Annotated in this window: 49 protein-coding genes, 3 tRNA genes and 1 other RNA gene (1 of these 53 cut by a window edge); 38 read left to right on the top strand and 15 right to left on the bottom strand. The window is 70.5% G+C overall.

Annotated features, from left to right (window positions below; genetic code table 11):
- Window positions 1–140, bottom strand: the 5' end (the start) of a protein-coding gene (locus AC4NN1_RS07835) for a hypothetical protein (protein WP_491954970.1). The gene continues 658 nt to the left of window position 1, outside the view; only the first 140 of its 798 coding nucleotides appear in the window; the start codon lies at window positions 138–140; the stop codon falls past the left edge of the window.
- Between the two features lie 145 nt (window positions 141–285).
- Here AC4NN1_RS07835 and AC4NN1_RS07830 point away from each other — a divergent pair, with 145 nt between their 5' ends.
- From AC4NN1_RS07830 to AC4NN1_RS07820, 3 genes are all read left to right on the top strand, one after another.
- Complete coding sequence (locus AC4NN1_RS07830; protein WP_020098170.1) at window positions 286–732, top strand: SRPBCC family protein; 447 nt, start codon at window positions 286–288, stop codon at window positions 730–732.
- Between the two features lie 73 nt (window positions 733–805).
- Complete coding sequence (locus AC4NN1_RS07825) at window positions 806–1,582, top strand: isocitrate lyase/PEP mutase family protein (RefSeq protein WP_020098171.1); 777 nt, start codon at window positions 806–808, stop codon at window positions 1,580–1,582.
- A 72-nt stretch (window positions 1,583–1,654) separates the two neighbouring features.
- Window positions 1,655–1,743, top strand: a tRNA-Ser gene (locus tag AC4NN1_RS07820).
- A 61-nt stretch (window positions 1,744–1,804) separates the two neighbouring features.
- Here the strand turns inward: AC4NN1_RS07820 and AC4NN1_RS07815 are convergent.
- The 3 genes from AC4NN1_RS07815 to AC4NN1_RS07805 are packed head-to-tail and all read right to left on the bottom strand — an operon-like array spanning window position 1,805 to window position 6,330.
- Window positions 1,805–4,048: a transglutaminase TgpA family protein gene (locus AC4NN1_RS07815; protein ID WP_491954969.1), complete on the bottom strand. Its 2,244-nt coding sequence runs from the start codon at window positions 4,046–4,048 to the stop codon at window positions 1,805–1,807.
- Window positions 4,038–5,285, bottom strand: a complete 1,248-nt coding sequence (locus tag AC4NN1_RS07810; protein ID WP_491954968.1) for a DUF58 domain-containing protein — start codon at window positions 5,283–5,285, stop codon at window positions 4,038–4,040. Before AC4NN1_RS07810 ends, AC4NN1_RS07815 begins: the two co-directional genes overlap by 11 nt.
- A gap of 13 nt (window positions 5,286–5,298) precedes the next feature.
- Complete coding sequence (locus AC4NN1_RS07805) at window positions 5,299–6,330, bottom strand: AAA family ATPase (RefSeq protein ID WP_311859263.1); 1,032 nt, start codon at window positions 6,328–6,330, stop codon at window positions 5,299–5,301.
- Between the two features lie 91 nt (window positions 6,331–6,421).
- Between AC4NN1_RS07805 and ffs the strand changes: the two genes are divergently transcribed.
- The 5 genes from ffs (at window position 6,422) to AC4NN1_RS07780 (ending at window position 13,374) form a co-directional block, all read left to right on the top strand.
- Window positions 6,422–6,518, top strand: an RNA gene (gene ffs / locus AC4NN1_RS07800) — signal recognition particle sRNA small type.
- A gap of 74 nt (window positions 6,519–6,592) precedes the next feature.
- Window positions 6,593–8,731, top strand: coding sequence for a phosphate acetyltransferase (pta, locus tag AC4NN1_RS07795; protein WP_116228292.1), 2,139 nt, complete (start codon window positions 6,593–6,595; stop codon window positions 8,729–8,731).
- Complete coding sequence (locus AC4NN1_RS07790) at window positions 8,728–9,951, top strand: acetate/propionate family kinase (protein WP_491954967.1); 1,224 nt, start codon at window positions 8,728–8,730, stop codon at window positions 9,949–9,951. Before pta ends, AC4NN1_RS07790 begins: the two co-directional genes overlap by 4 nt.
- Before the next feature lie 22 nt (window positions 9,952–9,973).
- Window positions 9,974–10,696, top strand: a complete 723-nt coding sequence (locus AC4NN1_RS07785; protein ID WP_491955208.1) for an HAD family hydrolase — start codon at window positions 9,974–9,976, stop codon at window positions 10,694–10,696.
- Between the two features lie 71 nt (window positions 10,697–10,767).
- Window positions 10,768–13,374, top strand: coding sequence for a glycoside hydrolase family 65 protein (locus AC4NN1_RS07780; RefSeq protein WP_491954966.1), 2,607 nt, complete (start codon window positions 10,768–10,770; stop codon window positions 13,372–13,374).
- 2 nt (window positions 13,375–13,376) lie between these two features.
- Here AC4NN1_RS07780 and AC4NN1_RS07775 read toward each other — a convergent pair whose 3' ends face one another.
- Window positions 13,377–14,486, bottom strand: a complete 1,110-nt coding sequence (locus AC4NN1_RS07775; RefSeq protein WP_491954965.1) for an NAD(P)-binding domain-containing protein — start codon at window positions 14,484–14,486, stop codon at window positions 13,377–13,379.
- 91 nt (window positions 14,487–14,577) lie between these two features.
- On the opposite strand from AC4NN1_RS07775, the gene AC4NN1_RS07770 reads away from it, so the two are divergent.
- Window positions 14,578–15,291 carry a FadR/GntR family transcriptional regulator gene (locus AC4NN1_RS07770; protein ID WP_491954964.1) on the top strand — a complete coding sequence of 238 codons (714 nt, stop codon included), beginning with the start codon at window positions 14,578–14,580 and terminating at the stop codon, window positions 15,289–15,291.
- Here AC4NN1_RS07770 and AC4NN1_RS07765 read toward each other — a convergent pair.
- Entirely contained in the window at window positions 15,257–16,654 is a 1,398-nt protein-coding gene (locus AC4NN1_RS07765; protein WP_116228295.1) for an aspartate ammonia-lyase, read from the bottom strand. The two genes, AC4NN1_RS07770 and AC4NN1_RS07765, sit on opposite strands and share 35 nt — an antisense overlap.
- 176 nt (window positions 16,655–16,830) lie before the next feature.
- On the opposite strand from AC4NN1_RS07765, the gene AC4NN1_RS07760 reads away from it, so the two are divergent.
- From AC4NN1_RS07760 to recR, 4 genes are read left to right on the top strand one after another with little or no spacing between them, the layout of a single operon-like run.
- A complete protein-coding gene (locus AC4NN1_RS07760) occupies window positions 16,831–18,333 on the top strand; it encodes an amino acid permease (protein WP_491954963.1) in 1,503 nt (500 codons plus the stop codon).
- Window positions 18,330–19,292 carry an asparaginase domain-containing protein gene (locus AC4NN1_RS07755; protein WP_491954962.1) on the top strand — a complete coding sequence of 321 codons (963 nt, stop codon included), beginning with the start codon at window positions 18,330–18,332 and terminating at the stop codon, window positions 19,290–19,292. The genes AC4NN1_RS07760 and AC4NN1_RS07755 overlap by 4 nt, the downstream gene beginning before the upstream one ends.
- Window positions 19,289–21,403 carry a DNA polymerase III subunit gamma and tau gene (locus AC4NN1_RS07750; RefSeq protein WP_491954961.1) on the top strand — a complete coding sequence of 705 codons (2,115 nt, stop codon included), beginning with the start codon at window positions 19,289–19,291 and terminating at the stop codon, window positions 21,401–21,403. The genes AC4NN1_RS07755 and AC4NN1_RS07750 overlap by 4 nt, the downstream gene beginning before the upstream one ends.
- A gap of 3 nt (window positions 21,404–21,406) precedes the next feature.
- Window positions 21,407–22,000: a recombination mediator RecR gene (recR, locus tag AC4NN1_RS07745; RefSeq protein WP_018187034.1), complete on the top strand. Its 594-nt coding sequence runs from the start codon at window positions 21,407–21,409 to the stop codon at window positions 21,998–22,000.
- Between the two features lie 2 nt (window positions 22,001–22,002).
- Here recR and AC4NN1_RS07740 read toward each other — a convergent pair whose 3' ends face one another.
- Complete coding sequence (locus tag AC4NN1_RS07740) at window positions 22,003–22,401, bottom strand: DMP19 family protein (protein WP_116228298.1); 399 nt, start codon at window positions 22,399–22,401, stop codon at window positions 22,003–22,005.
- Between the two features lie 19 nt (window positions 22,402–22,420).
- Window positions 22,421–23,812, bottom strand: a complete 1,392-nt coding sequence (locus AC4NN1_RS07735) for a threonine/serine exporter family protein (protein WP_311859284.1) — start codon at window positions 23,810–23,812, stop codon at window positions 22,421–22,423.
- 132 nt (window positions 23,813–23,944) lie between these two features.
- Between AC4NN1_RS07735 and AC4NN1_RS07730 the strand changes: the two genes are divergently transcribed.
- The 5 genes from AC4NN1_RS07730 to AC4NN1_RS07710 all read left to right on the top strand — a co-directional run bounded on the left by AC4NN1_RS07730 (window position 23,945) and on the right by AC4NN1_RS07710 (window position 29,078).
- Window positions 23,945–25,231 carry an aspartate kinase gene (locus tag AC4NN1_RS07730; protein WP_018187037.1) on the top strand — a complete coding sequence of 429 codons (1,287 nt, stop codon included), beginning with the start codon at window positions 23,945–23,947 and terminating at the stop codon, window positions 25,229–25,231.
- A gap of 84 nt (window positions 25,232–25,315) precedes the next feature.
- Window positions 25,316–25,549 carry a hypothetical protein gene (locus AC4NN1_RS07725; RefSeq protein WP_336123273.1) on the top strand — a complete coding sequence of 78 codons (234 nt, stop codon included), beginning with the start codon at window positions 25,316–25,318 and terminating at the stop codon, window positions 25,547–25,549.
- 127 nt (window positions 25,550–25,676) lie between these two features.
- Window positions 25,677–26,747 (top strand): aspartate-semialdehyde dehydrogenase, encoded by a 1,071-nt coding sequence (locus AC4NN1_RS07720; protein ID WP_491954960.1) that lies wholly within the window; start codon window positions 25,677–25,679, stop codon window positions 26,745–26,747.
- A gap of 132 nt (window positions 26,748–26,879) precedes the next feature.
- Window positions 26,880–28,430, top strand: coding sequence for a malate:quinone oxidoreductase (locus AC4NN1_RS07715; RefSeq protein ID WP_491954959.1), 1,551 nt, complete (start codon window positions 26,880–26,882; stop codon window positions 28,428–28,430).
- A 9-nt stretch (window positions 28,431–28,439) separates the two neighbouring features.
- Complete coding sequence (locus AC4NN1_RS07710) at window positions 28,440–29,078, top strand: thymidine kinase (protein ID WP_018187042.1); 639 nt, start codon at window positions 28,440–28,442, stop codon at window positions 29,076–29,078.
- Between the two features lie 3 nt (window positions 29,079–29,081).
- On the opposite strand, the gene AC4NN1_RS07705 is transcribed toward AC4NN1_RS07710, so the two are convergent.
- The 4 genes from AC4NN1_RS07705 to AC4NN1_RS07690 all read right to left on the bottom strand — a co-directional run bounded on the left by AC4NN1_RS07705 (window position 29,082) and on the right by AC4NN1_RS07690 (window position 33,609).
- A complete protein-coding gene (locus AC4NN1_RS07705; protein ID WP_018187043.1) occupies window positions 29,082–29,837 on the bottom strand; it encodes an HAD-IIB family hydrolase in 756 nt (251 codons plus the stop codon).
- 86 nt (window positions 29,838–29,923) lie between these two features.
- Window positions 29,924–29,997: transfer RNA gene (locus tag AC4NN1_RS07700), tRNA-Pro, on the bottom strand.
- Window positions 29,998–30,013: 16 nt separating this feature from the next.
- Window positions 30,014–30,973 (bottom strand): metallophosphoesterase, encoded by a 960-nt coding sequence (locus AC4NN1_RS07695; protein ID WP_311859297.1) that lies wholly within the window; start codon window positions 30,971–30,973, stop codon window positions 30,014–30,016.
- Window positions 30,970–33,609: a transglycosylase domain-containing protein gene (locus AC4NN1_RS07690; RefSeq protein WP_018187045.1), complete on the bottom strand. Its 2,640-nt coding sequence runs from the start codon at window positions 33,607–33,609 to the stop codon at window positions 30,970–30,972. Before AC4NN1_RS07690 ends, AC4NN1_RS07695 begins: the two co-directional genes overlap by 4 nt.
- Before the next feature lie 97 nt (window positions 33,610–33,706).
- On the opposite strand from AC4NN1_RS07690, the gene sp36 reads away from it, so the two are divergent.
- The 3 genes from sp36 (at window position 33,707) to AC4NN1_RS07675 (ending at window position 35,444) form a co-directional block, all read left to right on the top strand.
- Window positions 33,707–33,925 carry a Sp36 family protein gene (gene sp36 / locus AC4NN1_RS07685; RefSeq protein WP_018187046.1) on the top strand — a complete coding sequence of 73 codons (219 nt, stop codon included), beginning with the start codon at window positions 33,707–33,709 and terminating at the stop codon, window positions 33,923–33,925.
- Window positions 33,925–34,392 (top strand): RidA family protein, encoded by a 468-nt coding sequence (locus AC4NN1_RS07680; RefSeq protein ID WP_491954958.1) that lies wholly within the window; start codon window positions 33,925–33,927, stop codon window positions 34,390–34,392. The genes sp36 and AC4NN1_RS07680 overlap by 1 nt, the downstream gene beginning before the upstream one ends.
- A gap of 74 nt (window positions 34,393–34,466) precedes the next feature.
- Window positions 34,467–35,444 (top strand): nuclear transport factor 2 family protein, encoded by a 978-nt coding sequence (locus AC4NN1_RS07675; protein WP_491954957.1) that lies wholly within the window; start codon window positions 34,467–34,469, stop codon window positions 35,442–35,444.
- A gap of 6 nt (window positions 35,445–35,450) precedes the next feature.
- Here AC4NN1_RS07675 and acs read toward each other — a convergent pair whose 3' ends face one another.
- Window positions 35,451–37,421, bottom strand: coding sequence for an acetate--CoA ligase (acs, locus tag AC4NN1_RS07670; protein WP_491954956.1), 1,971 nt, complete (start codon window positions 37,419–37,421; stop codon window positions 35,451–35,453).
- 367 nt (window positions 37,422–37,788) lie between these two features.
- Between acs and AC4NN1_RS07665 the strand changes: the two genes are divergently transcribed.
- The 12 genes from AC4NN1_RS07665 to AC4NN1_RS07610 all read left to right on the top strand — a co-directional run bounded on the left by AC4NN1_RS07665 (window position 37,789) and on the right by AC4NN1_RS07610 (window position 49,502).
- Window positions 37,789–38,778 carry a TadA family conjugal transfer-associated ATPase gene (locus tag AC4NN1_RS07665; RefSeq protein ID WP_336123284.1) on the top strand — a complete coding sequence of 330 codons (990 nt, stop codon included), beginning with the start codon at window positions 37,789–37,791 and terminating at the stop codon, window positions 38,776–38,778.
- Window positions 38,775–39,668: a type II secretion system F family protein gene (locus AC4NN1_RS07660; protein WP_491954955.1), complete on the top strand. Its 894-nt coding sequence runs from the start codon at window positions 38,775–38,777 to the stop codon at window positions 39,666–39,668. Before AC4NN1_RS07665 ends, AC4NN1_RS07660 begins: the two co-directional genes overlap by 4 nt.
- A 39-nt stretch (window positions 39,669–39,707) precedes the next feature.
- Entirely contained in the window at window positions 39,708–39,911 is a 204-nt protein-coding gene (locus AC4NN1_RS07655) for a DUF4244 domain-containing protein (protein ID WP_018187053.1), read from the top strand.
- A gap of 38 nt (window positions 39,912–39,949) precedes the next feature.
- Window positions 39,950–40,246, top strand: coding sequence for a TadE family type IV pilus minor pilin (locus AC4NN1_RS07650; protein ID WP_018187054.1), 297 nt, complete (start codon window positions 39,950–39,952; stop codon window positions 40,244–40,246).
- Window positions 40,246–40,572: an Rv3654c family TadE-like protein gene (locus AC4NN1_RS07645; protein WP_491954954.1), complete on the top strand. Its 327-nt coding sequence runs from the start codon at window positions 40,246–40,248 to the stop codon at window positions 40,570–40,572. Before AC4NN1_RS07650 ends, AC4NN1_RS07645 begins: the two co-directional genes overlap by 1 nt.
- A gap of 77 nt (window positions 40,573–40,649) precedes the next feature.
- Entirely contained in the window at window positions 40,650–43,313 is a 2,664-nt protein-coding gene (gene topA / locus AC4NN1_RS07640; RefSeq protein WP_336123286.1) for a type I DNA topoisomerase, read from the top strand.
- A complete protein-coding gene (gene tmk / locus AC4NN1_RS07635) occupies window positions 43,310–43,945 on the top strand; it encodes a dTMP kinase (RefSeq protein WP_336123287.1) in 636 nt (211 codons plus the stop codon). Before topA ends, tmk begins: the two co-directional genes overlap by 4 nt.
- Window positions 43,946–43,975: 30 nt before the next feature.
- Complete coding sequence (locus AC4NN1_RS07630; protein WP_336123288.1) at window positions 43,976–45,130, top strand: DNA polymerase III subunit delta'; 1,155 nt, start codon at window positions 43,976–43,978, stop codon at window positions 45,128–45,130.
- Entirely contained in the window at window positions 45,127–46,680 is a 1,554-nt protein-coding gene (locus tag AC4NN1_RS07625; protein WP_491954953.1) for an alpha/beta hydrolase, read from the top strand. Before AC4NN1_RS07630 ends, AC4NN1_RS07625 begins: the two co-directional genes overlap by 4 nt.
- A 68-nt stretch (window positions 46,681–46,748) precedes the next feature.
- A tRNA-Thr gene (locus tag AC4NN1_RS07620) sits at window positions 46,749–46,824 on the top strand.
- Between the two features lie 17 nt (window positions 46,825–46,841).
- Window positions 46,842–47,231 carry a hypothetical protein gene (locus AC4NN1_RS07615; RefSeq protein ID WP_491954952.1) on the top strand — a complete coding sequence of 130 codons (390 nt, stop codon included), beginning with the start codon at window positions 46,842–46,844 and terminating at the stop codon, window positions 47,229–47,231.
- A 36-nt stretch (window positions 47,232–47,267) separates the two neighbouring features.
- Complete coding sequence (locus tag AC4NN1_RS07610) at window positions 47,268–49,502, top strand: MMPL family transporter (protein ID WP_491954951.1); 2,235 nt, start codon at window positions 47,268–47,270, stop codon at window positions 49,500–49,502.
- 9 nt (window positions 49,503–49,511) lie between these two features.
- On the opposite strand, the gene AC4NN1_RS07605 is transcribed toward AC4NN1_RS07610, so the two are convergent.
- Window positions 49,512–49,901 (bottom strand): DUF3054 domain-containing protein, encoded by a 390-nt coding sequence (locus AC4NN1_RS07605; protein WP_018187062.1) that lies wholly within the window; start codon window positions 49,899–49,901, stop codon window positions 49,512–49,514.
- A 63-nt stretch (window positions 49,902–49,964) separates the two neighbouring features.
- On the opposite strand from AC4NN1_RS07605, the gene AC4NN1_RS07600 reads away from it, so the two are divergent.
- From AC4NN1_RS07600 to AC4NN1_RS07580, 5 genes are all read left to right on the top strand, one after another.
- Window positions 49,965–50,582 carry an isochorismatase family protein gene (locus AC4NN1_RS07600; protein WP_336123291.1) on the top strand — a complete coding sequence of 206 codons (618 nt, stop codon included), beginning with the start codon at window positions 49,965–49,967 and terminating at the stop codon, window positions 50,580–50,582.
- On the top strand, window positions 50,579–51,274 hold the full coding sequence (locus AC4NN1_RS07595; protein WP_491954950.1) for a DUF2510 domain-containing protein: 696 nt from the start codon (window positions 50,579–50,581) through the stop codon (window positions 51,272–51,274). The genes AC4NN1_RS07600 and AC4NN1_RS07595 overlap by 4 nt, the downstream gene beginning before the upstream one ends.
- Before the next feature lie 62 nt (window positions 51,275–51,336).
- Window positions 51,337–52,524: a glycosyltransferase gene (locus tag AC4NN1_RS07590; RefSeq protein ID WP_491954949.1), complete on the top strand. Its 1,188-nt coding sequence runs from the start codon at window positions 51,337–51,339 to the stop codon at window positions 52,522–52,524.
- Window positions 52,525–52,603: 79 nt separating this feature from the next.
- On the top strand, window positions 52,604–54,415 hold the full coding sequence (locus AC4NN1_RS07585) for a glycoside hydrolase family 15 protein (RefSeq protein WP_491954948.1): 1,812 nt from the start codon (window positions 52,604–52,606) through the stop codon (window positions 54,413–54,415).
- Window positions 54,416–54,432: 17 nt separating this feature from the next.
- Complete coding sequence (locus AC4NN1_RS07580) at window positions 54,433–55,356, top strand: SDR family oxidoreductase (protein WP_491954947.1); 924 nt, start codon at window positions 54,433–54,435, stop codon at window positions 55,354–55,356.
- A gap of 57 nt (window positions 55,357–55,413) precedes the next feature.
- Here the strand turns inward: AC4NN1_RS07580 and AC4NN1_RS07575 are convergent, their stop codons facing one another.
- Window positions 55,414–56,943, bottom strand: coding sequence for a tripartite tricarboxylate transporter permease (locus AC4NN1_RS07575; protein WP_491954946.1), 1,530 nt, complete (start codon window positions 56,941–56,943; stop codon window positions 55,414–55,416).
- Between the last annotated feature and the right edge of the window lies 1 nt (window position 56,944).

Below are 56,944 nucleotides of genomic sequence, written 5' to 3'. Positions count from 1 at the left end.
GGCGTGCCGGGTTCCGTCGGGGTGGTCGTCGCCGTCGACGGCGGATCGGTGGGGCCCGGTTCGGCGGGCCCGGTGCATCCCGTCAGGGCGAGGACCGCCGCCACGGCCGCGATGGACAGGGGCAGGACGGGAGTGCGCACGGGAGCTCCTTGCGTCGACGTGGCGGGAGTCGTCGTCGAGCCTACTCGGGCCGTCTATCGAATCGGACGCCACCGGCGCAAGCCCCTGGGGCGGCATCCGGAACGCCGCCGATCATGGACGGCACATCGCGACGAGAGGAGAACCGTGGCCAGCATCATCGAAACGGTCGATGTCAGTGTGCCGGTGTCGACCGCGTACAACCAGTGGACCCAGTTCGAGTCCTTCCCCCACTTCCTCAGCTACGTCCAGTCGATCACGCAGATCGACGACACGACGAACCGCTGGAATGTGAAGATCGGCGGCGTGGAGCGTGAGTTCACCGCGCACATCACGGAGCAGCATCCGGATGAGCGCGTCGCGTGGAAGAGCGTCGACGAGGATCACGCCGGCGTCGTGACCTTCCACCGCCTGAGCGACACGGAGACGCGCGTCACGGTGCAGCTCGACTGGAAGCCCGAGGGCTTCGTCGAGACCGTCGGCGCCGCCATCGGCGTCGACGACCACGCGGTCAAGAAGGACCTGCAGAAGTTCAAGGAATTCATCGAATCCCGCGGCGCTGAAACCGGTGCCTGGAGAGGCGACGTGGGCTGAGCGGTCGGCGCGTCCGACTGCTCGCGACGGCCCGGTGGTGCATTCCACCGGGCCGTCGTGGCACGGTGGGAACATGACCACTCTCTCCCTCGAAGGCCGCGCTCGCCGCCTTCGCGACCTGCACGCCGCCCCCGAGATCCTCCGCGTCATCAACGTGTGGGACGTCATCTCGGCGAAGGCCGTGCTCGCTCTGCCCGAGACACGAGCGATCGCGACCGCGGGCCACTCGATCGCGGCATCCTTCGGCTACGACGACGGCACGATCCCCCTCGAGACGACGCTCGACATGGTGGGCCGGATCGTCGAGGCCGCCGGCGACGTCCCCGTGTCGGCCGACCTCGACGACGGGTATGAGGACACCGGCGACACGATCCGCCGGGCGATCGGCGTCGGCATCGTCGGCGCCAACATGGAAGACCGTCTCCGGCCCTTCGACGAGGCCGTCGCGCGGGTCGCCGGCGCCGTCGCGGCAGCCGAGTCCGAGGGTGTCCCGTTCGCGCTCAACGCCCGCACCGACGCCATCGCCAGAGCAGGGGACCGCCCGCTCGAGGAGTCGATCGCCGATGCCATCGCGCGCGGTCGCGCGTTCCTCGACGCGGGCGCCGACGTCGTCTTCGTGCCCGGAGCGCTCGACGCCGACACCACGGCCCGCCTGGTCGAGGGCATCGGCCGGGTCAGCGTGATCGGACTGCCCGGCGCCCTCCGCGCGGCCGAATACGAGAAGCTCGGCGTCGCCCGCATCTCCTACGGCCCGCTCACCCAGCGCGTCGCGTTGACGGCGTACCAGGATCTCGCCGCCGATCTGTACCGGGACGGCGTGATCCCGGACAGCACCCGAGCCCTCAACTGACGGCAGCGGGACGGATGCCGGAGCGCGACCCTCGACAGGGCGGGCGGAGCCTGCGTGGTAGGCTCTCCCGTTGGAAGCGTGTCCGAGCGGCCGAAGGAGCATGGCTGGAATCCATGTAGGCGGGGTAACTCGTCTCGCAGGTTCAAATCCTGTCGCTTCCGCCGGAACGAAGCCCCGCACCTGATGGTGCGGGGCTTCGTCGTTCCCGGAGCGGCCGGGTCCTCAGCGCTGCAGCGGCATCGCCTCGGCGAAGGTCGACCCCGGGTGGACGACGAGCGAGCGCGGCAGCAGACGCGCCGCAAGGCGACGTGGCACCGACACGGCGGCGAACAGCCCGGCGCGGATCGCGGCGGCATCCGTCACGAGCTCGTCACCGTCGGCGTCGCCGAACGAACCGGGCTGCGCGTAGCTCGAGCGCTCGACGGCGCCCACGAGCCGATCCAGCGCGACCGGCGGACCGCCGTGGTCGGCCTGGAGCCGCTCGCCGAACGCCCGCGGCGACTCCGATTCGGGCACCGGGATGCCGAGGTCGAGCGCCGTGTCCTGCACGAGACGCCACGCCGCAGCGGCGCTGCCGCGTCGCGCCTGCGACCGGCGTCGGCGGGAGACGACCGCGCCGGCGAGACCGGGAAGGGAGAGCAGGAGGATGACGCCGGCCACGATCCCCAGGACCGGCAGCACGGTGACGACGGAGAAGGTCGTCGTGGGCGTGGCGCCCGCGGTGGGGTCCTCGTCGGGTCGCGGTGCCGCCGACGCGGTCGAGGTCGGCTGCGGCGTGGCGGTCGCCGACGGCTCGGGCTCGGGCTCGTTCGAGCCGTCGTCCTCCGAGGCGAATCTCTGTGCGGCGCCGAGGCTCTTGGTGGGTTCGAAGGCGACCCAGCCGATGCCCGCGAAGAAGACCTCGGGCCAGGCGTGCAGTTGGGCGGTCGTGGCCTGATAGACGCGATCGTCGCCCTCGACGTCGCCGGTCGGGAGGCCTGGGAGGAATCCCACGACGACGCGGGAGGGCATGTCGAGGGTCCGCGCCATGATCGCGAATGCCGACGCGAAATGGACGCAGTACCCCGACCGCACCTGCAGGAATCGCTCGACGGCTTCGACGCCGGAGCCGTCGAAGCCCTCCTCGACCGGAGCCGAGAGCGAGTAGTCGAAACTCGGCCCGCGGAACCACGACTGCAGGGCGAGCAGACGGTCGTAGTCGTTCGAGGAGTCGGCCGTCACCTCCGTCGCCAGATCGGCGATCTGCGACGGGGTGTCGGCCGGGAGCTCCACCGCTTCGCGGGGGCCGCCGCGGGCCTCGGCCGCGCGCGCCTGCTCGAGGGTGGGCCGCGGCGTCCGGCTCACGACCTCGAACGTCTGGCCGCGTGCGGCGGAGGTGGGCGAGGCGACCGTTCCGTTCGCAGCGGTGATCCGCCAGCTCCCGGTCACCCCGTCGAAGAAGACCGCGTCCGCGGGGACGGGCAGCTGCGCAGAGGAGAGGTCGAGGACCTCGACCGTGCGCCGGTCCTCCACGATCTCGATGCCGTCCGCGGCGGAGTCCTCGGGCGCCCACTCATCGATCGGCACCGAGCGGTTGCGGTCGGGTTGCCACGAGTCTCCCTCCAGCTCGGTGAGGGTCGCGACGCGCAGGTAGGCCGGGGCCGCCGCGGCGCTCCACTGCCGGACCACGGGAATCTCCGCGGGTCGGCGCAGGTCGTCGCCGAGGTTCAGCGACGCGTCGATCGATGTGCCCCCGCCGAACCCGCCACTGGGGGCGGCCGGCGTCGGCAGCGCCGGCGCGGCGATCACGGCGATGACGATAGCGGATGCCGCGATCACGGCCGCGACGGCGCCGACACCGCCGCGCGGGGCGTCGGCGGACCGCGCGCGGTGTCGGGCGCGGGTCTCTGCGCGCAGCAGCCACAGCAGGACGACCGCGAGGAACGCGAAGGCCCACAGGTCCATCACCTGCGGGACGGCGAGCGTCGGGATCAGCCAGACGGCGATCAGGGCGACACCGGCGAGCAGCGGCATCCGCGCCGTCAGGACGACGTGGTCGAGGGCGACCGCGAGCAAGCCGACGGCGCCGACGATGAGGAACGTGAGGGAGGCCGAAGCCTCGAGCGGCGCGACGCCGACGGCGATGTCCGAGCTCGCGATCTCGACCAGTCGCGGCACCCGGGCGAACGCCTCACCCGAGGGGATGACGAACAACCAGGCGACATCCGAGAAGAACACGGCCGTCATCGTCGCGATCCAGATCGCCAGGAGGGACGGGGTCACGACGAGCGCACCGAGCCGGAGCCGGCGCAGCAGGTACCCGGCGCCGAGCAGCAGACCGGCGAGGACGAAGGCGAGTGCAGCCCACGCGCCGCCGGCGATCACGCTGAACAGCGGGACGAGGGCGGCCACGAGACCGAGGAGGAGCGCGACGGTCGACGGCCCGTCGTAGCGGGGGCGCGCGGCGCCCTGCGGTTCAGCCGGCATGAGCGCGCATCCCCTCCGTGCCGACCCCGCCCGGCCACAGCGAGTCGAGCTCGTCCTCGGGTTCGAGGCGGTGCACGCGCCATCCGGCCTCCCGCGCCGTCCGCAGCGCGGCATCCGCGCTGCCCTCGACGAACAGGACGGGCATGCTGCTGTGCGTCACGACGGGAGCGAGGGAGGCGGCATCCGTCACGTCCACCTCACCGGTCACGACGACCACCGGGCCGAGCGTGGATCCCGCGAACAGCGGCGCGAGATCCCGGAGCGAGCCGTCGCGCCGAGCCGTGAGGGTCGCGAAAGCCGTCGTCATCGCCTCGAGCGCCGTGGTGTCGCCCCCCTCGAGCCCCGGGACGAGTTCGGCGCCGTCCACGTCGATGACCGCGACGCTGTATCCCTCGCGAACGAATCGCGCCGCCGCCGAGACCACCGTCGAGACCGCCGCCTCGAAGCCGGGATCCTCGCCCGGGGAGCGCAGGGCCTCGCTGGTCCACCGGGCGGCGGTCCGATCGAACACGATGACGGCCTCGGGATTGGACTCGCGCTCCTCCTGCCGGACCATGAGCTCACCGCGATGCGCGCTGGCGCGCCAGTGGATGCGGCGCATCGAGTCGCCCGGAGCGTACGCGCGGGGGATGAGGTTGTCGGCACCCTGCCCGAGCCGGTCGGTGGTGGACTGCATCGTGCCGCCGGCGGCGCCGGGGAGATCGTCGAGGACCTCGAGCGGGATGAAGGCAGGGGTCACCGTGAGGGGCACGCTCCCGCCGAGTTGCTGCAGCCGGCGCGTCAGACCGAAGGGATCGGTGGTCTCGACCACGAGCGGACCGATCGGGCGCACCCCCCGCCGCCGCGCATGCACACGGTAGGCGATGTCCACGCGGTGGCTGCCCGCGGCGAGCCCCGAGCGGAGCGCCGGATAGACGCCGGTCGGCTCGCCTTCGACACCCCGGGGCAGCCTGTCGTGCCAGGTTCCCACGACCGTCGGCAGCATGGAGCGCGAATCGACCCGGACCCGGACGTCCACCTCGCCGCCCACGGCGGCCACGTCCGGGGCGAAGGAGCGATGCACGCCGTCGGCCCGGTGACCGAGCCACAGCGAGGCGAAGGACAGCGCCACGACAGCCACGAGGAGGACGCCGAAGAACACGAGCGCCGGCACGCCGACGATCGGCGCCAGCACGAAGGAGGCGAGGCCCAGGAGGACCGCTCCCGTGCCGCGAGGGGTCAGCGGCCATCGCGTCATGACGGGCGACCGGTCAGCGCGCGGCGACGGGGACGCGCACCGAGCCCACGACCTGCTCGAGTGCGGCGGCGACGAGGTCTGCCCCGCCCCGTCCGCGGGACACCGCCCCGCCCCGAGCCGCAATCAGCCGGTGGGCGAAGACGGGCTCGATCAGCGCCACGAGATCGTCGGGGATGACGTACTCGCGTCCTTCGAGCGCGGCCCACACCTTCGCGGCGCGGATGAGCTGCAGCGTCGCGCGGGGGCTCGCGCCCAGTCGCAGGTCCGAGTGCTCGCGCGTCGCCCGCGACAGCGCGACGGCGTACTCCTCGACGGCGGGCGAGACGTGGACCGTCCGTGCCCAGGAGATGAGCGAGGCGACGCTCTCGGCGGTGATCACCGGACGGATCGCGTCGAGGGGGTTCGCGCTGTCGCGCTGGCGCAGCATGAGCGCTTCGTTCGCGGCATCCGGGTACCCCATCGAGATGCGCATCATGAACCGGTCGCGCTGCGCTTCGGGGAGCGCGTAGGTTCCCTCCATCTCGAGAGGATTCTGGGTCGCGACGACGAGGAACGGATCCGGCAGACCTCGGCTCGTGCCGTCGACGGTCACCTGGCGCTCCTCCATCGCCTCGAGCAGTGCGGACTGCGTCTTGGGGGAGGAGCGGTTGATCTCGTCGGCGATCACGATGTGGGCGAAGATCGCCCCGGGCTTGAAGTCGAAGCGTCCCTCGGACTGGTCGTAGACGCTCACGCCGGTCACGTCGCTCGGCAGCAGGTCGGGAGTGAACTGGATGCGGCGCACGGTCGCCCGGATCGAGGAGCCCAGCGCGCGGGCGAGCATCGTCTTGCCGACGCCGGGGACGTCCTCGATCAGCAGATGACCTTCGGCCAGCAGGCAGACCAGAGCGGCGCGCACGGCGTGCGGCTTGCCGTCGATGACCTTCGACACCGACTCGACGAGTGCGGTCGTCGTCTCGGCGAACACGGTCGCATCGACCCGGCTGGTGGACCGCGTCGCGGTCCCGCCCCCCGGCGCCGTCATGGTCGTCTGGTCGTCGGTCATCCGTCCCCCTCACGCGGTCGGCGCAGCAGCGCGCCCGGACCGATGCTAACCCGGCCGTCGTAGGCGGGCGCCCGACGTCGGGTAGACTTGCAGCAGCTCTCCGCGAGACGGCACCCAGGCCAACTCCCCCAGGACGGAAACGTAGCAAGGGTAACCGGGCTCTGCCGGGTTCGCGGAGAGTCTTATTTTTGCGGGGGTACCCGCTTCGACCGCAGTCTCGGCTCCCAGCCCGGTCATCGACCCGCGAGCCTAGGCTGGATGCGTGGCTCAGAGCATCTACATCACCTCCGCCGAAGGTCACTCCGGCAAGTCGACGATCGCCCTGGGTGTCCTCGACACCCTGAGCCGTCGGTCGCCACGCGTCGGGGTCTTCCGAGCGATCGCCCGCTCGACCGAGGAACGCGACTACGTGCTCGAGATGCTCCTCGACCACGACGGTGTCGACCTCGGCTACGACGAGTGCATCGGCGCCACCTACGACGAGGTCCGCGCCGATCCGGATGCCGCTCTCGGCCGCATCGTGGAGCGCTACAAGGCTGTCGAGGCGCAGTGCGACGCCGTCGTCATCGTCGGCAGCGACTACACCGACGTGGGCAGTCCCGCCGAGCTCGGGTACAACGCCCGGATCGCCGCGAACCTCGGCGCTCCGGTGCTCGTCGTACTGGCCGGTCAGCCCGCCGACGGGGAGCGTTCGCCGGATGCCGGGGGTCTGTCGCCCGAGCAGGTGGGGAACCTCGCCACCCTCGCCCTGGCGGAGCTCAAGCACGAGCGCGCGGGGATCTTCGCGGTCGTCGTCAACCGGGCCGACCCGGAGCGCCTCGACGACATCGTCGCGGCCGTCCGGGAGGTCCCCGCTGCGGCGGGCGACATCGGCGTCTGGGCGATCCCGGAGGATGCCTACCTCGTGGCTCCGTCCGTGGGCGACGTCGCCCGTTCGCTCGGGGCGAGCCTGGTCAAGGGCGACGAGACCCTTCTCGACCGCGAAGTGCTGCACGTCGTCGTGGCGGGGATGTCGCTCAACAACGTCCTGCCGCGGCTCGAAGAGGCGGCGATCCTCGCCGTCGCCGCCGACCGCACCGAAGTGCTCCTCGCGGCACTGTTGGCGAATGCGTCCGGGACCTTCCCATCACTGTCGGGCATCGTCCTCTACGGTCCGTTCGAGCTCCCCGAACACGTCGAGCGGCTGATCGACGGGCTCGACTCGAACCTCCCGATCCTCGCGACCGATCAGGGTACGTACGAGACCGTCCGCGGCATCATGAGCGCGCGCGGTCGGCTGGCGGCGCACTCGCAGCGCCGCTACGACACGGCGCTGGCGCTCTTCGACACGCACGTCGACACCGATGATCTGCTGCGTCGCATCGGGCTCGCGAGCTCGAGCGTCGTCACGCCCCTCATGTTCCAGTACGGCCTCATCGAGCGTGCGCGCAGCGAGCGCCGGCGCATCGTGCTGCCCGAGGGGAGCGACGACCGCATCCTCCGCGCCGCGGCGACGGCCCTCGCCCGCGGCATCGCCGACATCACGATCCTCGGCGAGCCGATCGAGGTGCGCTCCCGCGCGCTCGAGCTGGGTCTCGACATCCAGGCCGCCGAGGTCCTCAGCCCGTTCGACGCCGTCCACGTCGACAAGTTCGCCCGGGAGTACGAGCGCCTCCGCGCGCACAAGGGCATCACGTTCCGCCAGGCCGCCGACACCGTCACGGACGTCTCCTACTTCGGCACGCTGATGGTGCACCTGGGGCTCGCCGACGGCATGGTCTCGGGCGCCGCGCACACGACGGCGCACACGATCCGTCCCGCGTTCGAGATCATCAAGACGAAGCCGGGCGTCGACGTGGTTTCGAGCGTGTTCCTCATGGCGCTCGCCGACCGCGTCCTCGTCTACGGCGATTGCGCCGTGATCCCCGATCCGACCGCCCCGCAGCTCGCCGACATCGCCGTCTCGTCGGCCGCGACGGCGGACCAGTTCGGGATCTCGCCGCGGGTCGCGATGCTGTCCTACTCGACGGGGGAGTCCGGCTCGGGCGCCGACGTCGAGAAGGTCCGCGAGGCCACCGCGCTCGTGCGCGAGCGCGCCCCGAAGCTGCTCGTCGAAGGCCCCATCCAGTACGACGCGGCCACTGACGCCGCGGTCGCCGCGACGAAGATGCCGGGTTCGGATGTCGCCGGCCGGGCGACCGTGTTCGTGTTCCCCGATCTCAACACCGGCAACAACACGTACAAGGCCGTGCAGCGCTCGGCCGGCGCGGTCGCGATGGGCCCGGTCCTGCAGGGCCTCAACAAGCCCATCAACGACCTCTCCCGCGGAGCGCTCGTCGAAGACATCGTCAACACCATCGCGATCACCGCGATCCAAGCCCAGAACGCGGCGGATGCCGCAGCCCCGGAGACCCGCGCATGACCCCCGTCCTCGTCATCAACAGCGGTTCGTCGTCGTTCAAGTACCAGCTCGTCGACGTCGAGACCGAGCGTGCGCTGGCCTCGGGGCTCGTGGAGCGGATCGGCGAGGCGACCGGCGTCGCCACGCACACCGTCTTCTTCGCCGAGGAGGGGACCGGCGTCACCGCGACGAAGGCGACGACGCGCATCGAACGCCCGATCCCGGATCACACGACCGGCTTCGCGGTCATGCTCGAGGCCTTCGGCGCTCAAGGTCCGTCGCTCGATCGGGCACGGCCCGTCGCCGTCGGCCATCGCGTCGTCCAGGGCGGTGCGCGCTTCTTCGAGCCGACCCTCGTCACCCCGCTCGTCGAGATCAACATCGACGAGCTCTCGGCCCTCGCGCCGCTCCACAATCCGGGCGCGCTCCAGGGCATCCGCGCGGCGCGGGCGGCCTTCGCCGACGTCCCGCACGTGGCCGTGTTCGACACCGCCTTCCACCAGACGATGCCGGCGGCGGCGTACACCTACGCCATCGATCGCGAGATGGCGCAGAAGCACCGCATCCGCAAGTACGGCTTCCACGGTACGAGCCACAAGTTCGTGAGCGAGGCCGCGGCCGCCTTCCTCGGCCGTCCCGTGACGGAGCTGTCGCAGATCGTCCTCCACCTGGGCAACGGCGCCTCGGCGACCGCCATCCGCGGGGGCGAATCCGTCGACACGTCCATGGGCCTCACTCCGCTCGAGGGCCTCGTGATGGGGACCCGTTCGGGCGACATCGACCCCTCCGTCCTTGGCGTCCTCGCCCGACGCGAGGACATGGCCCCGGGCGAGCTCGACTCGTTCCTGAACAAGAGGAGCGGGCTCCTCGGTCTCGCCGGCGCCTCGGACATGCGCGACATCGACGCGCGTCGGCAGGCGGGGGATGCCGACGCCACGCTCGCGTTCGACGTCTACATCCACCGGCTCCGCGCGTACATCGGCGCGTATCTGGCTCAGCTCGGCGGCGCCGACGTCATCTCGTTCACCGCGGGCGTGGGCGAGAACTCCGCCGTGGTGCGGGCGGCGGCTCTCGAGACGTTCGGCTTCGCCGGGGTGCGAGTGGATGCCGAGCGCAATGCCGCCCGCGAGCGCGGCATCCGTGTCATCTCGACCGACGACTCGCCCGTCACCGTCCTCGTCGTCCCGACGGACGAGGAACTCGAGATCGCCCGCCAGGCCCACACGGTCGCGACGGCGTGACGGATACGCTGGAGGCGTGACGATGGCCGAGCTCCCCGACCTCACCCGTTTCGACGGCGTCCTCTTCGACCTCGACGGCGTGCTCACGCCGACCGCCGAGGTCCACATGCACGCCTGGGAGAGCATGTTCACCGAGCTGTTCTCGGCCTGGGGCATCGAACCGGCCTACGCCGAGGGCGACTACTTCGAGCACCTCGACGGCAAGAAGCGCTACGACGGCGTCGCGAGCCTGCTGCGCTCCCGCGACGTCGAGGTCCCCTGGGGCGATCCCTCCGACGACCCGTCCGCCGACACCGTGTGCGGGATCGGCAACCGCAAGAACGTCGTCTTCGAGCGGGTCCTCCGCGCCGACGGCATCGCCGCCTACCCGGGCTCGCTCGCCCTCGTCGAGAAGCTGCAGGCAGCCGGCGTCCCGATCGCGGTCGTCTCCAGCTCGAAGAACGCCCGCGAGGTCCTCACCGCCGCCGGCATCATCGACCGCTTCCCGGTCATCATGGACGGCGTCGTCGCCGAGGCCGAGCACTTGAACTCCAAGCCCGCCCCCGACGTCTTCGCCCGCGCGGCCGAGATGCTCGGCGTCGACCCTCGGCACAGCGCCGCCGTCGAGGACGCGCACTCCGGCGTGCGCTCGGCCGCCGCGGCCGGGTACGGTCTCGTGGTGGGTGTCGACCGCGGCGCTGGGGAAGCCGCCCTGCGCGAGGCCGGCGCTCACGTCGTCGTCGACGACCTCGCCGTCTTCGTCTGATCCGCCCCCGGTGCGCCCGCGCCACCGGCATCCCCCCGCTTCTCGTCCTGCCACCCGAAGAAGGACCCTTCATGATCGATCGTCAGCGCTTCCCCGTGGACCCGTGGCGTCTCGTCGAGACGTCGTTCTCGCTGGATGACCCCGGCGTCACCGAGACCCTCTTCGCCGAGGGGAACGGCTACCTGGGTCTGCGCGGCAACCACCCCGAAGGCCGCCACGCCCACGAGCACGGCACCTTCCTCAACGGCTTCCACGAGGTCTTCCCGATCCGCCACGCCGAGCGCGCGTTCGGGTTCGCCGAGGTCGGTCAGACGATCATCAACGCGCCCGACAGCAAGGTCATGCGCGTCTACGTCGACGACGAGCCCCTCTCGCTCGACATCGCCGACCTCCGGGAGTACGAGCGCGCCCTCGACATGCGCCGGGGCGTCCTCACCCGCCACATCCGATGGATGACACCGAGCGGCAAGGACGTCGTGATCGACTACGAGCGGCTGGTCTCGTTCGAGGAGCGGCACGTCGCCGTCATGCGGATCTCGGTCACCGTCCTCAACGCCGATGCGCCCGTCACCGTCAGCTGCCAGCTGATCAACCGGCAGGACGGTCAGGACGTCTACGGCGGTGGAGGACTCGGAAAGCAGGCCTCGGCCGGCTTCGACCCGCGCAAGGCCGACGGCTTCCAGGACCGCGTGCTGCAGCCCGAGGACTACTGGCAGGACGGCGACCGCGCCGCGCTGTCCTACAAGGTGAACGAATCGGGCATGACGGTGGCCGTCGTCGCCGACCACCTCGTCGAGACCGACAACGAGTTCTCGTCCCGCTCCCTCGTCGAGCCCGACATCGCCAAGAACGTCTTCCGGGTGCAGGCGCGCCAGGGGGTGCCCGTCACGATCACGAAGGCCGTGGCGTACCACACGTCCCGCGGCGTCCCCGCGCGGGAACTGGTCGAGCGCGCCCGTCGCACCCTCGACCGGGTCGAGCACGAGGGCATCCAGAACCTCTTCGATCGCCAGGAGGCCTGGATCTCGGCGTTCTGGGAGCGCTCGGACGTGGTCATCGAGGGCCACGACGACCTCCAGCAGGCGACACGCTGGTGCCTGTACCAGCTCGCACAGGCGGCCGCCCGCGCCGACTCGCTCGGCGTGCCCGCCAAGGGCGTCACGGGATCGGGCTACAGCGGCCACTACTTCTGGGACACCGAGGTCTACGTCCTGCCCTTCCTCGCCTACACGACTCCGCTCTGGGCGCGGAACGCGTTGCGGATGCGGTACCTCATGCTCCCCGCTGCGCGGAAGCGCGCCGGCCAGCTGAACGAGGCGGGAGCGCTGTTCCCCTGGCGCACCATCAACGGCGAAGAGGCGTCCGCCTACTACGCCGCCGGGACCGCGCAGTACCACATCAACGCCGACATCGCCTTCGCCCTCGGCAAGTACGTCCGCGCCACCGGCGACACCGACTTCCTCTACCGGGAGGGCGTCGACATCCTCGTCGAGACCGCGCGTCTGTGGGCGACGCTCGGCTTCTGGCGGTTCACCGAGACCGGTGACCCCGAGAGCTTCCACATCCACGGCGTGACGGGCCCCGACGAGTACACGACCGTCGTCAACGACAACCTGTTCACGAACGTCATGGCCCGCTACAACCTCCGGTATGCGGCCAGGGTCGTCCGCGAGATGGCGATCGACCAGCCCGAGTCCTATCGGGCGATGGCGGAGCGGCTCGACCTCGACGAGGCGGAGCCGGCCGCCTGGCAGAGCGCCGGCGAGGCCATGCACATCCCGTACAGCGAAGCCCTCGGCATCCACCCGCAGGACGCGGTCTTCCTGGAGCGCGAGGTGTGGGACCTCGAGAACACCCCCGAGGAGCAGCGCCCGCTGCTGCTGCACTTCCACCCGCTCGTGATCTACCGGTACCAGGTGCTCAAGCAGGCCGACGTCGTGCTCGCGCTGTACCTGCAGGGCAACCAGTTCACCCCCGCCGAGAAGCTCGCCGACTTCGAGTACTACGACGCACTGACGACGGGGGATTCGACGCTGTCCGCGGTCGTCCAGGCGATCCTCGCCGCCGAGGTGGGGTACCAGGACCTCGCGCTGGAGTACTTCCGCGAATCCGCCTTCGTCGACCTCGGCGACCTGCACAGCAACGCGTCCGACGGCGTGCACGTGGCCTCAGCCGGCGGCGTGTGGACGGCCCTCGTCGCCGGGTTCGGCGGGATGCGCGACCACCGCGGCGCGCTGAGCTTCGACCCGCGTCTGCCGGCGGATTGGCCGTCGCTGTCGTACACGCTGCACTGGCACGGCACCCGCCTGCAGATCACCGTCCGCCGCGACGAGATGGTCGTCACGGCGGGCGACGGACCGGGGGTCTCGTTCACGGTCCGCGGCGCCGGCTACACGGTCGCGGGCGGCGAGACGGTCACGGTGCCGCTGCAGGGCCAGGGCCCCGTCATCCCGGGTCGCCCGACGCTGAAGCAGATCGGCGAGCAGCTCCGCGAGGACGGCACGCTGCTGTCGGCATCGGTGCCCGATGCGACCGCCGCCACCTCCGTCCCCGTGCACACCGGAACGATCCCCATCGTGACGGCCGGCCCCGAGAACACGGATGCCGCGGGCGAACCCGACACCCGGACGCAGCAGATCCCCGCGATCGACGCGGGCGACGTGACCGCGAGGGTCTGACCTCAGACCCCCGCGGCCACCCGCTCGCGGAAGATGGCGCGGACGGCCTCGCGTCCGGCCCGATTGGCGCCGACCGTCGACTGCGACGGGCCGTAGCCGATGAGGAAGAGGCGCGGCTCGTCGATCGCGCGGGTGTCGCGCACCCGGACGCCTCCGGCGGCGGTGCGCAGCCCGAGCGGGGCGAGGTGGGCGATGTCGGCCCGGAACCCGGTGGCCCACAGGATGACCTCCGCGGGCTCGAGGGTGCCGTCCGGCATCCGAACCCCGTCCGGTTCGACAGCGGTGAACATCGGATGCCACACCAGAGCCCCGCGGTCCTTCGCCGCCTGGGCCCAGGGCGACCAGTGGGCGCCGGTGACCGACACGACGCTCCCCGGCGGGAGACCTTGCCGCACGCGCTCCTCGACACCCGCGATGGCCTGGATGCGGGCGGCCGTGTCGAAGCCCGTCGCGTCCCACTGCGGCTCGGTGCGCGACACCCAGAAGGTGTCGGTCACCCGCGAGATCTCGTCGAGCAACTGGATCGCCGAGACCCCGGCGCCCACGATGACGACCCGTCGGCCGCGGAACTCCTCGGCGGAACGGTAGTCGTGGACGTGCAGCTGTCGTCCTGCGAACGATCCCTGTCCGGGGTAGGTCGGCCAGAAGGGCTTCCGCCACGTGCCGGTCGCGTTGATGACGTACCGCGCCGACCACGAGGCGGGCGCCCCGGCATCCTCCGCCTCGATCGTCAGCGGTCCGTGCGGGTCGTCGTCCGGGCGTCGGACGGCGCGGACGCGGACGGGCCGCCGTACCCGCAGGTCGTACCGGTCCTCGTAGGCGGCGAAGTAGGCGGGCAGCACCTCGCGGCTGGGGGCCTCCGGATCGGCGGGCGGCACAGCGTAGCCCGGCAGTTCGTGGATGCCGTTGACCGTCCCCATGAGGAGGGTGGGCCACCGGTGCTGCCAGGCGCCACCGGGATCGGCGTCGGCGTCGACGACGAGGAAGGTGGGGGAGCCGTCGGCGGCGGCGTCGCGGAGCGGGACGAACCCGCGGCGGCGCAGGTGGTACGCGGCGCTCAGCCCCGCCTGGCCCGCGCCGATGACGAGGACGTCGACGGGGGTGGGGGGCATGCCCGCTGCAACGCGCGCGGTGCCCGCGCTGTTCCCCCTCGCGGTCGCCCGGGCCGCCCCGACCGCGCGCCCGTTAGGCTGACCGGATGGCATGCGTGACGAGGCGGACCGGGGGAGCCCGATGAGCTCGGCGTCGGTCGGTGCCCGCGCCGCCGACGGGGTCTTCGACGGGCTCCGCGAGGACATCGTCGCCGGTCGCCTCGCGGTCGGCGAACGGCTGCCCTCCGAGGCCGCGCTCGCCGAGCAGTACGGCGTCAGCCGCCCGAGCGTGCGCGAAGCCCTCCGCTCGTTGCAGGCGCTCGGACTCACCCGCACGCGCACCGGGAGCGGAACTTACGTCGCCTCCGACCGCCCTGCACTCTCGCTCGGCTACGGCGACTTCTCGCCTCGCGATCTCAGCGAAGCACGTCCCCACATCGAAGTGCCCGCGGCGGGCCTCGCGGCGGAACGCCGGACCGATCAGCAGCGCGCCGACCTCGTCGCGCTCTGCGACCGCATGGACGCGACCACCGACCCGGGGGAGTGGGTCGAGCTCGACTCGCGCTTCCACGTGCTGGTGGCCGAGGCATCCGGCAACGCGGTCTTCGCCCGCGCCGTCGGCGATATCCGTGACGCCCTCAGCCACCAGTCGGGCGTCGTGAACCTCATCGCCCACCGCCGCGAGCCGTCCTCGCGCGAGCACCGCGCCATCGCCGAAGCCATCGGCATCGGCTCGGCGATCGAGGCGCGCGAGGCCATGCGCGCGCACCTCGGTGCCGTCGAGCGCGTCGTCAGCCCGCTGTCGGAACCAGCTTCTCGGGACTGAGCGCCGCCGCGAGCGCGGCCGGGTCGAGGAGTCCCCGTTCGAGGACGACCTCGGGAACCGAGCGTCCCGAGCGCAGCGCCTCGCCGGCGACCTCGGTCGCCGCGCGGTAACCGATGAGCGGGTTCAGGGCGGTCGCGAGTCCGATCGAATCGGTCACGCGCGCGGCCATGACGTCGGGACGGGCCTGGATGCCGCTGACGCACCGCTCGGCGAGAAGACGGCACGCGGCGGTCAGGTGCGCGATGCTCTGCGAGAGGGCCCGGACGATCACGGGCTCGAAGGCGTTGAGCTGCAGCTGGCCCGCCTCTGCGGCGAGGGTGACGGCGAGGTCGTCGGCGATCACCGTGTACGCGACCTGCGTCACCATCTCGGGGATGACGGGGTTCACCTTGCCCGGCATGATGCTCGAGCCCGCCTGGAGGGCGGGGAGGGTGATCTCGCCGAGGCCGGCGCGCGGCCCCGATGACAGCAGCCGCAGGTCGTTGCACGTCTTGGAGAGCTTGACCGCGATGCGCTTGAGCATCCCCGACAGGTGCACGAAGGCGCCGGGATCCTGGGTGGCCTCGATCAGGTCGGTCGCGGGGGTGAACGGGCGCCCGGTGAGCGCGGCGAGGTGCGAGACGGCGAGCGGTCCGTAGCCGGCCGGTGCGTTGAGTCCCGTGCCGATGGCTGTCGCGCCGAGGTTGACCTCGAGCAGCAGCCGGGCCGATTCGCGAAGGCGCAGGCGGTCCTCGTCGAGCATGACCGCGAACGCACCGAACTCTTGCCCGAGCGTCATCGGCACGGCATCCTGCAGCTGCGTGCGGCCGATCTTCACGTAGCCGCCGAACTCGGCGGCCTTGGCCGCGAACGCGTCGTGGAGGACGCCCATCGCGGCATCCAGTCCGTCGACGCCTTCGACGAGCGCGACGTCGATCGCCGTGGGATAGGCGTCGTTGGTCGACTGGCTCAGGTTCACGTGATCGTTCGGGTGCAGGTGCGCGTACTCGCCCTTCGCGTGACCCAGGAGCTCGAGGGCGCGGTTGGCGATGACCTCGTTCGCGTTCATGTTCGTCGAGGTCCCGGCCCCGCCCTGGATCACGTCGACGACGAACTGGTCCGCGAGGGCGCCGCCCCGGATCTCGCGGCAGGCCGCCGCGATCGCGTCGGCGCGAGCGGTGTCGAGCAGGCCCAGGTCGCGGTTGGCGAGCGCGGCCGCCTCCTTGACGAAGGCGAGCCCTCGCAGCAGGAACGGGTAGGTGCCGATGGGGACGCCCGTCACGGGGAAGTTGTCGCGGGCCCGCGAGGTGTGGACCCCCCAGTACGCGTCTGCGGGGATCTCCGCCGGGCCCAGAAGGTCGTGCTCGGTACGCGTCGTCGTCATGTCGCTCTCTTCCTCGAGGTGGCCGAACGCCGCAAACCTATCAGACAGATTAAACATTCTTCACGAGGAAAACTTGACGAATCCGCCGTCTCAGGTGTTCAGTGTTCCCAGACCTGTAAGGCAGATATCACATCCCGGACGGCGACGGCGCCGCGCGGCAACGAAAGCGAGAACCCATGACGACGGAGTCGACCTCCCCGAAGACGGATGCCGCGATGCTCCGCACGGCCTCGATCGCGCAGGCCGAGGGTGCGGGCTTCCACAAGGGCCTCCGGCCGCGTCAGATCCAGATGATCGCCATCGGCGGCGCGATCGGCACAGGCCTGTTCATGGGGGCCGGCGGCCGGCTCGCGACGGCGGGTCCCGCACTCGTCCTCGTCTACGCGGTCTGCGCCGTCTTCGCGTTCCTCGTGATGCGCGCGCTCGGCGAGCTGATCCTCCACCGCCCGTCGACCGGGTCGTTCGTCTCGTACGCCCGCGAGTTCTACGGCGAGAAGATGGCGTTCGCCGCCGGCTGGATGTACTGGCTCAACTGGGCCATGACCTCGGTAGCCGACGTCACCGCCGTCGCGCTCTACATGAACTTCTTCAAGCAGTACGTGCCGGCCTTCGCCGGCACCCCGCAGTGGGTCTTCGCCCTCGTCGCGCTGGTCCTCGTCCTCGCCATGAACCTCCTGTCGGTGAAGGTGTTCGGCGAGCTGGAGTTCTGGTTCGCGATCATCAAGGTCGCCGCGCTCGTGACCTTCCTCGTCGTCGGCATCTTCTTCGTCGTCACCGGTACGCCCGTCGCAGGGACGACCCCCGGTTTCCACCTGATCGCGGACAACGGCGGAGTCTTCCCCAACGGCATCCTGCCCGCCCTCATCGTGGTGCAGGGCGTCGTCTTCGCCTACGCGTCGATCGAACTCGTCGGCACGGCCGCCGGCGAGACCGAGAACGCGCGCACCATCATGCCGAAGGCGATCCGCGCCGTCGTGTTCCGCCTCGCGGTCTTCTACGTCGGCTCGGTGCTGCTGTTCACGCTCCTCATGCCGTTCACGAGCTACAAGTCGGGGGAGAGCCCCTTCGTGACCTTCTTCGGCTCGATCGGAGTGGAGGGCGCCGACGTCATCATGAACCTCGTCGTCCTCACCGCCGTCGTCTCGTCGCTGAACGCCGGGCTGTACTCCACCGGCCGGATCCTCCACTCGATGGCCGTGACGGGCTCGGCTCCCGCGCCCCTCATGCGCATGAACCGCGCCGGCGTCCCCTACATGGGCATCGCGGTCACCGCGGCCGTGACCCTGCTCGGGGTCGTCCTGAACGCGGTCGTGCCCTCCCAGGCGTTCGAGATCGCCCTGAACGTGTCGGCACTCGGCATCATCAGCGCCTGGGGCGTCATCATCCTCTGCCAGATCAAGCTCCAGCGGTTGGCGCGGGCCGGAGTGATGGAACGCCCCTCGTTCCGGATGCCGGGGGCGCCCTACACGGGATGGATCACGCTCGTGTTCCTCGTCTCGGTCATCGTCCTCATGGCACTGGACTTCCCGATCGGGACGTTCACCGTGGGCTCGCTCATCGTCATCGTGCCGGCGCTCATCGGGGGATGGTTTCTGCTGCGCGACCGCATCCGGATGCTGGCGGCCGAGCAGACCGGCACCCTCGCCGCCCTGCAGCGAACCGACGAGAGCGGCGCGTGAGCGCACAGCACCTGGTCGTCATCGCGACCGGCGGCACCATCGCGAGCCGCCGGTCACCGGACGGATCGAGCGCTCCCGTCCTCGGCGGGGGCGCTCTCCTCCACGGGCTCGCCCCCGATGACGACGTCCGGGTCGTCGACGCGCTCGCCGCGGACTCGGCGACGTTCACCCTCGCGGACATGCAGCTGATCGTCGACGCGGTGACCGACGCCGTCGCCGACGACGCGGTGCGCGGCGTCCTGGTCCTGCACGGGACGGACTCCCTGGAGGAGACCTCGCTCCTGGCGGCGATCCAGGTCGGCGCCCCGCGCATCCCCGTCGTCTTCACCGGTGCCCAGTTCACCGCCGACGACCCCGCGTCCGACGGCCCCGACAACATCCGGGTCGCGTTGGCGGCGACCCGGGCCGCGGTCCCCGGCGTGTGGGTCGCCTTCGGCGGCCGCATCCTCTCGACGTGGGGGCTGTCGAAGCTCACCACCGACCGCGCCGACGCCTTCGGCCACGCACGGCGGGATGCCGGGGCGCCGCCGCACGCGACGGGCGACGTGTCGGGGGTGCGGGTCGACGTCGTGGCGCTCCCGCCGGGTGCCGACGATGTGCACCTGCGGGCGAGCCTCACCGCCGGCGCCGACGGGATCGTCCTCGAGGCGCTCGGGTCGGGGAACACGACCCCCACGGTCGTGGCGGCGGTTCGCGATGCGGTGGCGGGCGGCATCCCGGTCATCGTGTCGAGCCGCGTGCCGCGGGGGGTGCTCGTCCCGTCCTACGGCGGGGGAGGAGGCGGAGCCGACCTCGCCGCAGCGGGCGCCGTGCACTCGCCGACCCTCCGGCCGGGTCAGGCGCGCATCCTCCTGGCCGCGATGCTGGCCGCGGGTGCCGACCGCGACGCGATCGCCGCCGCGGTCGACGGGCGGGCGCCGGATCGGATGTCGGTGCCACGCCGTAGTCTGTTGTGGTGACCACCGCTCTGTACCGCCGCTATCGCCCGGAGACCTTCGGCGAGATGATCGGGCAGAGCCAGGTGACCGAGCCCCTCATGACGGCGCTCCGCAGCGACCGCGTCGGTCATGCGTATCTTTTCTCGGGTCCGCGCGGCTGCGGCAAGACGACGTCGGCGCGCATCCTCGCGCGCTGTCTCAACTGCGCGCAGGGCCCCACCGACACCCCGTGCGGCACATGCGACTCGTGCGTCGAGCTCAGCCGCGGCGGGGGCGGCTCCCTCGACGTCGTCGAGATCGACGCGGCATCCCACAACGGCGTCGACGACGCCCGCGATCTGCGCGAGCGCGCGGTGTTCGCGCCCGCCCGCGACCGCTTCAAGATCTTCATCCTCGACGAGGCCCACATGGTCACGGCGCAGGGCTTCAACGCGCTGCTCAAGCTCGTCGAGGAGCCGCCCGCCCACGTCAAGTTCATCTTCGCGACGACCGAGCCCGAGAAGGTCATCGGGACGATCCGCTCGCGCACCCACCACTACCCGTTCCGCCTCGTCGCGCCGGCCGCGATGCTCGAGTACGTCGAGCAGCTCTGCCAGACCGAGGGCGTCTCGGTCGAGCCGGGCGTCCTGCCCCTCGTCGTCCGTGCGGGCGGCGGGTCGCCGCGTGACACGCTGTCGCTGCTCGATCAGCTCATCGCCGGGTCCGAGGACGGTGCCGTCGGCTACGAGCGTGCCGTCGCGCTGCTCGGATACACGCACGCCGAGCTTCTCGACGAGGTCGTCGACGCCTTCTCGTCCCATGACGCCGCGGCCGCGTTCGGCGCCGTCGACCGTGTCGTGCAGACGGGGCAGGATCCGCGACGCTTCGTCGACGACCTGCTCGAGCGCCTGCGCGACCTCATCATCGTGGCCGCGACCGGCGAGGGCGCCCGCGCCGTGCTGCGCGGCGTGCCGGTCGACGAGCTTGAGCGCATGGCCCGCCAGGCGGCGGCCTTCGGCACCGATCGGCTCTCGCGGATCGCCGACCTCGTGGTGACGGCTCTCGACGACATGACGGGTACGACCTCGCCCCGCCTGCAATTGGAGCTCCTCGTCGCGCGCGTCCTCGCGGCGACGGATGCCGGGGCTCACGCAGCGCCCGTTCCCGCTGCACCGGTGCAGGCGGCGGCTCCGGCGCAGTCACCCCCTCCCGCCACGGCACCTCCCGTCGCGGCACCTCCCGTTGCGCAGGCACCAGCCGTCGCCCACGCGCCGGCCACGGCACCCGCTCCGGCCGTCGCGCAGGCTCCCGCGTCCTCCGCTGTCGCCGAACCCGCGTCGCCCGCGCCCGCCGCCGCTCCCGAGCCGGCGGTGCCCACCGGGCCCGTCACGTTCGAGCAGATCCGCGACTCCTGGCCCGAGATCCTCCGCCGGCTCGAGGACATCAGTCGCACCTCGTGGATGATCGCGACGGCCTCGCGCCCGGTCGCGTACGCCGAGGGCGATATCCTGACCCTCTCGTTCCAGAGCCACTCCGACGTGCAATCGTTCAAAAAGCTCTCCGCGGGCAAGGGGCCGAGCGAAGATCTTCGCACCGCGATCCTGTCGGTGCTCGGCGTGCGGGTGAAGTACCTCACCCGTCACGACACCGATCCGACCCCGCCCCCGCCCGGGGGCGTCGGTCCCGACGTGCCCCCCGAGCCCGACGCACCTGAGGGCGGGTACGGGGTCACCCCTGCCGCGGCATCCCGTCCCGCCTCGGCGCCCCGGTCCGCGCCGGCTGCGGCAGCGCCCGTCACCGAGTGGGCGGTCGCCCCGATCCCCACCGACGGCGCTCCGTCCGCCCAGTTCCCCGTGGACGACGAGCCCGAGGATGCCGCACCGTCGCCCGTCCGTACGCTCACCGTGGAGCGCGAGGGCGATGTCCTTCCCGCCGAGGCGCCGACCGACGACGACGAGGACGACGTGCCGCCTCCCGTGGACGCCGACGCGCCGGTCCCCGTGCGGACGCCGCCTCCCCGGCTCGCGCCGGAACCGCCCCGCGGACCCCGTCCCGGAGGGATCGAGAGGGTCGGCGAGGCCGCCGTCCGCCAGCTCCTGGGTGCGCGCTTCGTCCGAGAAGAGCCGTACACCCCTCCGACGAGGTTCAACTGACCCATGTACGACGGCATCGTCCAAGACCTGATCGACGAGTTCGGACGCCTTCCCGGCATCGGACCGAAGTCGGCGCAGCGCATCGCGTTCCACATCCTGCAGACCCCGTCCTTCGACGTGTCGCGACTGGCGCAGCTGCTGTCCGAGCTCCGCGAACGGGTGCGGTTCTGCGAGATCTGCGGCAACGTCTCCGAGCAGACCCAGTGCTCGATCTGCCGCGACCCGCGCCGCGACCGCACCTTCATCTGCGTCGTCGAGGACGCCAAGGACGTCTCGGCGATCGAGCGCACCCGTGAGTTCCACGGGCTGTATCACGTGCTCGGCGGCTCGATCAGTCCGATGGCGGGCATCGGCCCCGACGATCTGCGGATCGCGCAGCTCATGCAGCGACTCGCCGACGGCACGGTGACCGAGGTCATCCTCGCGACCAACCCCAACCTCGAAGGCGAAGCGACGGCGACGTACCTCAGTCGCCTGCTTCGGACGCTCGAGATCAGCGTCACCCGGCTTGCATCGGGTCTTCCGGTCGGCGGTGACCTCGAGTACGCCGACGAGGTCACCCTCGGTCGTGCGTTCGAGGGTCGCCGCGCGGTCTGAGCTCAGTCGGTCGGGGCGAACAGCTCCGGCTCCTGCGCGAGCGTACGCTCGACGGCGGCTGCGATGTCCTCGTCCTCGATGCGGTACTCCTCGGTGACGCGCTCCTCGGCTTCGCGCCACGCATCGTCGTCGCCGATGCCCGCGGTTTCGTCGTACTCGGCTGCGGCGCGGTCGACGGCTTCGGCGGTCGGCTCGAGACCCAGCGTGCGGTAGCCCTCGGCTACGGCGTCGAGCGGGAACTCCTCATCTGCGGAGTGCGCTTCGATCGCGTTCCAGAAGCCGCTGCCCTGGACCGTAGCGTGGAAGGTGAGGACCCGTCGGACGGCGAGGTCGCCGGGCAGGGAGATGGGCTCGTCGAGGTCGACGGCACGGTTCCAGATCTCGTCACTCGCAGAGCTCATGCGGCGAGCCTAGGGGAGGTCAGGAGCGCTCACGTGCCCGGGCACGGATCACGGTGCCGAGCGAGGCGCGCAGCGGCTGACCGACGTAGATGCCGAGCGATGCGCCGACCGCGAGGGCGATCCCCACCGTCGCTGCCGACGCGAGGGTCGTGAAGCCCGACAGGAGCAGGGCGGTGCTGCTGCCCGATTCGACGACGCCGAGGAGACCGCGGAAGACGGCGGCTCCGGGGACCATGGGGAGGATCGCCGCCGTCGTGATCGCGACCGACGGCACGTGCAGCCGGTAGGCCGCGAGAATGCCGACGAGGCTCCCCGCGAAGGCGCCGACGCCGCTGGCGGCCGCCGTCTCGAAGCCGAGACCGGATGCCGCGGTGTACCCCGCCCAGGCGACGACGCTGAGGCCCACGCTGACCGCGACGACGCGCAGTCCTGCTCCGTTGTAGATCGTGACGGAGACGGCGATGAGAGCCGCGCCGACGAACTGCAGCGGAAGGGGGCCGAACGGCAGCGAGTCGTTGGGGACGTCCATCCCGGCTCCGACCACCCGGGCGGTCTCGAGTCCCGCGAGGATGCCGAGGACGACGCCCAGGGTCTGCGTCATGAGCTCGAGGATGCGGCCCGTCGCCGTCAGGGCGAAACCGTCGATCGCGTCCTGCGCGGCGCCCACCACGGTGAGCCCCGCGAGCATCAGCACGATGCCCGACGCGACGATCACCGTCGGTTTGATGTCCTGCGCGACCGGCCACCCCGTCGCCTCGAGGCTCGGAGCGACGGCGGCGATGAGCGTCAGGACGAACGCGCCGGCGACCTGGCTGAAGAAGAAGGGAACGTGGACCCGGCCGAGGAGGAACTGCGTGATCGCGGCACCTCCTGCGGCGATGAAGGAGAGGAGGATGACGAGCCAGTTGGCGCCGAACATCACCGCCACGCCGACCGCGAGGAGCGCCTGCGCGGCGATGATGACGGGCGGGTGGTAGGCGAAGGGCGTGCGGCGCACGATGCGGAACTCGGCGCGGGCGGCTTCGACCGGCATCCCGCCCCTGATCTCGGTGACGAGGGCCTGCAGTCGCTGCAGGCGGGCGTGATCGGGGGCCTGGCTGCGGACGACGCGCATGAGCGTGATCGGCTTGTCGGCGCCGCTCCGGTGGTGCGCGACGGTGATCGAGTTGTAGCTGACATCGACGTGGACCGGGTCGAGTCCGTAGACGCCGGCGACCCGCACGATCGTGAGGGTGACCTCGCTCGCGGGCGCCCCCGAGGCGAGCATCGACTCCCCGATGCGGATGCTGAGATCGAGGACTCCGACAGCGAAGGCGTCGTCGATCACCGGCAGCATCTCGGTGTGCGGCGCCGAGTTCTCGGGGGACCGGACGAGCGCCTGCAGCGACGTGAAGAACTGGCGTCGTCCCATGCCGTCCAGCCTAAATGAGGTGCTCCGGCGGGCGTCACATGGCCGAGCGCGTACGTCGTCCTCCCTAGGATGGGAGCGGGCGTGCGTCACCGCCCGCCGGCTGCGCCCGGCATCCACCCGGGAGTATCCGACATGGCCCTGATCGTCCAGAAGTACGGCGGTTCGTCCGTCGCCGACGCCGAGAGCATCCGTCGCGTCGCGAAGCGGATCGTCGACGCCCGACGTGCCGGTCACGACGTCGTCGTCGCCGTCAGCGCGATGGGCGATACGACCGACGAGCTGCTCGACCTGGCCTCCCAGGTCTCGCCCCTGCCGGCGCCGCGCGAGCTCGACATGCTGCTCTCCAGTGGCGAGCGGATCTCGATGGCGCTGCTGGCGATGGCGATCAACTCGATGGGCTTCGAGGCGCGCTCGTTCACCGGCAGCCAGGCCGGGATGATCACCGACAGCTCCCACGGAGCCGCGCGCATCGTCGACGTCACTCCGGTTCGCGTCCGCGAGGCGCTCGACGAGGGAGCCATCGTCATCGTCGCGGGCTTCCAGGGGTTCAGTCGCGACACCCGCGACATCACGACGCTCGGCCGCGGCGGGTCCGACACGACCGCCGTCGCCCTCGCCGCCGCGCTGAACGCCGACGTCTGCGAGATCTACAGCGACGTCGACGGCATTTTCACGGCTGACCCCCGCGTCGTGCCGAAGGCACGCAAGCTCGCGACCGTCACGTCCGAGGAGATGCTCGAGCTGGCCGCGAACGGGGCGAAGGTGCTCTACATCCGCGCCGTCGAGTTCGCCCGCCGCCACGGCGTCATGATTCACGCCCGCTCGACCTTCAGTTCGGGCATCGGCACCTATGTTCTCGGTGCGGGGATGACCGCCCCCGACCACGAAGAGGGAGAAGAGATGGAAGAGCCCATCGTCACCGGTGTCGCCACCGACCTCAGCCAGGCCAAGATCACCGTCGTCGGCGTCCCGGACGTCCCCGGCAAGGCCGCCGACATCTTCAAGATCGTCGCCAAGTCCGGCGCGAACGTCGACATGATCGTGCAGAACGTGTCGGCTGCCGCGACCGGCCGCACCGACATCTCCTTCACTCTCCCCAAGGCCGAGGCGTCGACGGCGCTGCGCGCGCTCTCGGTCGAGCAGAGCGCGGTCGGCTTCGACAAGCTCGTCCACGACGACCAGATCGGCAAGCTCTCGGTCGTGGGCGCCGGCATGCGTACGCACTCGGGCGTCTCGGCGACGCTGTTCGAGGCCTTGTCGACGACGGGCGTCAACATCGAGATGATCTCGACCTCGGAGATCCGCATCTCGGTCGTCGTGCGCGGCGACGACCTCGCCGAGGCGGCGCGCGTCGTGCACACCGCCTACGGACTCGACGGCGACACCGAAGCCGTCGTCCACGCCGGCACCGGTCGCTGACGCGTCTGGCCTCGTCGATCGCGGGGGAGTAGCGTCTCGAGCGACGGCGGGTGCGCCGTCTTCTGCGGGTGAAAGGGAGCCGTGATGCGTCGAGCGCCGGTCACGATCGCGGAGCGGTTCCGCTACTTCTTCGCCGACACCTGGTGGCGTCTCGCACTCGCGCTCGCCTCGGTCGCGTGGTGGGTCGTCCTCCTCGCGGTCATGATGTCGACGGGTGCCGAGGACACCTGGCTGGGGCCCGTCTCGGTGATCCCCGTCGCGGCGTTCGCCGTCGACGTGATGCGGCGCGACCTGGTGCTGCGCCGCTCACGGCACTGAGCGACGTCCCGCGGCGACACATGCGGATCGCGGTACCCGGTGCGCCGGTAGAATCGCCGGAACCCGCTCTCCTGCGCCCTGCCGCGACGTCCCGTCGCGCGGCGCCGCACCCTCGAGGAACCGCACCATGACCGTCTTCTCTGAATCGGGATTCTCCGTCGCCGTCGTCGGCGCCACCGGCCAGGTCGGGACGGTGATGCGCGACATCCTCGTCGACCGCGCCTTCCCGATCCGCGAGCTGCGTCTGTTCGCGACGGCGCGTTCGGCGGGCTCCACGATCGTGGTCGACGGCCATGAGGTCGTCGTCGAGGACGTCGCCACGGCGGACCCCAGCGGCATCCAGATCGCCCTCTTCTCGGCGGGGGCCACCGGATCCCGCGCCCACGCTCCCCGCTTCGCGGAGGCCGGCGCGGTCGTCATCGACAACTCGAGCGCCTGGCGCATGGACCCCGAGGTGCCGCTCGTCGTCAGCGAGGTCAACCCGCACGCGATCCACGACCTGCCCAAGGGGATCATCGCCAACCCGAACTGCACGACGATGGCGGCGATGCCCGTCCTGAAGCCGCTGCACGTCGAGGCGGGCCTCGTCCGGCTCACCGTCAGCACGTACCAGGCGGTCTCGGGCTCCGGCCTCGCCGGCGCCGAGGAGCTCCTCGGCCAGGTCGAGTCCGTCGTCGCCCAGGGCGGCGCCATCGGGCTCGTCCATGACGGCGCCGCGGTGGACTTCCCCGAGCCGCAGAAGTACGTCGCGCCGATCGCCTTCAACGTCATCCCCTTCGCGGGCAGCCTCGTCGACGACGGCGAGAACGAGACCGACGAGGAGAAGAAGCTCCGCAACGAGAGCCGCAAGATCCTCGAACTCCCCGACCTCCGCGTCGCCGGCACGTGCGTGCGCGTCCCCGTCTTCACGGGCCACTCGCTCTCGATCCACGCCGAGTTCGCCGAGGACATCACGCCCGACCGTGCCCGTGAGGTCCTCGCGGATGCCGCGGGTGTCGCCCTCGCGGACGTCCCCACGCCGCTGGCGGCGGCCGGAGCCGACCCGAGCCTCGTCGGACGCATCCGCGCCGACCAGTCCGCGCCCGAGGGCAAGGGTCTCGTGCTCTTCATCAGCAACGACAACCTCCGCAAGGGCGCCGCGCTCAACGCGGTCCAGATCGCCGAGCTCGTCGCCGCCGACCTGGCCGCCCGCGTCTGAGACGGATGCCGGGTCCCGCCGCGCGCGGTCGGGCACCCGGCATCCGCCTTTCATCAGGGGAAAGAACACGCATTCCTGCCGCCTCGACCGGCGGCGGGCGGCGACCCGGACCGTAGCGGCGACGTAGACTGGATGACCGTGACTGACAATCCCGGAGCAGACGATCACGCCGCAGAGAACGCCGCGGCGACCAGCCCCGCCGCAGTGAGTCCGACGGAGACGTACGACGCGCTGCTCATCGGCGGCGGCATCATGAGCGCCACCCTCGGCACCCTCCTGCAGCAGCTCGAGCCGGACTGGAAGATCGGCGTCTTCGAGCGCCTCTCCGAGGTCGCGCAGGAGTCCTCCAACGCGTGGAACAACGCGGGGACGGGCCACGCCGCCCTCTGCGAGCTGAACTACACGCCCGAGTCCTCCGACGGCACGATCGATCCCTCGAAGGCGATCGGCATCAACGAGCAGTTCCAGCAGTCGCGTCAGCTGTGGAGCGCCCTCATCGAGCGCGGCGTCCTCGACGAGCCGTCCACCTTCATCAACGCGACGCCGCACATGACCTTTGTCCGCGGCGAGAAGGATGTCGCGTTCCTCAAGAAGCGCTACGAGGTGCTCAAGGAACAGCCTCTGTTCGCCGGCATCGAGTACTCCGAGGACTCCCGCGTCATCAACGAGTGGGCGCCGCTGCTCATGCAGAAGCGTCGCAAGGGCGAGCCGTTCGCGGCCACCCGCGTCCCCGCGGGCACCGACGTCGACTTCGGCTCGCTCACCCGCCAGCTCTTCGAGCACCTCGCCGCCTCCGGCGTGGATGTCGAGACCAACCGAGAGGTACGGAACCTCAAGCGCCAGAAAGACGGCACGTGGGAGGTCACCTACCGCCAGACGGTCGGCCGGACGCCCGGAAAGGTGCGGGCGCGGTTCGTCTTCGTGGGTGCGGGCGGCTGGGCCATCAAGCTCCTGCAGCGCTCCGGCATCCCCGAGATCTCGGGCTACGGCGTGTTCCCGATCGGCGGCCAGTGGCTGAAGACCTCGAAGCCCGAGCTCGTCGCGCAGCACAAGGCGAAGGTCTACTCGCAGGCCTCCGTCGGCGCGCCACCCATGTCTGTCCCGCACCTCGACACCCGCGTCGTCGACGGTGAGGCATCCCTCCTGTTCGGTCCGTTCGCCACGTTCAGCCCGAAGTTCCTGAAGAACGGCCGGATGACGGACATCGTCGCCCAGGTGCGCCCCGGCAACATCCTCCCGATGCTCAAGGTCGCCATCGACAACCCGGGCCTCATCAAGTACCTCGTCAGCGAGCTGCTGAAGGGTCACGGCAAGAAGGTCGACTCCCTCCGCGACTTCATGCCGAGCGCGCGTGACGAGGACTGGGAGCTGCTGCAGGCCGGCCAGCGCGCGCAGGTCATGAAGAAGGACCCGAAGAAGGGCGGCGTGCTGCAGTTCGGCACCGAGGTCGTCAGCTCCGCCGACGGGTCGATCGCAGGCCTCCTGGGTGCGTCCCCGGGTGCCTCCACCGGTGCGTCGATCATGCTTGGTCTGCTGAGGACCTGCTTCCCCGACCGGCTCGCCGCGTGGGAGTCGACGTTGAAGGAGCTGATTCCGACGTACGGTCAGACGCTCAACAGTGCTCCTGACACCGCTCACGAGGTGCTGCAGAAGACGGCAGCCGCGCTGCAGATCAACGTCTGAGTCGCGCCCGTGGCGAAGCTGTACTTCCGCTACGGCGCGATGAACTCGGGCAAGTCGACGGCCCTGTTGCAGGCGGCGTTCAACTACGAGGAGCGCGGCCAGCACGTCCTTCTCGCGAAGCCCGAGATCGACACGAAGGGGGCCGACCAGATCTCGAGCCGTCTCGGCGTCGAACGCACGGTCGACTTCCTCATCGGTCCGGACGACGACGCCCGCGAGCTGTTCGCCGAGCACCGCCGTCGCGTGCAGCGCGAGGCCGAGGCGGCTCTCGTGCCCGACGTCCGCACCGACGTGGCCTGCCTGCTCGTGGACGAGGCGCAGTTCCTTCAGCCCGAGCAGATCGACGACCTCCTGCGGGTCGCGGTGAGCGATGGAATCCCGGTGCTCGCCTACGGCATCCGCACGGACTTCCAGACCCGGGCCTTCCCGGGGTCGGCGCGACTCATGGAACTCGCGCACAGCCTCGAAGAGCTCAAGACGATCTGCCGCTGCGGCAGCAAGGCGCTCTTCAACGCGCGCCTGGTCAGCGGGCGCTTCGTCTTCGACGGCGACCAGGTCGCGATCGACGAGCTGTCGCCCGACCGGGTCACGTACGAGTCGATGTGCGCGCGCTGCTACCTGCGCGAATCGGGCGGACGCCTGCGCTGAGGCCTAGAGGGTCGGGATCAGCTCGTCGAGGAACGCGGCGGTGTCCTCCCAGCCCTCCACGGCGTGACAGGTCACACCCATGGCCAGGACGGGGTAGTCGTTGCCGTGCTCGTCGAGGCGGTCGCCCACGAAGAGCATGTCCTCGAGGGGGATGCCGGTCTGCTCCGCGAGTTTGCGCATGCCGTAGGCCTTGTCGATACCGCGGTGCGTGATGTCGACCGACGTCGAGCCGCCGGAACGGACTTCGAGGTCCGGGATGCGGGCGGCCACGGCGTCGCGCAGGGTGTTCTTCTTCTCGCCGGTGGGGTCCCACGCCGTCTTGGCGTCCAGGGGAGCGGACTGACCGAGCGCAGAGAAGGTGATCTGCGAGCCCCGGTCCTCGAGGATCGGACCCCAGGTCTCGCTCTCCCAGAGGCCGAGGCGCGTCGCTTCTTCCTCGACCGCGGCGAGGGCGCGGGACTTCTCGTCGTCGGTCAGGGAGAGCGCGTAGACCGTCTCGATGCCGTCCGTCGTGAGGCGGTAGTACTGCGTGCCGCACGTGGGCATGAGGTGCAGACGGTCGAGGGTCGCGGCATCCGTCTCGGGGAGCCGGTCGACCACCTGAGTCTGGAACTGCTGCAGCTGACCGCCCGAGATGATCGCCACCTCGACGCGCTCTGCGAGACGCAGGAGCAGGTCGCCCATGCGCGGATCGATGGCCGTCTTCGACGGAGCGAGCGTGTCGTCGAGGTCGAACGCGACGAGGCGGGGAGAGGTCATGATGCTCCGTTTCGAGGGAGGTGAGATGGCCCCTCCGGGGAGGGATGCGAAAGGCCCCGCCGGTATCCGGCGGAGCCTCTCTGCGGTCGGGGTGACAGGATTTGAACCTGCGGCCTCGTCGTCCCGAACGACGCGCGCTACCAAGCTGCGCCACACCCCGTGGCAACCCTCCAAGCTTACCCTGCCGACCGCCCCTCGGGCGAATCGTCGGCGCGTCGGGCGCGGAGGATCAGGACGGATGCCTCGGGCCGGCACCCGAAGCGCACCGGGGCGTAGATCGAATGGCCCAGACCCGCGCTCACGTTGAGCGGCACCGTCCGTCCGTCGTGCGACCACCGCGTCAGGCCGCGGGCCTGATCGAGGGGGATGTCGCAGTTCGAGACGAGGGCCTTCTTCGCGAACGGGATGCGGACCTGACCGCCGTGCGTGTGCCCGGCGAGGATCAGGTCGGCACCGGCATCCGTGAACGCGTTGAGCACCCGCTGGTAGGGCGCGTGCGTGACCCCCAGGCGGACGCTCGCGTCGTCACCGAGCGCGCGGAAGGCGGCCGATGCCGCGTCGAGGTCGTCGAGCTCGCGGTGGGCGTCGTCGACACCCAGCGCATCGATCCGGACTCCGCCGACACGGATGCTGGCGGCCGTGTTGTCGATCAGTGTCTCGCCGAGTCCGGTGAGGAAGTCGTCGAGCGCGTCGGTGTCGAGCGAGGGCGTGAATTCGACGTGCGTCGACGGTCCCTCGAAGTACTTGAAGGGGTTGCGGGCGCTCGGGGCGATCTTGTCGTTCGACCCGTGGACGAAGAAGCCCGGCACGCCGCGTAGGGGAGCGAAGGCCGCACGGATGCCGCCGAGCCCGTCCTGATGACCGAGGTTGTCGCCCGTGTTGATCACCAGGTCGGGCTGCACCGTGTCGGCGATCTCTGCGATCCAGCGTTGCTTGCGGTGCTGCCACGGCGCCATATGCGCGTCGGACAGGTGGAGGACGGTCACCGACGGGCTGCCCGGCGGCAGGACGTGGAGGTCATGGCGGCGGAGCGTGAAGAGGTAGCGCTCGATGCCGACGCCCCAGACGCCGGCGGCGACGCCGACCGCCCCCACCGCGCCGAGCGCAGTGAGGGCGGTCTGTGCGGCGGGCCTCACGGACCGTTGCCGTTGCCGGGGCCGCCGTTGCCGTTGCCGTTGCCCGGGCCGTCGTTCCCGCCCCCGCCGTCGCAGGCCTTGGCCTGGTAGTTGAGGGTGATGGCGGCGTCTCGAGCGACGGTCTCGCCGGCGGCGGGATCCGTTCCGGTCACGACGCCCTGCGTCGGCGCGCCCGGGTCGTCGGTACAACTCAGCGTGACGTTCGAGAACCCGGCTGCGTTCAGCGCCGCGGTGGCGTCCTTCGGGTTGCCGCTGACGCCGGGGACGACGACGCCCTTGCCATCACTCGGGCTGATCGTGACGGTCGTTCCCGACACGACACGGCCCGCGCCGGGCGACTGCTCGACGATCGTGCCCTCCGCCTCGGGGGACGGCACCGGGTCGCCGACGCTGACGCTGAAGCCGGCGTCCTCGATCCGCTGGCGAGCGGCGTCGGTGTCGAGACCGATGACGCTCGGCAAACTCGCATACGACCGCTTGGTCAGTTCGCTCGCCGGCTTCGGGAACTCGCCGCCGCCGAACTCCGAGTTGGCGGCGCGCTGCATGGCGGGCCAGATGGAGTTACGGATGCGGGACAGGCGGTAGCCGCTTTCATAGTGGTTCTCGAGACGCTCGTCTCCCGCCACGTTGCCGACCCAGACCGCTGTCGTCACCTTCGTGCTGGAGCCGATCATCCACGTGTGCAGGAACTGGTGGATGCCCGTCTTTCCGAAGATCGGTACTCCGTCGAACGTCCGCGCACCACTTCCGGTGCCGCTGGCGCTCATCACGCTTTGCAGCACGTATGCGGCCGTGGCAGCCACGTCTTCGCTGATCTTGCGCTCGCACTTCGTGTCAGGGATCGGACGCTCATCGCCGTTGGCGTCGACCACGCGATCGATGGCCTTCGCGGCGCACAGGGTGCCGTTCGAGGCGATCGCCGCATAGGCGTTCGCCATGTCGATCGGGGCGACGGCCTGCGACCCGAGGACGTCGTAGGGGTTGTTGAACTGATCCAGCGGCTTTCCGTCGCCGAGGGTGACTCCGAGGTCTCCGGCGACGCGGTTGGTGCTGCAGACGGAGATCTTCTCAGCCATCGTGAGGAAGCCGGAGTTCAGCGAGTCCTTTGTGAATCGGGCGACCGTCCCGGTGTAACCACGGTTTCCCTCGAAGTTTCCGATCGCGCCCTTGCCCTCACCGGTCTTGACTTCCTGCGTACCCCCTTCACAGCCGGTCAGCACTGTCTTCTCGCCGACGCGTCCATTGAGTACCTCGTTGACAGAGTGGCCCTGCTGCATCCAGTTGATGAGGCTGAAGACCTTATAGGTCGATCCCGCCGAGTGGCTGCCGCCGCCGTTCTTGACGGGGACGTTGTAGTTGACCTGGGTGGTTGTCTTGTCGTCCGCCTGGTCGCTCCATGGGCGGTTCTGCACCATCGACAGGACGCGGCCGGTTCCGACCTCCACCTGCACACCTGAGGCGCCGAGGTTCATGTACGAGACGCTTCCGGGTACGACGGAGATGGCCTTGTTCGCGGCCGACTGGAGAGAGGTGTCGAGGGTCGTGTAGACGCTGAGACCACCACGACGAAGCGCCGCGAGCCGGTCCTCCTTCGTCTCACCGAAGGCCGGGTCGGTCCGGATGATCGAGGTGACGTAGGCGCAGAAGAACTCCTCGCCCTTCGCCTCCGAGCAGCCCTGGGGACGTGACGTCAGCTTCGGGGTGATCGGGGCCTTGATGGCCTCGTCGTGCTCAGCCTTCGTGATCTTGTTGTCTTTCAGCAGGCGGTTGAGGACGTAGTCCTGTCGGATCTTCGTCAGGCGGTAGCCGTCGGCCTCGCCGTTGACAGGGGAGCCGTCCTTCGCAGTGAGCGTGCCGCCCGGCTTGTCGATGCGGAGCGTGTTCGGCTCCTGCACCATGCCGGCGATGACGGCCGCCTGAGCGACCGTGAGCTTGTCGGGCGTCGTGTCGAAGTAGTGGCGAGCCGCGGCGCCGATGCCGTAGACGGTGCCACCGAAGTGCGCGATGTTGAGGTACCCGATCAGGATCTCGTCCTTCGAGTACTCCTTCTCCAGCTGGATCGCGTAACGCATCTCCTGGATTTTGCGCTGGTAGCCCTGCGTGCCCTTGTTCGCCGTCGACTCCTCGTAGCACGCGCGAACCTGCTCAGCGCCCACGGCTTCCGCCTCGCACGACTGCTGGAGGACGTTCTTGACGTACTGCTGCGTGATCGAGGAGCCACCGCGGTTCGATCCCGAGCTCGCGTTGCGCGCCAGCGCGCTGAGCGTGCCCAGCAGGTCGATGCCGCCGTGCGTATAGAAGTTCTTGTCCTCACTCGAGAGGATCGCGTCGTACATGACCGGGGCGACCTGATCGAACGTCACCGGGATGCGGTTCTGGTCGTAGAACTCGGTGAGCTTGACGTCCTTGCCGTCGTCGTTCTTCGCGTAGATCGTCGTCGGAAGCATGAGCTTCTCGATCTTGAGGTAGCTCGGCATCTTGTCGAACATCTCGATCGCGCTCGACGCCGCATACCCGGACACCGCGATCGCCGGGGTGATCGTTGCCGTGACGAGGAGACCCGCAACGGTGCTCAAGCCGACGAGGCCCATCAGGCCTCCGAGCACACCGGTGGCCGTACGTTTCGAGTGGGGCATAGGCTGATCGTAAGGGAGATTGCTGGGCGATGCCTTGGTGACCGTCCCTGTGTCGAGCCCGTCCGGGCGCGCGAGTCACGACCTCCGGGAGACCCGAATGACCACGTGGGAGTACATGACCACGCCGCTGCTCATCCACAACACCGCGGCGATCCTCAACAACTGGGGCAAGCAGGGGTGGGAGCTCGTTCAGGTGGTGACCGGCCCCGAAGGCGGCCTCGTCGGTTACTTCAAGCGTCCCTCGGGCGGCGACGGCTCGGCCAACGCGGGACTGGATGCCGCGGCTGTGGCGGCTCGTCAGTTCGGTCAGGGCTGATGTCGGTCACCGCACGCCTCGCCGAGCTGGGCATCGAGCTGGGCTCCGTCGTCCCGCCGCTCGCCGCGTACATCCCGGCCAAGGTTCACGGCGACCTCGTCTACACGTCCGGTCAGCTCCCCATGGTCGATGGCGCGATGCCCGCGACGGGCAAGGTGGGCGACGGCGAGGGGAACGTGTCCGCGGACGAGGCCGCTTCGCTCGCGCGGCAGTGCGCGCTGAACGCGATCGCCGCCGCGGCCGCTGCGGTCGGCGGTGTCGACCGGCTGACCGGCGTCGTGAAGGTGACGGGGTTCGTGGCATCCGCACCGGAGTTCACCGGTCACCCCGCCGTCATCAACGGAGCGAGCACCGTGCTCGGTGAGATCTTCGGCGACGCGGGTCGACACGCCCGCTCCGCCGTCGGTGTGGCGGCTCTGCCCATCGACAGCCCCGTCGAGGTCGAGGTCGTCTTCTCGCTTTCTTGAACCGAGTGCATCTTCCCAGCGAGCTGATACCTCGTCGGGAACGTGCACTCAGACGCCCGCGTCACGCTGTCGCCATGACCAGCTCACGCGTCGCGTCGTCCCTTCTCCTCCGCACGGCCGCCGTCTTCACCGGTGCCGCTCTGCTGACCGGGTGCGCCGCAGGAGGACCTGCGGCCGCCGCGGGCACACCCCACGTCGGACCCTCCGCTCAGGCGGCATCCGCGACCGCAGGCGGTGCGCGGGCGGACCGCGATGACCCCGCGACGGAGGGGGGCAACCTGGCCGCGGTCACGCGGCTCTTCTCCGCGGCTTTCGACGACCCCGACTCGGCGGAGGCCCAGGCCGCCGCTGCCGTGAGCGTCGCAAAGGATGCCGTGGCTCACGGCGGGAACGCCGAAGCGGGGCCCGCGGGCCTGCTCGCCCAGTTCGCCGCGGCGCACAAGAGCGTTCCCGGCGCGCAGGTCGTCATCAAGCACACGGCCGCGGACGGCGACCTGGTCGCGGTCCACTATCAGATCACCGCGGACCCCGATGATGAGCGCACCGGGCTCGCGGCCGCCGACGTCTTCCGTCTGTCCGGAGGCAAGATCGTCGAGCGCTGGGCCTTCGAGCAACCCGTCGCGCAGGGCAAGGCCGCCAGCGGCAACACGAACTCGATGTTCAGCGACCTCTACAAGCCCGCCACGCCGTCGCCGGCACCCACCGAGACGCAGGAGGAGAAGAATCGGGTGTTCGCCGTCGACGCGTACGACACGCTGTTCAAGGACCGCGACGTCAGCATCCTCGACCGTGCGTTCGATCCGAACTACCTGCAGCACAATCCCGTCGCCCCGAACGGGACGGCCGCCCTCAAGCAGTTCTTCGGCGGGGGTGCGTCCTTCCCGCCCACGGCGTCGACCGTGTCGCTGGCGGACGGCGACCTCGTGTGGACGCTGTCGCAGGCCGTCGGAGCCACGTCCGGTGATCCCTACACCGCGCTCGACATCTTCCGCGTCGACGGAGGCCTGATCCGCGAGCACTGGGATGTCGTCCCCGCCGCCACGGCGGGGTGAGCGCGGTCAGTCCTTCTTCGTCACCTGCCCCTTGATCGTGGACATCACCATGGTGTCGGCGAGGGTCGTCGTGTCGCCGACCTCGCGTCCTTCCGCGACGTCGCGCAGCAGTCGGCGCATGATCTTGCCGCTGCGGGTCTTGGGGAGCTCGGTCACGATGTAGACGTCGCGCGGACGCGCGATCGGACCGATCTGGTCGCCCACCCACGCGCGGAGCGTGTCGACGAGCCCGTCGAGGGAGTTCGCCTTCATGTACGACTCCTTGATGACGCAGAACGAGACGACCGCCTGCCCGGTCGTCTCGTCCGAGGCTCCGACGACGGCTGCCTCGGCGACGGCCTCGTTCCCGACGAGGGCGGATTCGATCTCGGTCGTCGAGAGGCGGTGGCCCGACACGTTCATGACGTCGTCCACGCGGCCGAGGAACCAGACGTCGCCGTCCTCGTCGAGGCGCGCCCCGTCACCGGCGAAGTAGTAGCCCTTGTCGGCGAACTTGTCCCAGTAGGTCTCCTTGAAGCGGTCCGGGTCGCCCCAGATGCCGCGCAGCATGCTCGGCCAGGGTTCGGTCAGCACGAGCAGCCCGCCGTTGCCGTTGCCGACCTCCTGGCCCTGATCATCGACGACGTCGAGGCCGATGCCGGGAAGCGGCACCTGCGCGCTGCCCGGCTTGGTCTCGGTCACCCCGGGCAGCGCCGACACCATGATCGCGCCCGTCTCGGTCTGCCACCAGGTGTCGACGATGGGCGTCCGATCCCCGCCGATGACGTGGCGGTACCACATCCATGCCTCGGGGTTGATGGGTTCGCCGACGCTGCCGAGCAGGCGCAGCGACGACAGATCGTGCTGCTCGGGGATGCTCCTGCCGAGTTTCATGAAGGAGCGGATGGCGGTGGGCGCCGTGTAGAGGATCGTGACCCCGTACTTCGCCACGATCTCCCACCATCGACCCGGATGCGGGGTGTCGGGGGTGCCCTCGTAGATCACCTGCGTCGCGCCGTTGGCGAGCGGACCGTACGTGACGTACGTGTGTCCCGTGATCCACCCGATGTCGGCGGTGCACCAGTAGACGTCGGTCTCGGGGTGCAGGTCGTGGACCACCTTGTTCGTGAACGCCGCCTGCGTGAGGTAGCCGCCGCTCGTGTGCAGGATGCCCTTCGGCTTCCCCGTCGTCCCCGACGTGTAGAGGATGAAGAGGGGGTTCTCCGCCGGGAACGGCTGCGCGACATGATCAGCGGATGCCGTCGGCACCAGATCGTGCCACCACAGGTCGCGTCCGTCCTCCCAGTTCACCTCGGTGCCGGTGCGCTTGACGACGAGGACGTGCTCGACGGTCTCCTGCGGTCCGTGTCCGCGGTCGCCGAGTGCCTGGTCGACGGCCGGCTTGAGAGGGGATGCCTTGCCCTTGCGGTACCCGCCGTCGCTCGTGATGACGAGCTTCGCGCCGGCGTCGTCGATCCGGGAGCGCAGGCTGTCGGCCGAGAACCCGCCGAAGACGACGGAGTGGATGGCGCCGATGCGCGCGACGGCGAGCATGGCGGCGACGGCTTCGGGGATCATCGGCAGGTAGATGGCGACCCGGTCGCCCGCGTCGATGCCGAGCTCGGTCAGCACGTTGGCCAGACGCTTCACCTCGTCGGTGAGCTCGGCGTAGGTGACGCGACGCTCGTCGCCGGGCTCACCCTCCCACAGCAGGGCGACACGGTCGCCGAGGCCTGCCTCGACGTGGCGGTCGAGGCAGTTGTACGCCACGTTGAGTTCGCCGTCCTCGAACCAGGTCGCGAAGGGCGGGTTCGACCAGTCGAGCGTGCGCGTGAAGGGAGTGTGCCAATGAAGGTTGCGGGCCTGCTCCGCCCAGAACGCCTCGCGATCCGCGGCGGCGTCGTAGAGGTCCGCGTGCGCATTCGCTGCGGCAGCGAAGTCCGCGGACGGCGCGAACCGTCGGGTCTCGTTCAGGAGGTGGTCGATCTGGCTGCTCATGCGGCGCTCCTTTGCGTGCAGGCCATCGTGGCCTCGTGCGGCGATGCGGCAACTCTAGGTTCGGCTCAAGGAGCGCGACTACCGCCGATAGTGGGTGCGGCGCGCTGGGCATGTGTGCGGCACAATCCCAGCCAGGATGAGCGTAAGATCGTTATCGCCCGAACATCGATTCGGTTTCGCGATCGCGCTGATCCCCCCTGAAGCGCGGTTGCGTGGGCGGCACCCTTTCCCCCAATGGGTGCCGCCCTTCTCTTTTCCCTCACGGTCGCGGTCGTCGCTTTCTGCACACGCGTTCACACCGTCGTTCCGTCCACGCCCGGCGACGTCGAAGGTCCGGGGCCGGAGGCGTCCGCCTAGCGTTCCGGGCATGCCGCATCCGTTCATCGCCGCCCCTCGAGGCACCGGAGTCGCCGCGGTGCCGCGACCGGTGCCGCGGCATCCGGTGGTCGCACCGTTGCGCCGGTACCTCGCCGACCCCGGCGTCACGGACGTCTTCGTCAACGGCACCGACGGCCTCTACGTCGACCGGGGCGGCGGACCGGAGCGCATCCCGGACTGGGCGCTCGATGAAGAAGCCGTGCGTGAGCTCGCCGTCGGGCTCATCGCGCTCGGGGGCCGTCACCTCGACGATGCGACGCCCTGTGCGGACGTGCGTTGGGAGCACGGCGTGAGGGTCCACGCGGTCCTGCCGCCCATCTCGTGCACGGGGGCGACGATCTCGATCCGCCTCCCGGGTACCGGAATGCCCGATCTCGACGACCTCGGTCGCCGCGGCGCGTTCGACGCGGCGATGGGCGCCCGACTCGAACGGCTCGTCGACCAGCGTGCCAACGTCCTCGTCACGGGAGCCACCGGCGCCGGGAAGACGACGCTGCTCGCCGCACTGCTCGGACGCGTTCCCGTGTCGGAGCGGATCGTCACGATCGAGGATGTCGCGGAGCTCCGGATCGCCCACCCGCACCACGTGCGTCTCGAAGCCCGGCAGGCCAACCTCGAAGGCGTCGGGGCGATCGCGCTCGGGCGTCTGTTGCGCGAAGCCCTGCGGATGCGCCCCGACCGACTCGTGGTGGGCGAGTGTCGGGGTGAGGAGGTCCGCGAGCTCCTCACCGCCTTGAACACCGGTCACGACGGCGGCGCGGGGACGGTCCATGCGAGCGGGCTCGCCGAGGTCCCGGCCCGCCTGGAGGCGTTGGGTGCGCTCGCCGGGATGGATGATCGAGCGCTCGCGCGCCAGACGGCCAGCGCGATCGGGGCCGTCGTCCACATCGAGCGCGGACGCGACGGAGTGCGCCGCGTGACGGGGATCGCGCGCCCCGTCGTGCGCGACGACCGCCTCGGCATCGAGGCCATCGCATGAAAACGCGGAAAGCCGCCCAGGCCAACGCTGCGTCCGACGCAGCGGGGGTCGCCGGCGTCGTCCAGCGTCTCGCCGTCCTCCTGCAGGCCGGCATCGCGCCGGCTGCAGCCTGGCGCCACCTCGCCCACGCCGGTGACGAGACGGCCGCGGCGGTGTGCGAACGACTGGATGCCGGGGGATCAGCCGCATCCGCCCTCGCCGACCGCGGCGGCACGTGGCAGCAGATCGGCGTCGCCTGGCAGGTGGCGACGGTCGTCGGAGCCCCGCTGGCGATGAGCCTCCGAGGTCTCGCCGAGGCGCTCCGCGACGCTCATCAGGCGCGCGACGACGTCCGCACCGCTCTCGCCGAACCGCAGACGACCGCGCGGCTCATCTCGTGGCTCCCTCTCGTGGCCCTCGGCCTCGGCGCCGCCCTGGGATTCGACCCGTTCTCAGTCCTGGCCACCCCGGCGGGCGCCGTGTGCCTCGTCGCGGGGGGACTGCTCATGTTCCTCACCCATCGGTGGACGCGTGCACTGGTCGCACGGGCGCAACCCGGCGACGAGATCCCCGGACTCGATGCCGAGGTGATCGCGATCGCCCTCTCGGGTGGCGTCTCGATCCCGCGGGCGCTCGAGGTCGTCGCGGCGGCCTCGGGTCTCGAACCCACCGCCGGGACCGCCTCTGTCCTCGCCCTCTCCCGATCCGCGGGCGCGCCCGCCGTCGAACTGCTGCGAGCGGATGCCGCGTCCCGCCGCCAGGCGGCGCGCACCGACGGGCGGCTGCGGGCGGCATCCCTCTCTGGACGGCTCCTGCTTCCGCTCGGAGTGTGCACCCTGCCGGCGTTCCTGCTGCTCGGCGTCGGTCCGATGCTGCTCTCGGTCCTCACCTCGGCCCCGCTCACGCTGTGAGCCCAGACGTGCCCATCACCCAAAACACCGGAGGAGATCATGACATCCCACGACCTGCCCACCCTGACCCGCCGCCGCGCGGCCGACCTGTTCGCCGACGAGTCCGGCGCCGCGACAGCGGAGTACGCCATCGCGACGATGGCGGCCGTCGCCTTCGCCGGGCTGCTGGTGATCATCATGCGCTCGGACGAGGTGCGCGGCATCCTCACCGACCTGGTCCGGCGCGCCCTCACCGTCTCATGAGGCGGGACGAGCGGGGATCGGTTGCGGCGGAGTTCGCCGTGACGGTCCCCGCCGTCGTCCTCGTCATCGTTCTGGCGGTCTCCGCGTTGTCGGTGGGGGCTCGGCAGGTGCGGCTGGAGCACGCCGCGGCCCAGGCTGCGCGGTACGCCGCCCGCGAGGAGCCCGCCGAGCGGGTGCGGGCTGCGGCATCCGCCCTCGCCGCGGGCGCGGCCGTCACGACTCGCCGCGAGGGTGATCTCGTGTGCGCGGACCTCTCCGCCGCGCCGGGAGTGCCGCTGCCATTGCCCGACCTCCGCGCATCCTCGTGCGCGCTCGCCGCCCCGGAGATCGACTGATGGCGGGCGCTGCGACGACCGTCGGGGTCCTGGCGGTCTCGGCCACCCTGGCCGTCGGCTTCGTCGCCGCCGGAGCGGCCGCGGCATCCTCGGCGCGGGCGGCGGGAGCGGCCGACGGCGCGGCCCTCGCCGCCGCAGACACGGCGTCGGGACTCGTGCCGGGAGAACCGTGCGTGAGTGCGGCTGACGTTGCGGCGAGGAACGGCGCGTCGCTCACCGCGTGTCGGATCGACGGACTCATCGCGACCGTGGAGGTCTCGATCGACGTCGGCCCCCTGGACGCGCGGGCGCGCGCCCGCGCGGGGCCACCACCGGGGTCGCCCTGAGGGCTCGGGACGGCGGGGCTCTCAGCGCGCTCTTGACAACTCGGTGTGTATGGTGTGCAACGAAGAAAGGACGCCACGTGGCACAGGGCAAGAAGCTCGTCATCGTCGAGTCTCCGACGAAGATGCGCTCGATCCAGGGATACCTGGGTGACGGTTACGAAGTCATGAGTTCGGTCGGACACATCCGCGACCTCGCCGACAAGAAGGACATCCCCGCGGATCTGAAGAAGACCTCCGTCGGGAAGTACTCCATCGACATCGAGAACGACTTCACTCCTCTTTATGTGGAGAGCGACCGCGGCAAGAAGACGGTCACCGAGCTCAAGCGAGCCCTGAAGAACGCCGACGAACTCCTCCTCGCCACTGATGAGGACCGCGAGGGCGAAGCCATCGCGTGGCACCTCCTCGAGACCCTGAAGCCCAAGGTCCCTGTCAAGCGGATGGTCTTCCACGAGATCACGAAGGACGCCATCCAGGCCGCGGTGAAGAACACCCGCGAACTCGACCACGCCCTCGTGGACGCCCAGGAGACCCGACGCATCCTCGACCGCCTCTACGGCTGGGACGTCTCCGACGTCACCCGCCGCAAGGTCGGCCAGGGCACGAGCGCCGGCCGCGTCCAGTCCGCCGCCACCCGCATGGTCGTCGAGCGGGAACGCGAGCGCATGGCGTTCGTCTCCGCCTCGTACTGGGACGTCGACTCCACCGCCGTCAAGGGATCGGATGCCTTCGCCATCCGGCTCGCCCGTCTCGACGGCGCGCCGCTGGCCCGCGGCACCGACTTCGACGACACCGGCTCGCTGAAGAAGGCCGTCGTCGTCCTCACCGAGGACCAGGCGCGCGAGCTGGCGGCAGCGCTCGAGGCGTCGGGCGCGGCATCCGTCGTCAGCGTCGAGGCCAAGCCCGGCACGCGCAGCCCGAAGCCGCCGTTCACGACCTCGACCCTCCAGCAGGAGGCCGGTCGCAAGCTCTCGATGAGCGCCAAGCACGCCATGGGCGTCGCGCAGCGGCTCTACGAGAAGGGCTACATCACCTACATGCGCACCGACTCGACCGCTCTGTCGGCGCAGGCGGTCACCGCCGCGCGCACCCAGGCGGTCGCGCTCTACGGCGACAAGGCCGTGCCCGCGAACCCGCGCAGCTACCGCAACAACGCCAAGAACGCGCAGGAGGCACACGAGGCGATCCGTCCCTCGGGTGACACCTTCCGGACGCCCAAGGAGGTCACCTCCGGCCTCGACCGCGACGAACTCCGCCTGTACGAGCTCATCTGGAAGCGCACAGTCGCCAGCCAGATGGCCGACGCGAAGTACGAGACCACGACCGTGACGATCGACGCGGATGCCGCCGGCAAGACGGCGACGTTCACGGCATCCGGCACCGTCTACACCTTCAAGGGGTTCCTCGAGGCCTACGAAGAGGGCCGCGACGAGAAGCGCAGCGACAACGACCGCGCCGACGACCAGTCGTTGCCGTCGCTCGCCGTCGGCGACGCTCTAAAGCTGACCGACGTCGAGCCGAAGGGGCACGCGACGAGCCCCAAGCCGCGCTACACCGAGGCATCGCTCGTGAAGGCGCTCGAGGAGCACGGCATCGGTCGTCCGTCGACCTTCGCGAGCATCATCGACGTGATCCTCGACCGCGGGTACGTGTCCAAGCGCGGCCAGGCACTCGTGCCCAGCTGGCTCGCCTTCAGCATCGTGCGCCTGCTCGAAGAGCACTTCGCCGACCTCGTCGACTACGACTTCACGGCCGCGCTCGAAGACGACCTCGACTCCATCGCCCGCGGAGAACAGAACCGCGCCGCGTGGCTGCGCGAGTTCTACTTCGGTTCGAAGGACCACGTTGGCCTGCGAAACATCGTCGACAACCTCGGCGACATCGACGCACGCGAGATCAACTCGACGAAGATCGGCGACGTCGCGGTCCTGCGGTTCGGTCGGTACGGGCCGTACCTCGAGGTGCCGGGCGACGACCCCGAGACCCCGCGCCGCATCAACGTGCCCGAGGACCTCGCGCCCGATGAGCTCACCCCGGAGAAGGCGCGAGAGCTGATCGATGCGCCGGTCGGCGGCGACCGCGTCCTCGGACAGAACCCCGAGAACGGGCGCGACGTCGTCATCAAGGACGGCCGCTTCGGCCCCTACCTCGAAGAGGTCCTCCCCGAAGAGGAGGCGCCGGCCGAGGAGGTCAAGCCCAAGCGCGGTGCGAAGAAGGTCGTCGCACCCAAGCCCAAGCGCGCGTCACTGTTCAAGAGCATGTCGCCCGAGACGATCGATCTCGAGACGGCGCTGAAGCTCCTGTCGCTTCCGCGCGAAGTCGGCACCGACCCCGAGTCGGGCACCGTCATCACGGCGCAGAACGGCCCGTACGGTCCCTACATCAAGAAGGGCACCGACTCGCGGAGCATCGCCAGCGAGGACATGATCTTCGACATCACGCTCGAGCAGGCCCTCGAGATCTACTCGCAGCCCAAGTACGCGAACCGCGCCGCGACCTCCATCAAGGAGTTCGAGGCCGATCCGGTCAGCGGCAAGCCGATCCGCATCAAGGACGGCCGCTTCGGCGCCTACGTCACCGACGGGACCACCAACGTCACGATCCCGCGTGGGCAGACGGCGGACGACATCACCTTCGAGGTCGCCGTGCAGATGCTGGCCGAGAAGCGGGCGAAGGGGCCGGCGCCCAAGCGCACGACCCGCAAGCCCGCCGCACGCAAGCCGGCGGCGAAGAAGAAGTGACCTCCGGGCTCTGGATCACCCTCGAGGGTGGCGACGGCTCGGGTAAGACGACGCAGGCGACCCTGCTGGAGCGGTGGCTCCGTGAGCAGGGTCGCAGCGTCGTCTGCACACGCGAACCCGGCGGCACCGAGGTCGGCGTGCTCATCCGCGACATCGTGCTGCACCACCGCGGCGACATCGCCCCGCGCGCCGAAGCACTCCTCTACGCGGCCGACCGGGCGCACCACGTCGCGACGCTCGTGCGGCCCGCGCTCGAGCGCGGCGAGGTCGTCATCCAGGACCGCTACCTCGACAGCTCCGTCGCCTACCAGGGTGCCGGAAGGGTGCTGGACGGCGGCGAGATCCGCGACCTGTCGCTGTGGGCCGCCGAAGGTGCGCTGCCCGACGTCACCGTCCTCCTCGACGTCGACCCGGCGACCGCGCGGGAACGATTGGATGCCGCCGACAAGCCCTTCGACCGACTCGAAGCCGAGAAGAGCGCGTTCCACGAGCGGGTCCGCGCCGCCTTCCTCGCGTTGGCGGATGCCGAGCCGGAGCGCTTCCTCGTCGTCGACGCCACGCAGCCGATCGACGAGATCGCCGACGCCATCCGGACGCGGGTGTCCGAGCGGCTGTCCGCACTCTCGTCCTGAGCGTCGCCGGCACCTCGTAGGCTGAACCGCATGACCTCCACCACCGTCGACACGCTCCCGTGGGGCGAGGTCTGGGGCCAGGACGAGGCCGTCGCTCAGCTGCGGGCAGCGGCATCCGATCCGTCGCAGCTGGCCCACGCGTGGCTCATCACCGGGCCGCCCGGATCGGGCCGCTCGACCCTCGCCTATGCCTTCGCCGCGGCGCTCATCGCCGAGCCCGGCGACGAGAACGCGATGCGCCAGGTCATGGCGCGCACGCACCCCGACCTGGCGGCGCTCCGCACCGAAGGCGTCATCATCTCGATCAAGGACGCCCGCTCGCTCGTCGAGCGCTCGTACTTCTCGCCCTCCCTCGGCCGGTACCGCGTCATGGTCATGGAAGACGCCGACCGCATGGTCGAGCGCACGAGCAACGTCCTCCTCAAGGCCCTCGAAGAGCCGCCCGAGCAGACTGTCTGGATCCTCTGCGCGCCGAGCGACGCCGACCTCCTCCCCACGATCCGCTCGCGGGTGCGCATCCTGCGGCTGCGTGAGCCCGACGTGGCCGACGTCGCGCGGCTGATCGTCCAGCGCACGGGCGTCGACGAGGCGATCGCGGAGCAGTCCGCGCGGCTCGCCCAGCGACACATCGGCATGGCGCAGCGGTTGGCGACGGATTCCGCGTCCCGCGAGCGTCGCGATCGAACCCTCCGGGGGGTCCTCCGCGTGCGCGGGGTCGGCGACGCCGTCGAGGTGGCCGCCTCGATCGTGCAGTCCGCGACCGATGACGCCAAGGCGCTGACGGCGACCCGTGACGAGGGGGAGCGCGAGGCCCTCCTGCGGACGTTGGGGGTCGCGCCCGGAGGCGCCGTTCCCCCCGCCGTTCGGAGCCAGGTGAGCGCACTGGAGGACGAGCAGAAGCGGCGCGCCACGCGCAGCCTGCGCGACGGGATCGATCGGGTGCTCACCGATCTCGAATCCCTCTATCGCGACACCCTCATGCGCCAGTTCGGTCGGGACACCGACCTCATCAACCGCGAACTGACATCGGAGATCGACGCCATGGCCGCCGCCTGGACACCGCAGCACACCCTGACGGTGCTCGACGCCATCGCGCTGACACGCACGAACCTGCAGGGCAACGCCGCCCCTGCACTCGCCCTCGAGAGCATGCTCATCACGGTCGCGACGGGGCGCCCGCAGTGACCCGCGGGTTCTGGCGCCGTGCGGCATCCGTTCTCCTCGCCACCGGGGCGGTCGCGGCACTGCTCGCGGCGTGCACGCCCACCCCTCCCGCTCGCCCCGGTCCCGACCGGACCCCGATCACGCAGGGGGCTCCGGCTGGCTTCGAGGAGTACTACGGGCAGAAGGTCGACTGGGAGAAGTGCCGGGGGATCGGCGAGGGTGACTATTACTGCGCCTCCGTGACGGCTCCCCGGGACTGGACGGACGCGGACGGCGGCGACCTCCAGCTGTCCATCATCGTGCGCCTCGCCTCGGGCGGGACGTCGAAGGGATCGCTGTTCGTGAACCCCGGCGGCCCCGGAGCGAGCGGTGTCGACCTGGTCCAGCAGGCGGCAGAGTTCGCCGTCGGCAGCGATCTGCTGGACAGCTACGACGTCGTTGGGTTCGACCCACGAGGCGTCGGACGGTCGACGCCCGTGCGCTGCTTCGACGCCACGGCCATGGACCACTACCTCTTCGACATCCCGGCGGCCCCCCGGGGTACGCCGGAGCGATCCGCCGAGCAGCGCGCGTCGGCCGGGTCCTTCGCCCGCGCCTGCGACGTCAACAGCGACGGCCTGCTGCCCTACGTCACTACCCAGAACGCCGCCCGGGACCTCGACCTGCTGCGCGGGGTCCTCGGCGATGAGAAGCTCGCCTACCTCGGGTACTCGTACGGGTCGTTCCTCGGCGCGACCTACGCTGAGCTGTTCCCCCGGAACGTCGGTCGCGTCGTCCTCGACGGCGGTCTGGACCCCTCCATCCCCGGCGCGGTCGTCGGGGCGCGGCAGGCCGTCGGCTTCCAGTCCGCCCTCGACGCCTTCTTGAAGAATTGCATCGAGGGATCCGACTGCCCGTTCGACGCACCGGTCGCGAACGCCCAGCAGCAGCTCTCCGACGCACTGGCCGCCGTCGACGCCGCGCCGCTGACGGCGACCGATGGACGGAAGCTCGGTTCGGACGCCCTCGTGATGGGCATCGTGTCGGCGCTCTACAGCGAGGGGAACTGGAGCACGCTCTCATCGGCCCTCGCCGCGGTCCTGCAGGGTGACGCCGACGAGATGTTCGAGCTCGTCGACCGGTACTACAACCGCTACGACGGGCGGTACCTCGACAACTCCACCGAGGCCTTCTCGGCCTACAACTGCATGGACTACCCGCCGGACTCCGACGACGTCGTCGCGGCGGCGAACGCGGAGGTGGCGAAGGACGCGCCGACCTTCGCGCCGTACTGGACGTCGGACGTCGACCTCTGCGACGCCTGGCCGTACCCGCCGACCGGGACCCGGAACGAGATCCACGCCGACGGTGCCGCGCCGATCCTCGTGATCGGGACGACGAACGACCCCGCGACGCCGTACGAGTGGTCGGCTGCGCTCGCGAAGCAGCTGAGCTCCGGCATCCTGCTCACCCGTGTGGGGGAGGGGCACACCGGTTTCAACAAGGGCAACGCCTGCATCGACGACACGGTCGTCGCGTACTTCGACGAGGGCACGGTGCCCGACGGTGACGTGCGCTGCGAGGCCGGTTGATCCCTGCGTTCGCAGCATCGCTTCAGACCCTGTAGGATCGATGATCGTGCAACGCGCGAGCGAAGCGCGCCACCTTAGCTCAGACGGCAGAGCGATTCACTCGTAATGAATAGGTCAAGGGTTCGATTCCCTTAGGTGGCTCCAGAACAGAGGACACACGGGTGACACAAGCCCTCGATGCGATTCTCGAGATCTTCACCTGGGTGGGATTCGGCGCTGCCGTCGTCCTCGGAATCGTCGCCGTGGTCGTGTGGGCCTCCGACGGGAGTTGGCTGGCGGCCGAGGCCTATCTCGACGAGGACGGACGGACGCTCCGCTGGATCGACAGCGAGGGAGACGTCAACTCGGCTCCTCTCGACGAGTCCGATCGCAGCCGCATCGGGGCCGACCCCACCGCGAAGATCTGGTATCGCCACGGGTGGCACGACCGGATGCGGTTCACCCGCCGCCCGCCAGCACTGAACATGCTCACGGGTCTCGCCCTCGGCGGCGCGACCCTCGGGATCGCCGCCACCGTGGCATCCATCATCGTGTTCTTCGTCCGCTCCTGATTGCTGAAAAAGCGTATATCTAGCTAATCTAGGTATATGTCTCCTGCATCGACGCCCTCGCGATGGCTGCGCATCGCGCTTCCGCTCGTCCTCGTCGTCATCTGGCTGGCCGGAGGGTCGCTCGGCGGACCGTACTTCGGCAAAGTCGACGAAGTCTCGACGAACGACCAATCGAGCTTCCTGCCGCAGAGCGCGGAGTCGACGCAGGTGCAGGAGCGTCTGGGCGATTTCCTCGGCGGGGACGCCATCCCGGCGCTCGTCGTGTTCGATGCCGGCCGCGCTCTCGACGGGCCTCAGCTCGACGCCGTTCAGACGATCGCCGACCGGATCGGGGATCTGACGGGCGTCCAGGAGGTCTCACCGGCGATCCCCTCCGAAGACGGCGAGGCGGCGCAGGTGGTGGTCTCGATCGACTCCGGCGGCGAGGTGACCGACATCGTGGGCGAGGTCCGCGAGCTGGTCGCCGCCGATGCGCCCGACGGCGTCAGAGCGTGGGTCACCGGGCCTGCGGGCTTCACCGCCGACCTCGCCACGGGCTTCACCGGGATCGACGGGCTCCTGCTGCTGGTCGCCCTCGGCGCGGTGTTCGTCATCCTCGTCATCGTCTACCGATCGCCGCTCCTTCCGCTCCTCGTGCTGCTGACCTCGGTGTTCGCCCTCTGCGTGGCGTTGCTGAGCGTGTGGTGGCTCGCCAAGGCAGGCATCGTCGTCCTCAACGGGCAGGTGCAGGGCATCCTGTTCATCCTCGTGATCGGAGCCGCCACCGACTATGCGCTGCTCTACGTCGCCCGCTTCCGCGAGGCCATCGGGGAGGGCCGGAGGAGATGGGATGCCGCGACCGCGGCCTGGCGGGGATCGGTCGAGCCCATCCTCGCCTCGGGCGGTACCGTCATCGCGGGCCTCCTGTGCCTGCTGCTCAGCGACCTCGCGAGCAACCGCGCACTCGGGCCCATCGCTTCGATCGGCATCGCGTTCGCGATGCTCTCGGCGCTCACCTTCCTCCCCGCTCTCCTCGCCCTCGTCGGACGCGCGGCCTTCTGGCCGTTCATCCCCAAGGCGGGCATGACCGATCTCCCGATCGACCTGACACAGCCTGCGCGCGGCCTGTGGGCACGTCTCGCGCGGTTCGTCGCGCGCCGCGCGCGGATCGTGTGGATCGTGTCGACCGTGGTGCTGCTGGCGGCATCCGTCGGCGTCACACAGTTGAAGGCGGACGGCGTTCCGGCGAGCGAGCTGGTCCTCGGGGCGTCGCAGGCGCGAGACGGTCAGGCGGTGCTCGCCGAACACTTCCCGGCGGGATCGGGCAGTCCGCTGTACGTGATCGTCCCCGAGGCGGAGGCTCCGGATGCCGCCGAACTCATCGCCGATCAGGACGGGGTCCGGTCGGTCGGTGTCGTGTCGGCCGACGCTCCGGCCGGGCAGGCGGACGCCACCATCGAGGACGGCGAGCTCGTCCTCACGGCGCAGGGCCCTCCCGGGACTCCGGCGCCGACGGCCACCGTCGACGGCGGCGACGTGATGCTCGTCGCGACGCTCTCGGACGCGGCGGACTCGCTCGCGGCGGAGCAGACCGTGCGGGACCTCCGCGACGCGGTCGCCGGGAGCACGCTCGACGCGGTCGTGGGAGGCACCACCGCCGTCGACCTCGACACCAACGACACGTCGATCCGCGACCGGACGGTGATCATCCCCGTGATCCTCGTGGTGGTGCTGCTGATCCTCATGCTCCTGCTGCGGTCGATCCTCGCGCCGGTCCTGCTGATCCTCAGCGTCATCGTGTCGTTCGCCGCCGCCCTCGGTGTCAGCGCGCTCGTCTTCACCGAGGTCTTCGGCTTCCCCGGCGGAGACCCGGCCGTGCCCCTCTACGGCTTCGTCTTCCTCGTGGCGCTCGGCATCGACTACAACATCTTCCTGATGTCGCGGGTGCGGGAGGAGTCGGTCCGACACGGGACGCGCCGCGGCATCCTCCGCGGTCTGGTCGCCACGGGCGGGGTCATCACCTCGGCGGGGCTCGTGCTGGCCGCGACGTTCGCCGCCCTCGGCGTCATCCAGATCCTGTTCCTCGTGCAGCTCGCCTTCATCGTCGCCTTCGGGGTGCTGCTCGACACGTTCATCGTGCGCTCCCTCCTCGTCCCCGCCCTCGCGTACGACATCGGCAGGACCATCTGGTGGCCCTCGAAGCTCGCGCGCTCGGGCGTCGACGAGACGCCGGAGCCACCCGTCACCGAGGAGATGTCGCGCGCCGAGTACCGGCGGACGCTCGAGCCCTGACGCGCGGGGTCAGCGGGCGCGTCGCCGCACGATGAGTGCGGCGACGGCGCGCCAGCCCACGAGCATCAGGAGCAGGACGGATGCCGCGACGATGACGAAGGCCACCTGCACCCCCTGACCGGTCAACACCCGCAGGAGCATGCCGCCGGCGACGGTGACGATCCACAGGGGGATGCCGGTGCGCCGCACCGCCAGCGGCGCGCGCCACGCCAGCACGCCCAGCCACCCGACGATCAGCGCGAGCAGGAAGGGTCCCGCCGTCGTCGCCAGCCCTGCGAACGCCGCCTCATCATGGCTGGCGCGACCGATCGCGGCGAAGACCGTCACGAGGACGGCGTCGATCCCGAATGCGGCGAGGATCCCGCCGGTCGTGGTGGTCTGGCGGGCGGGGGAGTCCATGCCGCCAGGGTAGTCGCGGCATCCGCCGTCCTCGTCGCGCTCAACTGGTCGTACCCTCGAGTCATGACCCGAGCGCTGTTCATCGTCGATGTGCAGAACGACTTCACCGAGGGCGGCGCCCTGGGAGTCGACGGCGGTGACGCGGTCGCCGCCGCGATCACGGCCCATCTGGCGCGCCACGCCGAGGAGTACGACGTGATCGTCGCCTCGCGCGACTGGCACGACGGTGACGGGGACAACGGAGGGCACTTCTCGACGAGTCCCGACTACATCGACTCGTGGCCCGTGCACTGCGTGGCCGGGACGCCCGGGGCGGACTACGACCCCGGCCTCGACACCTCCGCCGTCACCCACCACGTGAAGAAAGGGCAGGGGATCCCCGCCTATTCGCTCTTCGAGGGCGTGACGGATGCCGGTGAGACGGTCGCCGACATCCTGACCGCCCACGGCGTCGTCGAGGTCGATGTCGCAGGCATCGCGACCGACCACTGCGTGCGCGCGTCGGCTCTCGATGCGATCGCGCACGGCCGGCGCGTGCGGATCCTCACGGACCTGATCGCCGGCGTCGCGCCCGCGCCGAGCCAGGCGGCCCTGGCGGAGCTCGCCCACGCCGGCGCGGAGCTCGTGGCAACCGGCGACGGCGACCGCCCCGCCGCCGACGTCGGTGAGGGCGAGCGGTGAGCCGTCAGGCGCCCGCGGGCTGGTACGCCGATCCGGGGGAGCCCGGACAGCTGCGGTGGTGGGACGGCTCCGACTGGGCTGCCGACAGGGTCGCGCCGACCCTCGCGCCCGATGCCGCCCCGGCCGTCACGACGCCGCCGGCACCGTCGGCACAGCCAGCAGAATCAGCCGCGCCCGCCGCCCCCGCCGCGACGCCCCGGTCAGCTCCGACCGGTGCCGCCCGGAGCGGAACCCCGTCGAGCAGCACCGTCTGGATCTGGCTCGCCATCGCGGCATCCGCTCTGCCCCTGTACACCGGGGTGTTCCTCGACGCCCGGACGATCGTGCGGCTCGGGGGTCCGTCTGGCGGGCTCACCCCCGCGGGCTGGATCGCCGCCGCTCTCGCCCTCCTCGTCGTGATCGACGTCGTCCTCGTCGCGGCCGCCGTCCTCTTCGCGTGCCTCGACCACCGCGCTCTGCGCGGCCGCGGCATCGATGCGCCCTTCGCGTGGGGGTGGGCGGCGCTCGCGTTCGTCCTCACCCTGGGGGTCTACGTCGTCGGGCGCACCGTCGTCGTGCACCGCCGCACGGGCGGCGGTCTCGCACCGCTCTGGACGTGGGCCGCCGTCACGGTCGTCGGCCTCGTCGTGTTCGCCGTGTGGATCGCTGGGTTCTCAGAGGCGGCGTGGGTCGCGGTCACCACGTCGCGCTGAACTTCACGTGATGGACATCTGGGGTTCATCGGCTCCGCACGGCATCCCCTGAGCATGGGGGGATGAGCCGTCCTCGCGTCCTGTCGCTGTACGAAGGCCTGTTCGCCGGTGGTGCGCGGGTGCTGCACACGAACGTCATCACCGGGCTCCACCTCGACGGATCGCACGAGCACGCGGTGCTCTCGATCGCGTCGCAGGCCCGCCGCGAGGGTGCGCTGCAGCCGATGAGCGACGACCCGAGGTACCGGTGGCTGCGCGAGGCGGGTATCGAGGTGTCCGACCTCGGGCGCGAAGCGGGCGCCCTCCCGCCGGGCCCCGAGAGCTTCTCGGACGCCGAGCTCGACGTCGCCGCCGCCGCCGTCGCCCGCGCCGACGTGATCCTCACGCTCAAGGAGCAGCCGCTCGGGCTCCTCCTCGCCCTGGACGCCCGCGGTCTCCTTCCCGACGTCCCGATCGCCGCGTGCCTCCACAGGTCCGACCCGACCCACTCGGGCCCCGCCATGCGCTGGCTGGGGCAGCTGGCGGCATCCGGTCGACTCACCTCGACCATCTCGTGCGCCGAGTCGACGAGCGACGCCTACGCCCGCTTCACGCCGCCGTCCGTGGAGAGGTTCGTGATCCCGAACGGCATCGACCTGGCTCGCTACCGCCCGAAGCCCCATGAGCGGATGCCGCTGCGCACGCGCCTCGGCATCGCGCCGAACGTCCCCGTGATCCTCCTCGCCGCACGCTTCGACGCGATGAAGGACCCCGGGCTCTTCCTCCGCGCGGTCGGTGTGCACGCGGCGCGGGACAGCCGCGCTCAGTACGTCATGTGCGGCGCGGGGATGACCGCCGACAACGCCGCCCTGACGGCGGCGATCGCGGAGGCGGGGGCTCCTGCCGAGCGCGTCCACCTGCTGGGGATCCGCGACGACATGCCCCGCGTCTACCGCGCGGCCGACATCGTCGCACTGACGAGTGCGTTCGGCGAAGCGTCGCCGCTCTGCCTGATCGAAGGCGCCGCGAGCGGAGCGACCCCGGTCACGACGGCGGTGGGGGACTCCGCCCAGGTGGTCGCGGGCATCGGACTCGTCACGCCGCACGACGCGCAGGCGATCGCGTCCGCGTGGACGAGGGTCATCGCGCGCCGACCGGACTACCGGGCGGCCGCGCTGGCGGCGCGTCCCCGCATGGGGGCGGACCGCATGCTCGACGAGTATCGCGGTGCGATCGACGGTCTGGCCGAGCGCGCCGAAGCGGCCGCCTGACGACCCGGCTCCCGTCACACATCGTCGGCAGGGTGTCAACCGGGGCCCCCACCTCCGCCGTCGCGGCGAGACTCGAGCAGTGGCATCCCTCGACGACATCGGCCCCGGCCAGGAACTGCGCAGCTACGCACCGATCGGCGACGGTCGGACGATCGCGCTGATCGGGCTCCGCGGACAGATCGACTGGATGCCGATCCCCGGCATCGACGACCTGCCCATCTTCGGGCGGCTGCTGGACGATGACGCCGGCGGCTGCATCGAGCTCGAACCCGTCGAGGAGTACCAGGTGCGGCGGCGGTACCTGCCGCGCACCAACGTGCTCGTCACGACGTTCACGACCGCGTCGGGCACCGCCACCGTGACCGACGCTCTCGTGACGGGTGTCGCAGGCCGGTTGCCGTGGGCGGAGCTCGCCCGCCGCGTCGACGGCGTCACGGGCGAGATCGCTTTCCGGTGGCGCGTGCAGCCGGGGACATCGCTGAAGACCGCAGCGCCCTGGCACGACCGCGCGAACGACCGCAGCATCCTGCGCTCGGGACTCACGACGATCGGCGTGACCGGACGCGACTACGGCCCGGAGCCCGCGGCGTCGGCGGACGGCATCGCGACGGGGTTGGCGGGCGGCTTCACGACCGCCGAGGGCAGCCGCCACCTGCTGATCATCGTCGGCACGCACGACGAGCCCATCCACTTCCCCGACCCGGACAACGTGGACCGCGGGATCGACCGGACGATCGAGGCGTGGCGCGCCTGGTCGCGCGAGTTCTCGTACGAGGGGCCCTGGGCGCGCGACGTGCAGCGGAGCGCCCTCATGCTCAAGATGCTCATCCACAGTCCCACCGGCGCGATCGCGGCGGCCGCGACGACCTCCCTCCCGGAGGACCTCACCGGTGGGAAGAACTGGGACTACCGGCTCGCCTGGGTGCGCGACCTGGCGTACACCGTCGATGCCCTCATCGGCTTCGGGCTGCGGGAGGAGACCCACGCGGCGATCTCGTGGCTGCTGCGCACGATCCGCCGGCACGGGCCGGAGCTCCACGTCATGTACACCCTCGACGGCGAGCTCGACGGGCACGTCACCGAATACGACGTGCCCGGGTGGCGCGGCATCGGTCCGGTCGTGACGGGCAACCCCGCCCGCGAGCAGGTCCAGCTCGGCGTGTACGGTGACCTGTTCGCCATCTGCCGGGCGTACGTCGAGGCGGGGAACGCGCTCGACGTCGAGACCGGACGCATGCTGTCGATGTACGCCGACAAGGTGTGCGACGCGTGGCGGAACCCCGATTCCGGCATGTGGGAGCTTCCCGAGGAACGCCACTACACCTCGTCGAAGATGGGATGCTGGCAGGCTCTCAACGACGCCGTCGCCCTCGCGGAGCTCGGCCAGATCCCCGGGAGCAGCGAGCGGTGGGCGGCCGAGGCATCTCTCGTGCGCGCCTGGGTCGAGGAGCACGGGTGGTCGGAGTCCCGCGGCGCCTACGTCATGGCGCAGGGCAGCCGCGACCTCGACGCATCCGTCCTGCTGCATTCGCTGAGCGGCTTCGACCGGGGTGAGCGGATGTCGCGCACGATCGATGCGCTCACGGGCGAGCTCGGTGAAGGACCGCACCTGTTCCGCTACACCGGGATGCGCGACGAGGAGGCAACGTTCGTCGCGTGCTCCTTCTGGCGTGCCGCGGCGCTCGTCTGCGTGGGCCGGCACGACGAGGGCATCGCGGCGATGAACGAGCTCGTCGCCTCGGGGAACGACGTCGGCATGTTCGCCGAGATGATCGACCCCGACGGCGGGGCATTCCTCGGCAACCTCCCGCAGGCGCTCAGCCACCTCGCGCTGATCCGCGCCGCACTCACGATCCGCGACCTGGTCGGCGACGACGCCGACGCCCGCTGACGACCATCACGACCACTATGACCACCACGAAGAAGGAGAGCACGATGGCACGCGACCAGTACACGTTCACGAATCCGGTGGAGCTCTACTCGGAGATCGAACCTCGCAAGGGCCACCAGGAGGAGCCCGGCCTCGACGCGGATCTCGCTCCGAAGGCGGACCTCGGCGAGGACAGCTACCGCGGCACCGGCCGCCTCACGGGTCGGAAGGCGCTCATCACGGGCGGCGACTCCGGCATCGGAGCGGCCACCGCGATCGCCTTCGCCCGCGAGGGCGCCCACGTCGCCCTGTCGTACCTGCCCGTCGAGGAGGAGGACGCGCAGCGGATCGCCGGCATTCTCCGCGAGGCCGGCGCGACCGTCCTCACCCTTCCGGGAGACCTACGCGACAAGGACTACTGCGTCGATCTGGTCGCGAAGACCGTCGAGGGCCTCGGCGGCCTCGACATCGTCGTCAACAACGGCGGCAAGCAGATCTTCAACAAGGATCTGACGACCCTCGAGGACCAGCAGTTCGACGACACGTTCACGACGAACGTCGACGCGATGTTCTGGATCACCAAGGCGGCGCTGCCGCACCTGCCGGCGGGCGCGACGATCATCAACACGACGTCGATCCAGGCGTACTCGCCGTCCGAGACCCTCGTCGACTACGCCTCGACGAAGGCGACCATCAACGCCTTCACGAAGGCGCTCGCGCAGCAGCTCGCCCCGAAGGGCATCCGCGTCAACGCGGTCGCTCCGGGACCGATCTGGACGCCGCTGCAGGTGTCGGACGGTCAGCCCCAGGAGAAGATCGAGTCGTTCGGCGAGGAGACCCCGCTCGGACGCATGGGCCAGCCCGCCGAGCTCGCCCCGGCCTACGTGTTCCTCGCGTCGGCCGAGTCGAGCTACGTCCTCGGCGAGACCCTCAACGTCAACGGCGGTATGCCGACGCCGTAAGCGCGGACGACGAAGGCCCCGATGCGCTGCGCATCGGGGCCTTCTCGCGTCTGCGCGTCAGACGCCGACCGTCTCCTTCGCGAGGGCCTTCGTCTGCCTGCGGGCGACGACCTTGCCGCGGATCGAGAACACCAGGACCGCGGCGAGCAGCGCGTAGAGCGTGATCGAGATGGGTCCTTGCACGAGCACCGAGAAGTCGCCGTTGGCGCTCATCGCGGCGTCCCGAAGGCTCGTCTCGGCCAGCGGCCCCAGCACCATGCCGATGATGAGCGGCGCGAGCGGGAAGTCGAGCGCCCGCATCAGGAAGCCGAGCAGCCCGATACCGAGCAGCATCACGAGGTCGAACGTCGAGCCCGACGTGGCGTAGATGCCGAGCCCGCAGAACAGCGTGATGCCGGCGTAGAGGTAGGGGCGGGGGATCAGCAGGAGCTTCGCCCAGAGCATCGCGAACGGCAGGTTCAGGATGAGAAGGACCACCATCGCGATGAAGAAGCTCGCCAGCAGGGCCCAGACGAGCTCGGGAGCGCGGTCGAACAGGAGCGGACCGGGCTGCAGGCCGTACTGGCGGAAGGCCGCGAGCATGATCGCCGCGGTCGCCGAGATCGGCAGGCCGAGAGCCAGCAGGGCGCCCATCGCCATGCCGGTCGTCGAGTTGCCGGCGGCCTCGGGCGCGGCGAGCCCCCGGATCGCACCCTTGCCGAACATGGGGTTCTTGCGGCGCTTGTCGAGTCGCTTCTCGAGGCCGTAGGCCAGGAAGGTCGGGATCTCCGACCCACCGGCCGGGATGACGCCGAACGGCAGGCCGATCGCGGTGCCGCGCAGCCACGCGGGGGTCGCTTCTTTGAGCTCGCGGCGGCTCAGCCACGGGCGACCCGTCGGCCGGATGAGCGCCTTGTTCGTCATGTGGCGCTCGAGGCAGGCGACGTAAATGACCTCGCCGAGCGCGAGGATCGCAACCGTGACGGTGACGAGCGAGATGCCGTCGAACAGGTTCGGCGAGTCCATCGTGAACCGGGGCGCGCCCGAGACGCCGTCGATGCCGATCACGGCGATGCCGAGGCCGATGAACAGCGACGTCAGCCCCTTGATGGCGCTGTCGGCCACCACCGACGAGGTCGCGGCGAACGCGAAGACGGCGAGGGCGAAGAACTCCGCCGGCCCGAACCTGCTCGAGAAGTCGGCGAGGGCGGGAGCGACGAAGACGACCACGATCGAGGCGACCATGCCGCCGATGAACGCGCCGATGGCGGCGGTGGCGAGCGCCTGCGCGGCCCGACCGTTCAGCGCCATCTTGTGCCCCTCGAACGTCGAGGCGATGGCGGATGCCTGACCTGGTGTGTTCATCAGGATGCCCATCGTCGAATCGCCGAAGAGCCCACCGAAGTAGACGCCGGCGAACATGATGAACGCCGCGGTCGGGTCGAGCGAGAAGGTGATGGGGAGCAGGAGTGCGACGGCCATCGACGATCCGAGCCCCGGAAGCACGCCCACGGCGGTACCGAGGAGGCATCCGATCAGGACCCACATCAGGTTCGCGGGGGTGAGTGCGCCGGCGAAGCCTTCGCCGAGAAGTGTCAGGACGTCCATG

The sequence above is a fragment of the Microbacterium sp. MDV22-iso44 genome, assembly GCF_058629135.1.
This window is presented reverse-complemented; position numbering and strand designations above follow the sequence as displayed.

Excerpts from the sequence above, each read along its gene's own strand:
- AC4NN1_RS07825 (WP_020098171.1), top strand. The coding sequence starts at position 806 with ATGACCACTCTCTCCCTCGAAGGCCGCGCTCGCCGCCTTCGCGACCTG.
- AC4NN1_RS07815 (WP_491954969.1), bottom strand. The coding sequence starts at position 4,048 with ATGCCGGCTGAACCGCAGGGCGCCGCGCGCCCCCGCTACGACGGGCCG.
- AC4NN1_RS07810 (WP_491954968.1), bottom strand. The coding sequence starts at position 5,285 with ATGACGCGATGGCCGCTGACCCCTCGCGGCACGGGAGCGGTCCTCCTG.
- AC4NN1_RS07805 (WP_311859263.1), bottom strand. The coding sequence starts at position 6,330 with ATGACCGACGACCAGACGACCATGACGGCGCCGGGGGGCGGGACCGCG.
- AC4NN1_RS07790 (WP_491954967.1), top strand. The coding sequence starts at position 8,728 with ATGACCCCCGTCCTCGTCATCAACAGCGGTTCGTCGTCGTTCAAGTAC.
- AC4NN1_RS07785 (WP_491955208.1), top strand. The coding sequence starts at position 9,974 with ATGGCCGAGCTCCCCGACCTCACCCGTTTCGACGGCGTCCTCTTCGAC.
- AC4NN1_RS07780 (WP_491954966.1), top strand. The coding sequence starts at position 10,768 with ATGATCGATCGTCAGCGCTTCCCCGTGGACCCGTGGCGTCTCGTCGAG.
- AC4NN1_RS07775 (WP_491954965.1), bottom strand. The coding sequence starts at position 14,486 with ATGCCCCCCACCCCCGTCGACGTCCTCGTCATCGGCGCGGGCCAGGCG.
- AC4NN1_RS07770 (WP_491954964.1), top strand. The coding sequence starts at position 14,578 with ATGCGTGACGAGGCGGACCGGGGGAGCCCGATGAGCTCGGCGTCGGTC.
- AC4NN1_RS07765 (WP_116228295.1), bottom strand. The coding sequence starts at position 16,654 with ATGACGACGACGCGTACCGAGCACGACCTTCTGGGCCCGGCGGAGATC.
- AC4NN1_RS07760 (WP_491954963.1), top strand. The coding sequence starts at position 16,831 with ATGACGACGGAGTCGACCTCCCCGAAGACGGATGCCGCGATGCTCCGC.
- recR (WP_018187034.1), top strand. The coding sequence starts at position 21,407 with ATGTACGACGGCATCGTCCAAGACCTGATCGACGAGTTCGGACGCCTT.
- AC4NN1_RS07740 (WP_116228298.1), bottom strand. The coding sequence starts at position 22,401 with ATGAGCTCTGCGAGTGACGAGATCTGGAACCGTGCCGTCGACCTCGAC.
- AC4NN1_RS07735 (WP_311859284.1), bottom strand. The coding sequence starts at position 23,812 with ATGGGACGACGCCAGTTCTTCACGTCGCTGCAGGCGCTCGTCCGGTCC.
- AC4NN1_RS07730 (WP_018187037.1), top strand. The coding sequence starts at position 23,945 with ATGGCCCTGATCGTCCAGAAGTACGGCGGTTCGTCCGTCGCCGACGCC.
- AC4NN1_RS07725 (WP_336123273.1), top strand. The coding sequence starts at position 25,316 with ATGCGTCGAGCGCCGGTCACGATCGCGGAGCGGTTCCGCTACTTCTTC.
- AC4NN1_RS07720 (WP_491954960.1), top strand. The coding sequence starts at position 25,677 with ATGACCGTCTTCTCTGAATCGGGATTCTCCGTCGCCGTCGTCGGCGCC.
- AC4NN1_RS07715 (WP_491954959.1), top strand. The coding sequence starts at position 26,880 with ATGACCGTGACTGACAATCCCGGAGCAGACGATCACGCCGCAGAGAAC.
- AC4NN1_RS07705 (WP_018187043.1), bottom strand. The coding sequence starts at position 29,837 with ATGACCTCTCCCCGCCTCGTCGCGTTCGACCTCGACGACACGCTCGCT.
- AC4NN1_RS07690 (WP_018187045.1), bottom strand. The coding sequence starts at position 33,609 with ATGCCCCACTCGAAACGTACGGCCACCGGTGTGCTCGGAGGCCTGATG.
- sp36 (WP_018187046.1), top strand. The coding sequence starts at position 33,707 with ATGACCACGTGGGAGTACATGACCACGCCGCTGCTCATCCACAACACC.
- AC4NN1_RS07680 (WP_491954958.1), top strand. The coding sequence starts at position 33,925 with ATGTCGGTCACCGCACGCCTCGCCGAGCTGGGCATCGAGCTGGGCTCC.
- AC4NN1_RS07675 (WP_491954957.1), top strand. The coding sequence starts at position 34,467 with ATGACCAGCTCACGCGTCGCGTCGTCCCTTCTCCTCCGCACGGCCGCC.
- acs (WP_491954956.1), bottom strand. The coding sequence starts at position 37,421 with ATGAGCAGCCAGATCGACCACCTCCTGAACGAGACCCGACGGTTCGCG.
- AC4NN1_RS07665 (WP_336123284.1), top strand. The coding sequence starts at position 37,789 with ATGCCGCATCCGTTCATCGCCGCCCCTCGAGGCACCGGAGTCGCCGCG.
- AC4NN1_RS07660 (WP_491954955.1), top strand. The coding sequence starts at position 38,775 with ATGAAAACGCGGAAAGCCGCCCAGGCCAACGCTGCGTCCGACGCAGCG.
- AC4NN1_RS07655 (WP_018187053.1), top strand. The coding sequence starts at position 39,708 with ATGACATCCCACGACCTGCCCACCCTGACCCGCCGCCGCGCGGCCGAC.
- AC4NN1_RS07645 (WP_491954954.1), top strand. The coding sequence starts at position 40,246 with ATGGCGGGCGCTGCGACGACCGTCGGGGTCCTGGCGGTCTCGGCCACC.
- AC4NN1_RS07630 (WP_336123288.1), top strand. The coding sequence starts at position 43,976 with ATGACCTCCACCACCGTCGACACGCTCCCGTGGGGCGAGGTCTGGGGC.
- AC4NN1_RS07610 (WP_491954951.1), top strand. The coding sequence starts at position 47,268 with ATGTCTCCTGCATCGACGCCCTCGCGATGGCTGCGCATCGCGCTTCCG.
- AC4NN1_RS07605 (WP_018187062.1), bottom strand. The coding sequence starts at position 49,901 with ATGGACTCCCCCGCCCGCCAGACCACCACGACCGGCGGGATCCTCGCC.
- AC4NN1_RS07600 (WP_336123291.1), top strand. The coding sequence starts at position 49,965 with ATGACCCGAGCGCTGTTCATCGTCGATGTGCAGAACGACTTCACCGAG.
- AC4NN1_RS07590 (WP_491954949.1), top strand. The coding sequence starts at position 51,337 with ATGAGCCGTCCTCGCGTCCTGTCGCTGTACGAAGGCCTGTTCGCCGGT.
- AC4NN1_RS07580 (WP_491954947.1), top strand. The coding sequence starts at position 54,433 with ATGACCACCACGAAGAAGGAGAGCACGATGGCACGCGACCAGTACACG.
- AC4NN1_RS07575 (WP_491954946.1), bottom strand. The coding sequence starts at position 56,943 with ATGGACGTCCTGACACTTCTCGGCGAAGGCTTCGCCGGCGCACTCACC.